Consider the following 57,183-nt stretch of genomic DNA (forward strand, 5'->3'; position numbering starts at 1 on the left):
CACGTGGGTCAGGTTTGGATGGAAATCCCGGGGGTTACTGGGTCAGTTCTGCGTGGAAATCAACAGACTTGCCCTGTGGCGAGGCGGAACAGCATCTTGTAGGCGCGGTAAAACATGATGAAGCCCAGGCGCTCCTGGCGCTTGCCGCGTGTTGCCACCACGGCGTCGACGCCTTCCGAGAGCCGCTCGCAGAGGCCTCGAATGGCCTGCGGGGTATCTTCTCCATCCGAGTCCATGAGCACGAGCTTCTGGTGGGGCTGGATGAAGCCAGTAATGTAGTGCAGCCCCACGGCCAATGCGTGTTGGTGTCCGACATTGCGCTGCAGCCTGAGAATCTTCCCCGGTTGGAGAGTGCCCAGGAAGGTCTGTGCCGACAAGGGTTGCAGCCGCGAGCCATCGTCCACCATCACCACAAAGCAATCATGTCCGCAGAGAGTCTCCAGCTCCTGCAGCAGGATCCGGCAAGCCAGGGTGTCTTCGTAGACCGGCATCATGACGATGATCCTGGCCTGCAACTGCGCTGGTGTCGCATGCGCGGGCAAAGTGGGCATGGGTTGGTATGAGTCCGTTTGCAAGGGAGACGCGGGGAGCCCAGCCAAGAACCCTCCGGGCTTCGGATATGTCCGGCTTGCGCTGCCGGGGGTCGTCCTGGGGGCGCGGATGGAAGGCCGCTTTGGAGATGCTGTGTGTCAGTTCCGCGATTTTTCCGGCCAGGCTGAGAACCGTAATTTCCTCGGGATTGCCCAGGTTCAGCGGACCGGTGATGGTCGCGTCGCTGTTCATCATGCGCACCAGCCCCTCGATCATGTCATCCACATAGCAGAAACTGCGGGTCTGCAAGCCATCGCCAAAGACGGGCAGGTCTGCGCCCTCTAGCGCCCGCATGAAGAAGCTGCTGATGACGCGGCCATCATCCGGCAGCATGCGGGGGCCATAGGTATTGAAGATGCGGACGATCTTGATCGACAGGCCATGCTGCCGATGGTAGTCGGCAAAAAGGGTTTCCGCGCAGCGCTTGCCTTCGTCGTAGCAGGCGCGCGGGCCGATGGGGTTCACATTGCCGTGGTAGTTTTCAGCCTGCGGGTGGACCAGGGGATCGCCATACACCTCGCTCGTGGAAGCCTGGAGAACGCGTGCCCCACAATGCTGCGCGAGGTCAAGCACATGGAGTGCGCCCAGCACATTGGTCTTCAGCGTTTGTACCGGATTGCGCTGGTAGTGCACCGGAGAGGCCATGCACGCCAGGTTGTAGATCTGATGGACTCGCATGCGAGGGATCGGGTCCACCACGTCATGCGGCAGCAGCGTGAAAGCCGGATTGCCCAGGAGGCCGGCGATGTTGCTTTGGGCCCCACTAGAGAAATTGTCCAGGCAGATCACCTCATGGCCATCGGCCAGCAAGCGTTCACAGAGGTGGGAGCCCAGAAAACCCGCACCTCCGGTGACCAGGATGCGCTGGGTAGGTGGTATGGTTTCCATAGTTGCGAACGCGGGGGCGTTGGTGCCTGATTTACGTTGGGGTTGCGCTTGGCATGCAGGTGGCAAAGCATACAATTATGCGGGCAAACGGTAACGCGTTGTATCGTTGCCTGTCCCACCCTCCCGCATGAACATCGATCCTGTTCGCCATCGTTTTGAAAAGTTGCGGGCCTTCCTTGAGCAGATGCCGGCTGCGGACCGCAGGTGCCGCCCCCTATCCACATTCAGACAACTCTGGGCCTGCCTGTTCTCGGCCTGTTCTGCTTTGTAGCCTATAACGCCAACCTGCGCTCCATCGGCGGTGTCGGTGACAACTACCCTGCGCGCTATCTGCCGCTGTCTCTCTGGAAAATGCCAGCTTGACTCTGGACCCTATCTCCGAGTTGGTTGCGCAGGGACGCAAGCTGGGCCGGCAGCAGCAGTCTGGCGGCATGCCGGAGGATGAGGGGCTCCTATCCGCGGCGTCCGTGCAGATGAGCGAAGAGATCCTGGAGCTCAACAGGGCGCTGAAATTCGCCTATGGGCAACTGGCCGCTGGCGGGGACGAGGAAATCCTGCGGCTGCGTGCTCAGGTGGCCCAGATCACGGCGGTGCTCGATGCGCTGCACCAGTCAGCCTCCTGGCGCGTCACCGGTCCATTGCGCCGCCTGTGCATGAGCTGCTAGCCAAATGGTCGTGAGTCCGGGCGGCTCCCTGGGGGCTGCGGCCGTTCCATTGGCGGTGCCGGCGTGGCATCTAGGAAGGCAGGGCTGCTTCCTTGCCCTGCAGCAGCGGATTCCTGGCAAACAGCTCCACCACCCAGTCGACAAAGGCGCGCACCTTGGCGCTGAGGTGGGAGTTGGGTGGGTAGACCACGTAGACCGGCAGAAGCGGGTGCTTCCAGTCGTGCAGCACCTGCTGCAACTGATCGTTCTTCAGGTGCTCGTCGATCTGGAAACGGCTGGCCTGTCCTATACCCTGGCCCGCCACCAGCGCGGAGATGTAGGCATTGCCTTCGTTGACGCAGAGATGGGCGGGACTGGCGATCTCGATCGCCTCGCCGTCCTTGTGGAATTCCAGCGGATAGCGCCGCGCCGAAACCGGCGAGAAATAGATCACGTTGCGATGGCCGGTCTCCAGTTCGCGCGGGTGCTGGGGAATGCCATGCTGTGCCAGGTACTGGGGCGCGGCGACGGTGATGAACTCAAGATTGCCGATGCGGCGTGCCACCAGGGACTGATCGGCCAGCTCGCCGCCGCGGATCACGCAGTCCACGTTGTCGCTGATGAGGTCTACGGTGCGGTCGCTCACGCCCAGGTCGATCTGGATCTCGGGGTAGCGCGACTGGAACTCGGCCAGGTGGGGAATGATGAGCAGGCGTGCCACGGTGGTGCCCACATCCACGCGCAGGCGGCCGCGTGGCGTAGTGCGGGCCTGGCTCACGCTGGCCTCCAAGTCGTCGAAATCGGCCAGCAGGCGTACCGCGCGGTCATAGTAGGCCGCGCCGTCGGCGGTTACCGTGACGCGGCGCGTGGTGCGGTTGAGCAGCTTGACGCGCAGGCGCTCCTCGAGCGCCTGGACGTTCTTGGTCACACTGGCTTTGGGCATCTGCAGCGAATCGGCGGCGCGTGTGAAAGTGCCGGCCTCCACCACTCGCGCGAAAATACGCATGGCCTGAATCTGATCCATGGGATCTCCTTGTCCTCGCGAAAACCCGGACGCGCCGAGGATGCGGGATTCTCACACACGGCTCAGGCTGTCATTATTCAAGGATTGGAAACAGTGTGGCCGCGTTTGCGGGGTTTATGCCGACAATGCGCGCCGCTACATTCTCATCACACCATCCGGTTCTCCCATGTCGAACACCAAAGCACCCGCACCACTGCCGATTTCCCATACCGACGCCACCATTGCGGTGGCGGACGGCATGGAGGCCAGCGTGCGCATGTACGGCAGCAAGAAGCGCGGCGAAGTGGCTCCGCTGGTGGTGCATTTCCATGGCGGCGCCTTTGTGGCCGGCGATCTGGACTGTGGCTATACCGTCGGGCATGCGCTGGCTGCGGCAGGCGCTTGCGTGGTATCGGTGGCTTATCCGCTGGCACCGCAGAATCCGTTTCCTCAGCCGCTGGAGCTGGGCTACGCGGTGCTGCAGTGGGCCTATAAGCAGCGCACCAAACTGGCCGGCAAGGGCGCTCCGCTCTACTTGGCCGGCGAGGAGGCCGGGGCCAACCTGGCGGCGGGCGTATGCCTGATGGCGCGCGACCAGCTGCATCCGCCGCTGGCGGGGCAGATCCTCATCTCGCCGATGCTCGACCCCTGCGCCGCCACGCCTTCGCAGCGCGCCGCGCAAGGGGAATCCGTCGAATGCAAATGGGCCTCGGGATGGTGCCAGTACCTCGGCGGCTCGCACGATGCCGAGCACCCCTATGCCGTACCTGCGAGGGCGCGCCGCCTGGCCGGCCTGCCGGCTACGCTGATCCTGGTGGGAGAGGCCGACCCGATGCGCGACGAGGCACTGAGCTATGGCGCACGCCTGGAGGCTGCCGGATTGACCGTCTTCCAGCATGTGTTCGCCGAAGTGGGGCAATGGCCGGAGTCCCTGCTGGAGCCGCCGCCCGAGGCTTGCCCCTGCGCCGCGCAGTTGCAGGAGCAGTTGCGCAAATTCTTCGAGACGACCCGATGTCGGCTCTGAGCTGACCACACCCTGTTGAGACTTTTGCCTTGATCCGGCTCCGTGGGCCGGACCGGGGACCGGTGCGCCTTTTTCTTTCCTACCCTCATTCGATTCCTGGCCTCTGCGCTGGAAGGGGGTGAGTTTTGCCCGCCGCAGGAAGTGCTCTTCCTGCATCCCTCCATTGAACCTGAAGACATTGCCATGAACGACAACTCCAAACTCTCCCCCCGCCGCCGCTGGTGGGCCGCTGCTGGCGTTGCCGCCGCCGTTACGGCAACGGCCGGGGCCGTGCTGGGCCTGCAGGCATCGCATGCCGAGGCGCCCGCGCAGCAAGTGGCACCATCAGCCGTGCCGGTCTCCGTGGCGCAGGTCGTGCAGCAGGATGTGACGCTGTGGAATGAATTCTCCGGCCGCCTCGAAGCCGTGCAGCGCGTGGATGTGCGACCTCGCGTGTCGGGGGCGGTGCAGGCGGTGCATTTCAAGGAGGGGGCACTGGTCAAGGCCGGCGACCTGCTGTTCACCGTGGACCCCGCACCCTACGCCGCGGAAGTCGACCGCGCCGAGGCACAGGTCGTTGCCGCCAGGGCGCGCATGGCCTACACCCAGAGCGAGTCCGAGCGCGCCTCGCGCCTGTGGGATGAGCGCGCGATTGCGCAGAAGGAGTACGACGAGCGCGTGAATGCCCAGCGCGAGGCCGATGCGAATCTGCGCGCCGCCCAGGCGGCACTGCAGACCGCCCGGCTGAACCTGGGTTACACGCAGGTGAAGGCCCCGGTGAGCGGGCGGGTGGGGCGTATCGAGGTCACCGTTGGCAACCTGGTGAGCTCGGGTGCCGGCGCCCCGGTGCTGACCACCCTGGTGTCGGTCGACCCGATGTACGCCAGCTTCGACGTGGACGAGCAGGTGGTGGCCAATGCCCTGCAAGGCCTGCAGAGCGCGCGCGAGGGTCGCAGCACGCGTGCGCTGATCGAGAGCATCCCCGTGCAGATGGGGGTGGGCACGGGCGACGGGACGCCGTATGCCGGCCACCTGCAGCTCATCGACAACCAGGTCGATGCGAAAAGCGGCACGGTGCGCGTGCGCGCGGTGTTTGGCAATGCCGACGGCACGCTCATGGCCGGGCAGTTCGCGCGCCTCCGCATGGGCCAGCCACAGAGCACGCAGGCTGTGCTCATCAACGAGCGCGCCGTGGGCACGGACCAGAGCAAGAAGTTCGTGCTGGTGGTCGGCGATGGCAACAAGGCCGAGTACCGCGAGGTGCAGCTGGGCGCGCCGGTCGACGGGCTGCGCGTGGTCACGTCCGGCCTCAAGGCCGGCGAGCGCATCGTCGTCAACGGACTGCAGCGCGTGCGGCCTGGCGTGGTGGTTGCACCGCAGGACGTGTCCATGGACGCCAAGGCCGAGCTGGCCGATGGCCGCAGCGCCGCCAAGCAACCCGCGGCCTGAAAAAAACCTAACTTCGCTACGCCATGAACCTCTCCCGATTTTTCATCGACCGCCCGATCTTCGCGGGCGTGCTGTCGGTGCTCATCTTTCTCGCGGGCCTCATCGCCATGCGGACGCTGCCGATCTCGGAGTACCCGGAGGTCGCACCGCCGTCGGTGGTGGTGCGCGCGCAGTACCCGGGCGCCAGCCCCAAGGTGATCGCCGAAACCGTGGCCACGCCGCTGGAGGAATCCATCAACGGCGTGGAAGGCATGCTCTACATGGGCAGCCAGGCCACGACCGACGGCGTGATGACGCTCACCGTCACCTTCAAGCTCGGCACCGATCCCGACAAGGCCCAGCAGCTGGTGCAGAACCGCGTCTCGCAGGCCGAGCCGCGCCTGCCCGAGGAAGTGCGCCGCCTGGGCGTGACCACGGTCAAGAGCGCACCCGACCTGACCATGGTGGTGCACATGGTCTCGCCCAATGGCCGCTACGACATCGACTACCTGCGCAACTACGCGGTGCTCAACGTGAAGGACCGGCTGGCGCGCATTCCCGGCGTGGGCCAGGTGCAGATCTTTGGCGGCGGCGACTACTCCATGCGCGCCTGGCTCGACCCGCAGAAGGTGGCGCAGCGCGGCCTGTCGGCCAGCGACGTGGTGGCGGCCATCCGCAAGCAGAACGTGCAGGCGGCGGCCGGCGTGGTGGGCGCTTCGCCGGGGCTGCCCGGCGTGGACACCCAGATGTCGATCAATGCCCAGGGGCGGCTGTCCAGCCCCGAGGAGTTCGGCGACATCATCGTCAAGACCGGCGCGGACGGTGCCGTCACCCGGCTGCGCGACATCGCGCGGCTGGAGCTGGGGGCGGCGGACTACTCGCTGCGCTCGTTGCTCAACAACGATCCGGCCGTGGGCATGGGCGTGTTCCAGGCGCCCGGCTCGAATGCGCTCGAGATCTCCGACAACGTGCGCAAGACCATGGCCGAGCTGGCCCAGCTCATGCCTGAGGGCGTGGAGTACCGCATCGCCTACGACCCCACGCAGTTCGTGCGTGCCTCCATCGAGTCGGTGATCCACACGTTGCTGGAAGCCATCGCGCTCGTGGTGATCGTGGTGATCCTGTTCCTGCAGACCTGGCGCGCCTCCATCATTCCGCTGCTGGCGGTGCCGGTGTCGGTGGTCGGTACCTTCGCGGTGCTGCACCTGCTCGGCTTCTCGATCAATGCGCTCTCGCTGTTCGGCCTAGTGCTGGCCATCGGCATCGTGGTGGACGATGCCATCGTGGTGGTCGAGAACGTGGAGCGCAACATCGAGGCCGGGCTCACGCCGCGCGAGGCCACCTACCGCGCCATGCGCGAGGTCTCCGGCCCGATCATCGCGATCGCGCTGGTGCTGGTGGCGGTGTTCGTGCCGCTGGCCTTCATTAGCGGCTTGACGGGGCAGTTCTACCGCCAGTTCGCGGTGACCATCGCGATCTCCACGGTGATCTCGGCCATCAACTCGCTGACCCTGTCGCCGGCGCTGAGCGCTCTGCTGCTCAAGGGCCACCATGAGCCCAAGGACGCGCTCACGCGCGGCATGGACCGCGTGCTGGGTGGCTTCTTCAAGCGCTTCAATGCGGTGTTCCACCGCGGCTCCGAGGCCTACAGCGGCGGGGTGCGGCGCGTGATTGGGCACAAGGCTGGCATGCTGGCCGTGTACCTGGCTCTCGTGGGGGCGACTTGGGGCCTGTTCCACCTGGTGCCGGGCGGCTTCGTGCCCATGCAGGACAAGCAGTACCTCGTCGGCTTTGCGCAGCTGCCCGACGGCGCGACGCTGGACCGTACCGACAATGTGATCCGCCGCATGGGCGAGATCGTCAAGAAAAACCCGAACGTGGAGGACGCCATCGCCTTCCCGGGCCTGTCGATCAATGGCTTCACCAACAGCTCGAACGCCGGCATCGTGTTCGTGACGCTCAAGCCCTTTGCCGAGCGCACGCGTGCGGACCAGAGCGGTGCGGCCGTGGCAGGCCAGCTCAACCAGGCCTTTGGCGAGATCCAGGATGCCTTCATCGCCATGTTCCCGCCGCCGCCGGTGGCCGGCCTGGGCACCACGGGCGGCTTCAAGCTGCAGATTGAGGACCGGGGATCGCTGGGCTACGCCGGCATGGATGTTGCAGTGAAGGCCTTCATGGCCAAGGCCTACCAGACGCCTGAGCTGGCCGGTCTGTTCACCAGCTGGCAGGTCAACGTGCCGCAGCTCTATGCCGACATCGACCGCACCAAGGCGCGCCAGCTTGGCGTGCCGGTGACGGACATCTTCGAGACGCTGCAGATCTACCTCGGCAGCCTGTATGCGAACGACTTCAACGAGTTCGGCCGCACCTACAGCGTGCGCGTGCAGGCCGACGCGGCTTTTCGCGCACGGCCCGAGGACGTGGGCCAGCTCAAGGTGCGCTCGATGACGGGCGAGATGGTGCCGCTGTCCGCGCTGATGAAGCTCGACCCGAGCTACGGCCCCGAGCGCACCATGCGGTACAACGGCTTCCTCGCGGCCGACGTGAACGGCGGCCCCGCACCGGGGTTCTCTTCGGGGCAGGCGCGCGCTGCGGTCGAGCGGGTGGCGGCCGAGACACTGCCGCCGGGGATAGGCTTCGAGTGGACGGAGCTGACCTACCAGGAGATCCTGGCGGGCAATTCGGCTTTGCTGGTATTCCCCATCGCCATCCTGCTGGTGTTCCTGGTGCTGGCGGCGCAGTACGAAAGCCTCACGCTGCCGATCGCCATCATCCTGATCGTGCCCATGGGCCTGCTGGCCGCCATGACGGGGGTGTGGCTCACGCATGGCGACAACAACGTGTTCACGCAGATCGGGCTCATTGTGCTGGTGGGGCTGTCGGCCAAGAACGCGATCCTGATCGTCGAGTTCGCCCGGGAACTGGAGTTCGCGGGACGCACGCCGGTGCAAGCCGCCATCGAAGCCAGCCGCCTGCGTCTGCGGCCCATCCTGATGACCTCGCTGGCCTTCATCATGGGTGTGCTGCCGCTGGTGCTGTCCACGGGAGCGGGCTCGGAGATGCGCAGCGCCATGGGCGTGGCCGTGTTCAGCGGAATGATCGGTGTGACCGCATTCGGCCTGTTCCTGACCCCCGTGTTCTACGTGGTGCTGCGCCGCCTGGCCGGCAACCGGCCGCTGCAGCAGCATGGCAGCCATGTCGCGCCGATCAGCGAGTCCGGCGGTGGCGCATCGGCCCTGCCCATGCTTGCCGCGCCGCGTGGCTATGACGAATGAACGCAATTCAAGAATGGATTCCGATATGAACGCGATGCAACGCATTCGATCCCTGGCGCTACCTCTGAGCGCGCTGATGGCAGCCCTGGTGCTGGCCGGCTGCGCCAGCGCGCCGCCCACGGTGGCAGAGCATGCCGGCGTGGCCGTGCCCGCGAGCTTCAGCACCGGGAAGGACGCTGCAGCCCCTGGCTGGACGACGGCCGCACCGGCCGAGGCCCAGCCGCGCGGCGCGTGGTGGCTGGCATTTGCCGACCCCGAGCTCAGCGCCCTGGTGGAACGTGCGGGCCAGGCCAACACCGATGTGCAGACTGCGGCGGCGCGCCTGGCCGAAGCCCGCGCGCTGCTGCGCTCGGCCGATGCGCAGCGCCAGCCGCAGATTGGTGCCTCGGGCGGTGCCGTGCGCCAGGCCGGTGCCAACACCGCGAGCGGCATGCAGCCGGCGACCCTGGTTTCGGCTGGGCTGAATTTCTCGTATGAGGCCGACCTGTTTGGCCGGCTGTCGCGCGCCAGCGAGGCCGCCCGCGAGGATGCCCAGGCGCGCGAGGCACTGTTGCAGAGCACGCGCTTGATGGTGCAGGCCGATGTGGCGCAGACCTATCTGCAGCTGCGCTCGCTGCAGGCCGAGCGCCAATTGGTCGAGCAAAGCCTGGCGGCCTACCGCGAAACGCTCAAGCTGATCGAGCGGCGCTACCGGGCCGGCGATGCAGCCGAGCTGGAGGTGGCGCGCATGCAGACCGAAGTCTCCGCCACCGAGGCCGAGACGCTGGCGCTCGAGCGCCAGCAGGCCGCGCTCACGCATGCGTTGGCGGTATTGGTGGGCGACGTCGCCACCGGCTTCACGCTGGCCGCGTCCCCAGGCGAGGCGATGCTGCCCATGATTCCGCCGGGCGTGCCCGCCACCGTGCTGGCGCGCCGCCCCGACGTATCCGCGGCCCAGGCCTCGGTGCTCGCGGCCCAGGCGCGGGTGGGCGTGGCCCAGGCGGCGTGGTTTCCGGCCATCACGCTCACGGGCAATGGCGGCTATGCGTCGCCGGAGCTGGGCGACCTGTTCAAGTGGTCGGCGCGCTCCTGGGGCATTGGCGCGCTGCTTTCGCTGCCCATTTTCGACGGCGGCCAGCGCGCTGCGCAGGAAGAGGGCGCCCGCGCACGGCTGGAGGCTGCCGTGGCCGCCCAGCGCGGCCAAGTGCTTGCAGCCTTCCGCGAGGTGGAGGACCAACTGAGCGCACTGCGCCTGCTGGCGGGCCAGGCCCGGGTGCTGGGGCAGGCCGTGCAATCCTCCGAGCGCGCCACGCACCTGTCGGACGTGCGCTACCGCAACGGCTTGGTCAGCCAGCTTGAACTGCTGGATGCGCGCCGCAACGAGCTGCGCAACCGGCGCCAGGCCCTGCAGGTGCGTACCGCGCAGTACACCGCAACGGTGGCGCTCATTCGTGCGCTGGGCGGAGGCTGGGAGGGCCCGGAGCCGGTCGCGACGCGTGGCTAGGCAGGGCAAAACATGCCGATGGCCTGCTGTGGCAGCGATCAGTTGTTGCAGCCACCCAAAAAAGAAGCGTGCAGAACGGCTATGGCGAGGGCCGGCTCCCGGATAATGCGCCACCCATCACATACAACAAGGAGTTGGAGACATGTCATCCGGAGGCTTTCATGTCCACGGCCCGCACGACCACGAACTGGAGCATGCCGCCCAGGGCGAGCATGGCGCGACCGCCCACCACGGCATTGGCGGCGGCAGCCTGACCAGCCAGATTGCCATGTGCACCGCGGTGATTGCCACGGTGGGCGCCATCTTTGCCTACATGGGGGGCGCCACGCAGGCCAATGCGGGGCTCTACAAGAACAATGCGGCCATCAAGAAGACCGAGGCGGCCAATCAGTGGAGCTATTTCCAGGCCAAGAGCACCAAGCAGTCGATGGCCGAGTTCGCCCGCGACCTGGCGGCCACCGACGACAAGCGCGCGGCCTACCAGGCCCGGGTGGAGCGCTACGAAAAGGAAAAGGACGACATCAAGAAAGAGGCCGACCACCTGGAGAGCGAAGCCCGGCACTGGGACCAGCAGTCCGAGATGCAGATGCACCTGCACCACCGCTGGGCCCAGGCCACCACCGCGCTGCAGGTGGCCATTGCGCTGGCCGCCATCGCGCTGCTGACCAAGAAGAAGTGGCTGGAGTACGGCATGCTGGCCGTGGCGGCGCTAGGCCTGGTCGTGGGCGGGCTGGCGATTCTGCATATCTGAGGCTCAGCCCCACAGCACCGAGCGCATCGAGAGCGACGCCGACTGGAACCCGGTGTTGAAGAAGCGCGGCATCTCCCTGGCCTGCGCCGCACCGGCCGCATAGAGCAGCGGCAGGTAGTGCTCGTGCGTGGGATGGGCCAGCTGCGCCACCTGGCCCAGTTTCTGGAACTGTGCCAGCGCGTCGAGCTGTCCCTGCTTGATCTGGTCCTGCACCACCGTGTCGAACTCCGTGGCCCAATCGTAGGCTTCCTGCGGGCCGGCGCCGCGGCGGGTGGCGCGCAGGTTATGCACGATGTTGCCGCTGCCCACGATGAGCACGCCCCGTTCACGCAGCTTGCGCAGTTGCTGGCCCAGCGCGTAGTGCTCCGCCGGCGCACGGCTGTAGTCCATGCTGAGCTGCAGCACCGGAATCCGGGCCTGGGGAAACATGGGCTTGAGCACCGACCAGGTGCCGTGGTCCAGCCCCCACTGGTGCCCGTCCACCGCCAGGGCACCGCCGGTGGCGGGCGAGCGCAGCTCCTTTGCCAGGCTCTGTGCCACCGCGGGAGCGCCGGGCACCGGGTACTGCTGGTCGAACAGCGCCTGCGGAAAACCGCCAAAGTCGTGGATGGTCCTGGGCTGGGCCATGCCGGTGAGCTGCCAGCCATCGCGCGTGAGCCAGTGGGCCGATATGCACAGGATGAGCTGCGGCTGCTCCGTGCGCGCCAGCAGTTCAGTGCCGAGGGCCTGCCAGCTGCGCCGCCAGGCGTTGTCCTCGATGGCGTTCATCGGGCTGCCATGGCCCACGAACAGCACCGGCATGCGGGGCGACGGCTTCAGCGACTGCAGCAGCGGGGCGGCTGCCAGCGCGGGGGGCAAAGAGTTCAGGGAAAAGCCGGCAAGGCCAGCCAGGGCCGCCAAGGTGGTTCTGCGCTGCATGGGGAATGGGTATGGTGGATGGGACGTGCTGGGATGACTGAGCCGAAGGCGGCCTGGAAGTTCCAGGCGCGGCATCAAACCAGCGCCGGGCCGGCCCACCGGCCGCTGCGCAGGCCGGCCGGCATCTGGCGGGCCCAGACCTGGCCGCTCACGTCCCAGGTCTGTTCCTGCACATTCAGGCCCGCGAACACGCCGTAGCCGTCGCCGGCGCGGATGTCTTCGCCGGCAAAGAGGCTCTCGCCGGCCTTGATGGTTCCGCGCGCATGGATGTACTGGCCTGCCCGAATGCCCCAGCCCGCCTCGATATGCGTGGCGCCCTCGATGGCCCCGCCTACGAAGATGCCGTGCCCGGCGCGCACGGCATCCGTGCCCAGCAGGTGGCCGCCCACACGCAGGTTCTTGTCGCACTGCACGCTGGCGCCGGCGATGAGGTCCTGGCCGATCACCGCACTGCCGCGGATGTCCAGGCGGTCCTTCACCGCCAGGTCCCAGGCTGCGCGCAGGTCGCCGCCGCAGCTCAGCGACTGTTCCACCTCGATGCCCCAGTCCGTGCGAAGGTGGCCGCCGGCCCGCAGGTGCTCGCCGCTGTGGATGCTGGCCCCGGCACGGATATCCTCGCCCACGGCGATGGTGCCGCCGGCGCGGATGCCGCCACCGGCATGGAGGGAGCACCCCACATGGAGCAGGCCGCCCACGCCCACGCCACCCCGTACCTCGAGGCTTCCTGCATAGACGACGGTGTCGGCCTCCAGGCTGTCCAGTTGCAGCACGGTATTGGTGGGACCGAACTGGTTGAGCAGCCACACGGCGTCGTCCACGCGGCCGGCATCCACCAGCGCATCCAGCGCCTGCTGGTAGCCGACGCCATCTTCCACATTGCGCACGAACCAGCGCCAGCCCATCGCGCACGGGTTCTTGGCGCGAAGGAACTGCTTGGTGAATTCCATTGAATTCTCCATGTCATTCTCCTTGGTGATGCAGTGCATCGACGGCAGCGCAGAGCGAGGGCCCGGCGATGGTGGAGTTCTGCGCTGAAAGAAGAGAGAGGGAGAACGGTTATCGCCGGGCTGGGGAATGTGCGACCGGCTTGTAGGGCCAGATCTCGCGCACCGCGGCGCCGCGCAGCCGGTTCGGCGCAAGCAGGCGGAGGGAGGGGAAAAGGCGCGGCATGAGCGCGCATGGTAGCAGCGCGCCGGGGGTGGAACAAGCTTGTCGCACGGTAGCGCGCGGGCTTTGCGCGCTGCCTGCCATGCTCAGGTCGGGCTGTGGTGGGCGTGGCGGGCTGCCGCCTTGGCGCCCCCCAGCGTGACCCAGGCCAGCAGCACGCCGCAGAGCGCGCCCGCTGCCATGCCAATCACCATGGGCAGGGGCTTGCCGTTGGAAAAGACGCCCACCACCTGCATGGCGACCGCGCCGCTCAGCATCTGCAGCGTACCCAGCAGGGCAGATGCCGTGCCGGCGATCTGCCCGTGCTCTTCGAGCGCCAGCACGGACGTGGTGGGAATCACCAGCCCCATCAGCGCGCTGGACAGGAAATACAGCACCAGCAGCACCGCCAGCCGGTCGCCGCCCAGCAGGTAGTAGGCCAGCAGCACGGTCATGATTACGCCGCAGACGGAGGCGGCCACCTTGACCACCGGCACCAGGCCGAAGCGCTTGCCCAGCGCGCCGGTGAACTGCGCCGAGCCGATGAACGCCACCGCATTGATGGCGAAGGCCAGGCTGTACTGCGTGGTGCTGAGTCCGTAGTGGTTGATCAGCACGAAGGGCGAGCCGGCCAGGTAGACGAAGAAGCCCGCCATCGCGGTGGCGCCGATGAACACCAGGCCCAGGTAGTGCCAGTCGCGCAGTAGCACGCCGTAGGCCTTGAACGCGTCGGCCACGCTGCTTTGCAGCCGGGCATCGGCGTCGCGCGTCTCGGGCAGTCCGCGCACCATGGCGGCCATGCCCAGAACGGCGGCCACGCTCACCGCCCAGAACACCCAGCGCCAGCCGCCCAGCGCGATGATGCCGCTGCCCGCCAGCGGTGCCAGGATGGGCGACACGCTGAACACCAGCATCAGCAGCGACATCATGCGCGCGGCTTCGTGGCCGGTATGCAGGTCGCGCACCACGGCGCGCGGGATGGCCATGCCTGCCGCCGCGCCCAGGCCCTGCACGAAGCGCAGCGCCACCAGGGTCTGGATGTCCTGCGCCAGCGCGCAACCCACGCTGGCCACGATGAAGACGGCCAGGCCCAGGTACAGCGGCCGCTTGCGGCCCCACATGTCGGACAGCGAGCCGAACAGCGGCTGACCCACGCCCAGTGCGAGGAAGAACGCCGTCAGGCTGGCCTGCACGGCACCCACGGGTGCGTCCAGGCTGGCGCCGATCTGCGGCAGCGCCGGCAGATACATGTCGATGGCAAACGGCCCGATGGCCGACAGCAGGCCCAGGATCAGCACCAGGCGCAGGGAAATCGGAGGTGACATAGAAAAAAGGGGACAAGGCATGCATCCGCGATGCAAGCCATTGCCGAGAGAAGCAGAAGATGGAAGGGGAGGAGCGGCGCCGGAGCGGCGCTGCATCCGCGGCCCGCAAGGGCCGGGCGACGATTCGCCGGGCGACGTTTCGTCGTGAGAGTGGGCCATTATGGCATCGCAGCCGTCGACATGAGCCTGTTGCTGGCGTGCCTTTCGGAATCCTCCGACACCAGGGGGTCGCACGAGGTATAGGGTAGAGGTGCGGCCGGGCCGGCCGCACGGGCCACTGGTCATAAGGAGCAAACCATGCAGACTTTGACGGTAACCTCGCATATGCGGGCACGGATCGGTGGTGCTTTCTATCCGACCGGATTCTCGATGGTGATGTATCCCACAGAGGATGCCGCCCATGGCGCGGCAGATCGGCTGGTGGACGCGGGCTTCTCCGCGGCCGACATATTTTGGGTGCCGCCTTCCGTCGTGCTGACCGAAATCGCTCCCACGGTGACGGCGTCCGAGGGGCTGTTCCCGTCGATGGGGTCGGACGGCCCCACGATCCGGGAGTTCGCCCGGCTCGCCAGGGACGGGCATTTCGGGCTCCTGGTACGCACCGGCGAGGTGGAAGATCGCAACCGCCTGTCGGGAGCGATCCGGGGCACGCCTTACGCGATCGCCCAGCGCTATGCCTCGCTGGTGATCGAGGACCTCTGACGGCGACCGCTCTGCGGCTGGCCCGGCACCGGCTTGGGCCGGTTGCCGGGATGCGGCGGCAAGGGCTGGGACGGATCGAGCGGCGGCTCGGGCTGGATGGGCTCGGGTGGCGGATCCTGGATCGGGATGGTGGACATGCTGGCCTCCTCTGGCCTGGACCAGCTTAGCGCCGCTGCGGCGGGACGCCCGTAGTGCAATCGCCCCTGGCCTTGTAGGGATGCCCGGGCCGAAAGGCCGGCTGGCCAGGAGGTGCTTGGGTTGCGGGCACACTGGTCCCATGCAAACCCTCATTTCACGGTTCGAAAGCATGCTGGCCGGCGGCCGGGATTCCGCGCTGCTGCGCTACACGCTGGGCAAGGCCTACGTGGACGAAGGCAACCCGCAGGCGGGGCTGGAGCACCTGCGCAAGGCGGTGGAAATGGATGCCCACTATTCGGTGGCCTGGAAGTACCTGGGCAAGGCCTGGCTGGAACTGGGCGATGCCGCGCAGGCGCGCGAAGCCTGGCTGCAGGGCAAGGCCTGCGCCGAGGCGCGCGGCGATGCGCAGGTGGTCAAGGAACTGGCGGTGTTCCTCAAGCGGCTGGACAAACCGGCCCGTTCATAAGCTCATTTCCACATATTCGTTGCCGACGGGCTACAAGCCGCCTACAGTATTGCGCTTTTGAACCAGAGGAATTGGCGAACATGCTCAAGCGTTCGTTGTTGCAGTCGTTGCTGGCGGTGTCGCTGGCCGTGGGGGTGTCGGGCCAGGCGCTCGCGCAGGACAAGACCATCAAGATCGGCGTCACGGCCGGGCCCCATGCCCAGATCATGGAGCAGGTGAAGAAGGTCGCCGAGAAGGATGGCCTGAACCTCAAGATCGTCGAGTTCAGCGACTACGTGCAGCCCAATGCCGCGCTGCAGTCCGGCGAGCTGGATGCCAACAGCTACCAGCACAAGCCCTATCTGGATGCGCAGATCAAGGACCGCGGCTACAAGTTCGCGGTGGCGGGCAATACGGTGAATTTCCCCATCGGCCTGTATTCCAAGAAGGTCAAGAGCCTGGATGCCCTGAAGGAGGGCGCACGCTTCGGCATTCCCAACGATCCGACCAATGGCGGCCGCGTGCTGCTGCTGCTGCAGGCTAAGGGCCTGATCAAGCTCAAGGAACAGGCCGGCCTGAAGGCCACACCGCTCGACGTGGTGGCCAACCCCAAGAAGCTGAAGTTCGTCGAGCTCGATGCCGCCCAGCTGCCGCGTTCGCTGGATGACCTGGATGCCGCCGCCGTCAACACCAACTTCGCGATCTCGGCGGGCCTGAACCCCAAGCGCGACTCCATCGCGATGGAAAGCGCCGACAACCCCTACGTGAACATCCTGGTGGTGCGCGAGGCCGACAAGGGCCAGCCCTGGGTGGGCCAGCTGGTGAAGGCCTACCACAGCGAGGCGATCCGCCGCTTCATCGACACCCAGTTCCAGGGTTCCGTGATGCCGGGCTTCTGAACGAAATCGCCGGTTTAGCCTCCAGGCCCAGCGCTGGTTTCAGAGCTGGGCTTTTTTGCGCCCGGCGGGCGCTGGCGGCGCGGCATGCGCAGCCCGCGGCGCACGCTTGCGGCTGCGTGGCGGGGTGCTGTCGGCAGGCGCGGTTTCGGGCTTGTCGACCTTGAGCGCGATCAGCGACATGTTGTCGCCGCTGCCGCCGGCGCGGGCATGGGCGCGTTCGACCAGGAACTCGCAGGCCTCGCGCGGGCTCAGGGTCTGCAGCACCGCGGCCAGCGCGCCGGGATCGAAGTGGTGCCAGATGCCGTCGCTGCAGGCCAGCAGCGCATCGCCCTTGCGCAGCTGCGGAATGCGGTGGATGGTGATCTGTGGATCGCGCGCCGTGCCCAGGCAGTTGAGCAGGATGTTGGACTGCGGGTGGTCGCGGGCTTCCTCCAGCGTGATCTCGCCCTGGTCGACCAGGGTCTGCACGTAGGAGTGGTCGCTGGTGTGGAACACCAGCTTGCCGTTGCGGAAGTGGTACAGGCGCGAGTCGCCGGCATGGGCCCAGGCGCATTCGCCCTGCGGCGTGATGACGAAGACCGCCAGCGTGCTGTGCGGCTCCTGCTCGGCGCTGATGGCGATCAGCCGGATCAGCAGGTGGGCCTCGCTGGCCAGGCGCTCCAGCATCTGCACCGCATCGTCCGTGCCGGGCGCGAAGCGCTCGAACACCTGCCGCGCGGTGATGACCACCTGGTCGGCGGCCAGGCGCCCGCCGCTGCGTCCGCCCATGCCGTCGGCCACCAGGCCCAGCAGGCAGCCGTGGGCGCGCGGATGCGGCAGCAGCACGAGCTGGTCCTGCTGGTAGGCGCGGTCGCCCTGGTGGAGTCCGGTAGCGGCTAAGAGGCGAAAGGTGGAGGGCATGTTCTCTAGAGCGTGTTATGCACTTTTACGTGCCCGCGAAAGCCGGGGAAAGGCCCGGCAACGCGACGCAGGCCGCGGGGCGGTTCGCACACCGCTCGCGGACTGCAACAAAGTGGCCGGGCCTTTCCCCGGCTGGGCGCCCCCGGCTTTCCCTTCGGGTTGGCCCGCAGGCCGGCGCTCGCGGCGTTGCAGCGCTTGCCAAGGCATGAGCCTTGGCTGCGCACTGCGCCTTGCGATCATCCGGCCTGCGGGCCAACGCGGGTACGTAAAAGTGCATAACACGCTCTATCCTGGCGGGCGGCTGCCATCATAGGCGATCCCGGCCCGCGGCAGCAGCCCTGGCTTGGTAGACTGCGGCACCCTATGACGATCGCCACCGATTCCCCGCCCGCCGGCCTGCAGTTGCGGCCCGCGCAGCAGGCCATGCTTGAGGCGCTGCGCCCCGTGGTTCAGGGTGGCGGCGCGCTTGCGGTCGAGGCGCCCACCGGCGTGGGCAAGACCTACGCCTACCTGATCGCCGCGCTGGAAAGCGGCGAGCGCTTCGTGGTCAGCACCGCCACGCGGGCGCTGCAGGACCAGTTGGTGGACAAGGACCTGCCGACGGTGCTGCGCCACCTGGGGCTGGCGCGCCGGGTGGCCATGCTCAAGGGGCGCGAGAACTACCTGTGCCTGCACTTCCTGGCGCAGCAGCGCCAGACGGGTTCCGGCGCCACGGCTGGCGACCGCGCGCTGGCCGCCGACCTGGCCGTGGTCGAGCGCTGGGCGCAGTCCACGCCGGACGGCGACTGGAGCCGCCTGCCGGGCCTGGCCCAGCCCGAGCGCCTGCGCCCGCTGGTGACCGCCACCCAGGCCCAGTGCCTGGGCGCGGCCTGCCGCCATGCCGAGCGCTGCTTTGCCAACCGGGCGCGCACGCGGGCCGCGGCGGCCGAGGTGCTGGTCATCAACCACCACCTGTATTTCAGCGATCTCAAGCTGCGGCATATCGATGCCGAATCGCCCGGCCTGGTGCCGCTAGCGCCCCTTGTGGTCTTCGACGAGGCGCACCGGCTGCAGCCCATTGGCCTGGCGGTGCTGGCGCAGGGCTTCTCGGTGGCCGACGTGGCGCAGTTCGTCGCCCGTTCGCACCGCCTGGGCCAGCGCCATGCGCGTGGCTGGGCGCCGTGGGACGCGCTGCAGGCGGCCGTGCAGCGCGCGCTCGAACGCTGGACGCAGGCGGCGGGGGCGGATTCCGAAGCCCGGGCGGAGCTGGTGCAACTGCACAACGCGCTGTCGGCGCTGGTCGCCGCGCTGCAGTCGGTGGCCGAGAGCGCCGCCGACCTCAAGGCGCAAGCCCAGGCCGGCCTGCCACTGCTGCAGGCGCTGCGCGAATGGGCTCGGCCCGGCGCGCCCGGGCTGGTGCGCTGGTGGGAGGCCGGCGGCGCCGACCGTGCCGGCCCGCGCGAATCGCCGCTATGGCTGTGGCAGGCGCTGCAGCGGCTGGCGCCGCGCGCGCGTGCCGCGAGCTGGATGCCGGCCGACGGCGCCGGCGACGTGAAAACCTGGATCTTCACCTCGGCCACGCTGGCGGCGGATGCCGCGCAGGACGGCTGGATCGAGGTGCCGGCCACCATCCCGCAGCTGCGCCTGCCCAGCCCCTTCGACTGGGCGGGGCAGGCCGGGCTGGTGGTGCCCGAGCTGCAGCGCGAGCTGCTGGACGCGGGCGCGCGCGCCCAGGTGCTGGCGGCCTGGCTGGCGCCCGCGGTGCGGCTGCTGGGCGGGCGCTGCCTGGTGCTCTGCACCTGGCTGCAGGCCATGCACCTCATCGGAGCGGCGCTGCGGCAGCTGCTGGCGGGCGAGGTGGCGGTGATGGTGCAGGGCGAGCAGCCCAAGCCCTGGCAGCTGGCGCAGATGCGCCATGCCAAGGGCGCCACGGCGCTGGTCGGCACCATGGGGCTGTGGGAGGGCGTGGACCTGCCGGGCGATTCGCTGCAGCTGCTGGTGATCGACAAGCTGCCGTTTCCGGCGCCGCACGAGGTGCTGCACGCCGCACGTGCCGCCGCCGTCGAGGCCGCGGGCGGCGATGGCTTCAACGGCTACACCGTGCCCTATACGGCGACGCTGCTGCGCCAGGGCGTGGGGCGGCTGATCCGCTCGGCCGGCGACCGGGGCGTGGTGGTGATTGCTGACGAGCGGCTGCTGAACCGGCCCTATGGCAGCGCCATGCTGGCGGCGCTGCCGCCCATGCGCCGGCTGGGCGGCGAAGACTGGATGGAGGCGGTGGCGCGCCTGGCGCAACTGCAAAAAAATAGCTGCTAGCGCTTGCTATACCTGGTTTTCAGCTATGAATCTATCTGAAAACCTTGTGCAGCAAGCGCGAGCAGCTCACTTTTTGGAGATACTGGCGATCACCAGAGCTTCCACCACGGCGACTCCTTGCGGCCGAAGCCATCCTTGAGCAGCGTGGTCTTGGGGAACGAAGCCATCAGCACGCGCTGGGCATCGTCGCGCAGGTCGGTCATGCCCAGCTTGTCGTACGACAGCACCAGCAGGTACAGCGCGTCTTCCTGTGCCGGCACTTCCTTGTAGTCGGCGATGGCGCTCTGCGCGCGGCTGATGGCGGCCACGTAGGCGCCGCGCTCGTAGTAGTAGCGCGCCACGTGCACCTCGTACTGGGCCAGCGAGTTCACGATGTACTGCATGCGCTGCAGCGCATCGGGCGTGTACTTGGACTCGGGGAAGCGCTTGACCAGCTCGTTGAAGGATTCGTACGAATCCTTGGCCGCCTTCTGGTCGCGCTCGGACAGGTCCTGGCGCGAGATGAAGGAGAACATGCCCAGGTTCTCGTTGAAGTTCACCAGGCCCTTGAGGTACAGCGCGTAGTCGACGGCCTCGCTCGCCGGGTGCAGCTTCATGAAGCGGTCCAGCGTGGCGATGGCCTGGGCCTTTTCGCCGCCCTTGTACTGCGCGTAGGCCTTCTCGATCTGGGCCTGCTGGGCCAGCGAGGTGCCGGCGGCGCGGCCTTCGAGCTTCTCGTACAGCGGCACCGACTTGTCCCAGGCGCCGGACGAGGATTCGTCGCGCGCCTCGGCGTAGATCTTGTTGGGGCTCCAGTTCGCGGTCTTGTCCACCTCGGTGGAGGAACAACCGGCGAGCAGGGCGGCAGCTGCTGCAAGAACAATAGCTGTCAGCGCTGATGGGGTCTGCGTAAACCGGGTTTTCGACGAGAGATGCATGGAGGGGCCACAGAGACGTTGAATTGCCGCGCATTGTACAAGCCCGTTTTTGCCCTGATTGGCCGCGGCTGTTACGCAGCGTTTCTACAATCGCTGCCTATATGTTTGTCCATCTGCGCATCCACACCGAGTTTTCCATCGTCGACGGCACCAACCGCATTGGCGACCTGATCAAGCACGCGGCGGGCGACGGCCAGCCCGCCATGGCCGTCACCGACCTGAACAACCTGTTCGGCGGCGTCAAGTTCTACAAGACCGGGCGCGACAAGGGCGTCAAGCCCGTGCTGGGCGCCGAGCTGGCCATGGAGCCCGAAGCCGCCGGCGGCAACCCGTCGCGCATCATCGTGCTGATCCAGAACGAGCAGGGCTACCTGAACCTGTCCGAGATCCTGGCGCGCATGTGGACGGCCGACGCCGTCAAGGGCCAGGTGATGTGCACCTGGGCCTGGCTGACCGAGCTGTCGGGCGGGCTGATCGTGCTGTCCGGCGCGCAGGCCGGCCCGGTGGGGCAGGCGCTGTTGCGCGGCGACGAGGCCGGTGCGCGCGCGTCGGCGCTGCGCCTGGCCGGGCTGTTTCCGCACCGTTTTTACATCGAGTTGCAGCGCGCCGGCCGCAGCGACGACGAAACCCACGTCAGCGCCGCCGTGGCGCTGGCCGCACACCTCAAGCTGCCGGTGGTGGCCACGCACCCGGTGCAGTTCGGCAAGCCCGACGAGTTCGAGGCGCACGAGGCGCGGGTCTGCATCGCCGAGGGCGAGACCCTGGGCAACAACAAGCGCATCAAGCGCTTCACCCGCGACCAGTACCTCAAGAGCAGCGCCGAGATGCAGGCGCTGTTCGCCGACGTGCCGTCGGCCATCGCCAACACGGTGGAGATCGCGCGCCGCTGCAGCCTGACGCTAACGCTCGGCGTGCCGCGCCTGCCCGACTTTCCGACGCCAAACAACATCCCGATCGCGGATTTCTTCCGCGACGAGTCCTTCAAGGGCCTGGACGAGCGCCTGGTGCTGCTGTACCCGGACGAGAAGAAGCGCGAGGCGCAGCGACCGCGCTACGTGGAGCGGCTGGAGTTCGAGCTGAACACCATCCTGAAGATGGGCTTCCCGGGCTACTTCCTGATCGTGGCGGACTTCATCAACTGGGCCAAGAGCAACGGCTGCCCCGTGGGGCCGGGCCGCGGCTCGGGCGCGGGCTCGCTGGTGGCCTATGTGCTCAAGATCACCGACCTCGACCCGCTGGAATACAACCTGCTGTTCGAGCGCTTCCTGAACCCCGAGCGAGTGTCCATGCCCGACTTCGACGTGGACTTCTGCCAGAGCAACCGCGACCGGGTGATCGACTACGTGAAGGAGCGCTACGGCAAGAATGCCGTGAGCCAGATCGCCACCTTCGGCACCATGGCCGCGCGCGCGGCCATCCGCGACGTGGGCCGGGTGCTGGACATGAGCTACACCTTCTGCGACGGCATCTCCAAGCTCATCCCCAACAAGCCGGGCCTGCACGTCACACTCAAGTACCCGCCCAACCCGCCCAAGGAGGGCGACAAGTACACCTACGCCATCAAGGAAGAGCCGGTGCTGGCCGAGCGCATCGAGAAGGAGGAGGACGTCAAGACCCTGATCGAGATGGCGCAACGGCTCGAGGGCATGACCCGCAACATCGGCATGCACGCCGGCGGCGTGGTGATCGCGCCCGGCAAGCTCACCGATTTCTGCCCGCTGTACCAGCAGCCGGGCAGTACCTCGGCGGTGGCCATGTACGACAAGGACGACGTGGAGGCCGTGGGCCTGGTGAAGTTCGACTTCCTGGGGTTGGCGACGCTGACCATCCTCGAGATCGCGCGCGAATTCATCATGAAGCGCCACAAGGGGCAGGAGAACTTCGCCTTCGAGAACATCCCGCTCGACGACTACCCGACCTACAAGCTCTTTTCCGACGGCAAGACCGAGGCCGTGTTCCAGTTTGAAAGCCGCGGCATGCAGGGCATGCTGCGCGAGGCCAAGCCTTCGCGGCTGGAAGACCTGATCGCGCTGAACGCGCTCTACCGCCCGGGGCCGATGGACCTGATCCCCAGCTTCGTGGAGCGCAAGCACGGGCGCGAGAAGGTGGAATACCCGCACCCCATGGTCGAATCCGTGCTCGCCGAGACCTACGGCATCATGGTCTACCAGGAGCAGGTGATGCAGACCGCCCAGGTGCTGGGCGGCTACAGCCTGGGCGGCGCCGACTTGCTGCGCCGCGCCATGGGCAAGAAGAAGGCCGAGGAAATGGCCAAGCACCGCCTGATCTTCCGCGAGGGCGCGGCCAAGAACGGGCTGGACGAGACCAAGGCCGACGAAGTCTTCGACCTGATGGAGAAGTTCGCCGGCTACGGCTTCAACAAGTCGCACGCCGCCGCCTACTCGCTGCTGGCCTATCACACGGCCTGGCTCAAGGTGCACTACACGGCCGAGTTCTACTGCGGCAACATGACCGTGGAAATGGACAACACCGACAAGCTGAAGGTGCTGTACGAGGATGCTCTGAAGATGGGCATCAGCTTCGAGCCGCCGGACGTGAACCGCGGCACCTACCGCTTCGAGCCGGTCACCGACCTGGTGGTGCGCTACGGGCTGGGTGCCGTCAAGGGCACGGGCCAGCAGGCCATCGAAGCCATCGTTGCGGCCCGCAATGGCGAAGGCACCGGGCCGCAGGGCCACGTGAAGGGGCCGTTCAAGAGCCTGTTCGACTTCTGCGTGCGGGTGGACCGCCAGCGCATCAACAAGCGCACCGTCGAGGCGCTGATCAAGGCCGGCGCCTTCGACAGCCTGCAGCTCAACCGCCGCTCGCTGCTCACCTCGCTGGACACGGCCTTCGAGTTCGCCACCGCCGTGCATGCCAACGCCAACCAGGGCGGCCTGTTCGACATGATGGGCGAGGACGCCCACGGCTCCAGCACCCAGGAGCCCGAGCTGGCCAACGTGCTGCCCTTTAGCGTGAAGGAGCGCCTGGTGCTGGAGAAGACGGCCGTGGGCTTCTACCTGTCGGGCCATCTGTTCGACGAGGTGCAGCACGAGGTGCGCCAGTTCGTGCGCACGCCCATCGCCAACCTCAAGGACAGCCGCGAGACGCAGACGGTGGCCGGCATCATCAGCGAGCTGCGCATCATCAACGGCCAGCGCGGCAAGCTGGCGCTGTTCAAGCTGGACGACAAGTCCGGCGTGATCGAGGCCTCGATGGACGAGGCCATGCTCAATCGCCACCGCGACCTGCTCAAGGAAGACGAGTTCGTCGTCGTCAGCGCCCGGGTGCAGAACGACCACTTCAGCGGCGGCCTGCGCGCCAAGATCCAGCACATGTGGGACCTGGCCGCCGCGCGCAGCCGCTTCGGCCGCTACCTGTACGTGCAGGTGCAGCAGCGCCAGCCCGACGTGGCCCGCTTGCTGCAGGAGTTCCCAGCGATGGAGGAGAGCACGGAGCAGGGCGTGCTGCGCCACGGCCTGAAGATCCGCCTGGGCCTGGTCTGCCAGGCGCCGCAGGAGCCCGAGCACAAGGCGGCGGTGGAGATCAACCTGGGCGATGGCTGCCGTTTCTACCCCAGCGACGCGGCCATGAGCGCCTGGAGCGGAGAGGTCGGCCACGAGGCGATGCGCATCGTTTACGAAAGCGCTGTTTGAAGTAGGTGAATCCGGCTCCATATGGGTAACCAGGCGTTCTCTGCCCTATAGAATGAATTGCAAATGGCCACGAAACCTCTTCCTCCCGCAACGATCCAACCGAAAACCCCGCCGGACGACGGCGGCTCGTTGGTGGTGGAGCGTGTCACGCAGCGAGTCGAGCCGCCGCGCCTGCACCAGGTGCTGATGCTCAACGACGATTTCACGCCGATGGAGTTCGTGATTGACGTGCTGCAGCACTTCTTCGGGAAGGACCGGGAGACGGCGACGCAGATCATGCTGAAGATCCACTTGGACGGGAAAGGAGTGTGTGGCGTGTACTCTTTCGAGGTGGCAGAGACGAAGGTAGCGTTGGTGATGGATGCCGCGAAGCAAGCCGGGCATCCGCTGCAGGCAGTGACGGAACCTGTTGAATAAACGGATTTCGTCCTGATCTAGGGTGCAGTGAAAGTATTCGGCAGGCAATAAAGGAGTTTCAAATGATTGCTCAGGAACTGGAAGTCAGCTTGCACATGGCCTTTGTCGAGGCGCGGCAGCAGCGCCACGAGTTCATCACCGTGGAGCACCTGCTGCTCGCATTGCTCGATAACCCCAGTGCGTCGGAGGTGCTGCGCGCATGCTCCGCCAACATCGACGACCTGCGGGTGTCGCTCACGAATTTCATCAAGGACAACGCCCCCCAGGTGGCCGGCGAGGACGAGGTGGACACCCAGCCCACGCTGGGCTTCCAGCGCGTGATCCAGCGCGCCATCATGCACGTGCAGTCCACCGGCAACGGCAAGAAGGAAGTGACGGGCGCCAACGTGCTCGTGGCCATCTTCGGCGAGAAGGATTCGCACGCCGTCTACTACCTGCACCAGCAGGGCGTGACGCGCCTGGACGTGGTGAACTACATTGCCCACGGCATCAAGAAATCTGACGCCCAGGAGCCCGCCAAATCGGACGCCCCGCAGGAATCCGAGGACGGCGCCGCGCAGGGCGGCGAGCGCAGCGAAAAGGCTTCGCCGCTGGAGCAGTTCACGCTCAACCTGAACCAGGCAGCCAAGGAAGGCAAGATCGATCCGCTGATCGGCCGCCAGTACGAGGTGGAGCGCACCATCCAGATCCTGTGCCGCCGGCGCAAGAACAACCCGCTGCTCGTCGGCGAGGCCGGCGTGGGCAAGACGGCGATCGCCGAGGGCCTGGCCTGGCGCATCACGCAGAACGACGTGCCCGAGGTGCTGGCCGAGGCCACGGTGTACTCGCTCGACATGGGCGCGCTGCTGGCGGGCACCAAGTACCGCGGCGACTTCGAGCAGCGCCTCAAGGGCGTGCTCAAGGCGCTGAAGGACAAGCCGGGCGCGATCCTGTTCATCGACGAGATCCACACGCTGATCGGCGCTGGCGCGGCGTCGGGCGGCACGCTGGATGCGTCCAACCTGCTCAAGCCGGCGCTCTCCAGCGGCCAGCTCAAGTGCATCGGCGCGACCACGTTCAACGAGTACCGCGGCATTTTCGAGAAGGATGCGGCGCTGTCGCGGCGCTTCCAGAAGATCGACGTGGTCGAGCCCTCGGTGCCCGAGACGGTGGAGATCCTCAAGGGCCTCAAGAGCCGCTTCGAGGAGCACCACAGTGTCAAGTACGCCACGGCCGCGCTGGTGGCCGCGGCCGAGCTGTCGGCCAAGTTCATCAACGACCGCCACCTGCCCGACAAGGCCATCGACGTGATCGACGAAGCCGGTGCCGCGCAGCGCATCGTGCCGGTGAGCAAGCGCAAGAAGACCATTGGCAAGGCCGAGATCGAGGAGATCGTCGCCAAGATCGCCCGCATCCCGCCTGCCAACGTCAGCAACGACGACCGCAGCAAGCTGCAGACGCTGGAGCGTGACCTCAAGAGCGTGGTCTTCGGCCAGGACAAGGCGCTGGAGGTGCTGGCGTCGGCCGTGAAGATGTCGCGCTCGGGCCTGGGCAAGGTGGACAAGCCGATCGGCTCCTTCCTGTTCAGCGGCCCCACCGGCGTCGGCAAGACCGAGGCCGCCAAGCAGCTGGCCTACATCCTGGGTATCGATCTGATCCGCTTCGACATGTCGGAGTACATGGAGCGCCATGCGGTGAGCCGGCTGATCGGCGCGCCTCCGGGCTACGTCGGGTTCGACCAGGGCGGCCTGCTGACCGAGGCCATCACGAAGAAGCCGCACGCGGTGCTGCTGCTCGACGAGATCGAGAAGGCGCACCCGGACATCTTCAACGTGCTGCTGCAGGTGATGGATCATGGCACGCTGACCGACAACAACGGGCGCAAGGCCGACTTCCGCAACGTCATCATCATCATGACGACGAACGCGGGTGCCGAGACCATGAACAAGGCGACCATCGGCTTCACCAACCCGCGCCAGGCCGGCGACGAAATGGGCGACATCAAGCGCCTGTTCACGCCCGAGTTCCGCAACCGGCTGGACGCCATCGTCAGCTTCCGGGCGCTGGACGAGCAGATCATCCTGCGCGTGGTCGACAAGTTCCTGCTGCAGCTGGAGCAGCAGCTGGCCGAGAAGAAGGTGGAAGTCACTTTCACCGACAAGCTGCGCAAGCACCTGGCCAAGGCCGGCTTCGATCCGCTGATGGGCGCGCGGCCGATGCAGCGCCTGATCCAGGACACGATCCGGCGCTCGCTGGCCGACGAGCTGCTGTTCGGCCGGCTGGTCGACGGCGGCCGCCTGACGGTGGACTGGAACGACAGCGACCCGGCCAAGGCCGAGGTGCAGCTCGACATCCAGCCGCTGCCCAAGAAGGAGCGCGCCAAGCAGGAGCCGCCCGAAGAGGAAGTGGCGGCCGACTGAGCGCCGCGTGGTGTGAACCAAACAGCCGCTTTCGCGGCTGTTTTCTTTTTGCCACCCACCGCCGATACACTCACGGCGGTAGGAAATCGTTCCAAGGAGCCGTCGCGCGTGGACTGGAGTTGGCAGAAACTGATCTCGCATGAGCACCTGATGGCCACGCTGTCCGTGGTCTGGTCGGTGTACGTGGTGGTCGTCGGGGTGTGGATCCTGATGCAGCGCCGCGCGCCGGTGGCCACGATGAGCTGGCTGCTGTCCATGGCCGCGCTGCCGGTGGTGGGCCTGGTGGTGTACTACTTTCTGGGGCCGCAGCGCTTCAAGCGCCAGCGCATCAAGCGGCTCAGGGCGCGCAGTCGCTCGCAGGTGCAGGAGACAGTGCGCCGCATCCGCGAGGTGGACCCGAACCCGCCGCCCAAGCTGCTGCAACTGGCCAAGCTGGTGCAGGTGGCCAGCGGCTTTCCGATCAGCACGGCCACGCGCATCGATTTCCTGAGCGGCGGCGCGGCCACCTTCGACAGCATCTTCGCGGCCGTGGCCGGCGCCGAGCGGCACGTGCACCTCGAGTACTACATCTATGAGCCCGACGCCACCGGCACCCGGCTGCGCGACCTGCTGATCGAGCGCGCCCGCGCCGGCGTGCAGGTGCGCCTGCTGGTGGACGCGCTGGGCTCCAAGGCCATCGCGCGCGGCTTCTGGCAGCCGCTGGTGGATGCGGGCGCCGAGTTCGCCTTCTTCCACCCCACGCGCATCGGGCGGCGCCTGCGGCCGGTGATCAACTTCCGCACCCACCGCAAGATCCTGGTGGTGGACGGGCGCATCGGCTACACCGGCGGCGTCAACATCACCGACGAGGAGGACGTGCGCATCCGCCCCGATGCCTACCACGACGCCCACCTGCGCGTGGAAGGCCCCATCGTCAACTGGCTGCAGACCGCCTTCCTCGAGGACTGGGCCTACGCGCTGGACAAGACGCCGCAGGACGCGCCCGCCGACCTTGACGACCTGCTGCCCGAGCTGCCCAACGGCCATCACCTGATGCAGGTCATGACCTCGGGGCCGGACAACCCGCTCGAGGCCATCCACCGCGTGCACCTGGCTGCCATCCACACCGCCACCGAGCGGGTCTGGCTGACCACGCCGTACTTCGTGCCTACCGAGGCGGCGATCTACGCGCTCACCGGCGCCGCGCTGCGCGGGCTGGACGTGCGCCTGCTGGTGCCCGAGAAGTCCGACTCCATCTTCGTGACCGCCGCCGCGCGCTCGTACTTCGACGACCTGATCGCCACCGGCGTCAAGGTCTACGAGTACCAGGCGCGCATGCTGCACTCCAAGACCATGCTGGTCGACGACGACGTGGCCATCATCGGCACGGCGAACTTCGACAACCGGAGCTTCCGCCTGAACTATGAGGTCTGCGCCGTGGCCTACGGGCCGCTGCTGGCCGGGCAGCTCGAGGCGCAGTTCCTCAGGGACCTGGAAAAATCGCAGCTGGTGCACCACCAGCGCCTGCAGCGCTTCACCGCGCGGCTGGGCGACTCGGTGGCGCGGCTGTGCTCGCCTTTGCTCTGAGGCTTTGCGGGCATACTAGCGCCCCATGGCTGAGCTCAACACCTTCTTCTGGCACGACTACGAAACCTTTGGCGCGGTGCCCCGGCGCGACCGGCCCGCGCAGTTCGCGGGCATCCGCACCGACATGGACCTCAACGAGATCGGCGAGCCGGTCATGCTGTACTGCCGGCAGGCGCCCGACTACCTGCCCAGCCCCGAGGCCTGCCTGATCACCGGCATCACGCCGCAGCAGTGCCAGGAGCAGGGCGTGCCCGAGCATGCCTTTGCCGCCGCCGTCGAGCAGCACCTGGGCCAGCCCGGCACCATCGGCGTGGGCTACAACACCATCCGCTTCGACGACGAGGTGACCCGCTACCTGCTGTGGCGCAACCTGCGCGACCCCTATGCGCGCGAATGGCAGAACGGCTGCGGCCGCTGGGACCTGCTCGACGTGGTGCGCATGGTCTACGCGCTGCGCCCCGAGGGCATCCAGTGGCCGAAGAAGGCCGACGGCAGCGTGAGCTTCAAGCTCGAGGACCTGGCCCGCGCCAACGGCCTGGCGCACGCCCAGGCGCACGACGCGCTCAGCGACGTGCGCGCCACCATCGCGCTGGCCCGGCTCATCAGGCAGCTGCAGCCGCGGCTGTTCGAGTTCGCCCTCAGCCTGCACAAGAAGGACCGCGTGATGCAGGAGCTGCGCCTGCCCGCGACGGCGGCCACGGCGCGGCCCTTCCTGCACGTCTCGGGCATGTTCCCGGTCGAGCGCGGCTGCCTGGCGGTGATGTGGCCGCTGGCCCAGCACCCCACCAACAAGAACGAGATCATCGCCTGGGACCTGGCGCAGGACCCGTCCGGCCTGGCGGCGATCACCGCCGACGAGCTGCGCCTGCGCCTCTTCACCAGCGCGGCCGACCTGCCCGAGGGCGTGACGCGCCTGCCCATCAAGAGCGTGCACCTGAACAAGTCGCCGATGGTAGTGGGCAACCTGCGCACGCTGAGCGACGCGCAGGCCGCGCGCTGGGGCATCGACCTGGAGCAATGCTCCCGCCACGCCGAGGCCGCCCAGGCGCTGCCCGACATGAGCGCGCTGTGGAGCGCCGTCTACCAGCGCCCGGCGCCGGACGAGGTGGACGTGGACCAGGACCTGTACGGCGGTTTCATCGGCCAGGGTGACCGCCGCCGATTGCTGCAGCTGGCGGCCCTGCACCCGCAGGAGCTGGCCGTGGCCCGCCCTGGCTTCGACGATGAGCGCCTGCCCGAGCTGCTGTGGCGCTACCGCGCGCGCAACTTCCCGCAGACGCTGAACGCCGAAGAGCAGCAGCGCTGGCGCGAGCACTGCGCCGCGGTGCTGATCGACGGGCTAGGCGGCGCGCGCACCGCCGAGCAGATGTTCGCCGAGATCGACACGCTGTCCGAGACGGCGGACGAGCGCGGCGAGGAGATACTGGGCGCGCTCTACGATTGGGCCGAGGCCGTGGTGCCCGAGGTGTGATGCAAAAAAAGGAGCTGCTGGCGCTTGTTATATAAGGATTTCAAAGATAAATGTATTTGAAATCCACGGTGATCAAGCGCGAGTAGCTATGAATTTTCAGTAGCGCAGCGCCGCGCGCACGAACCAGCCCTGGCCGCGCTCGTCGCCGCCCAGGCGGGCGCGGTACTGCAGCGACAGGTCCAGGTACGAGCGCGGCGCGTGGTGGGCATCCTCGCGGAACCAGTAGCGCAGCCCCACGCCCAGGCCGGCGCCGGCGGCGCTGCGCTGGCCGGAGGCCACGGGCCGCGACTGGTAGTCCCAGCCCAGCACCGCGTGCGGGAACAGCACCAGGCGCGACTGCGCGTCGCCCATGCGAAAACTCCGTCCCGCCTGGGCTTCCACCGTGCCATAGGTCTGCTTCTGGCGGAAGAAGCGGCCGGCCTCGGCGTAGACGTTCAGCGTGGTCCAGTCGGGTACATCCATGCGCAGGTCGGTGCCCGTGCCGCCGGAGTAGCCCAGCCGCAGCAGCCAGTCGCTGCTGGACAGCGAACCCACGCGGATGCGGCGCTCGGCCGAGACCACCAGGTTGTGGTCGCGCAGCGGCTTGGCACGCAGGCCCAGCGAGGCCAGTGCGGTGTCCGCGGCGGTGGCGTCGCCATTGCGGCTGTAGACGGACTGCGCCATGCCGCCGTACAGCTCCCAGAAGCGGCCGTCGCCAAAGCCGGAGGGCCGCCAATAGCCTTCGGCCACCACCTGCGCGGCATCGCCGTACGGCGTGGGCTGGCCCGCGGCGCTGCCCGGCGGCAGGCCGCGGTAGCCCAGCAGCGCATTGACGCCCCAGGTGCGCGCGCGGCTTTCCACCTCGCGCCGGGTCTCGAACTGCTGCTGCGGCGTCAGCTCCAGCGCGCCCGCGGCCTGTGCATCGAGCGCCTGCTCGAAGTAGGCGATGGACTGCCGGTTCTCGCCCAGGCGGCTCGCCGTGTAGGCTCCGTCGCGCAGCGCGCCAGCGGGCAGGCTGCCGGCCTGCTGTGCGCGGTCGAAGATGCCCAGCGCCATGCGGTCGTCGCGCGCGAGGATGGCGAGGTAGGCCAGGTTGGCATCGGTGCTGGTCTGGGCGACGCCTCCGGCCTCCAGGGCCGCGCGCGCATCCGCCGTGGCTTGCTGCCCGTGGCCCAGCGCGTGGTGCAGGCGGCTGCGCTGCGCGAGCAGTTCGGCATCGGCGGGATGGGCCTGCAGTGCGGCATCCGCCTCTTGCAAGGCTTGGCCGGGCTGGCCATCGGCGGCCAGGGCCTGCAGGCGCAGCACGGCGTAGGTTGTGCGCGCGGGGTCGAGCTGCATGGCCTGGTGCGCCTGCTCTGCCGCTTGTGCGTAGTGGCCTGCCGCATACGCATCGTAGGCCTGCTGGGCCAGCGCGTGGGCCGTGTCCGTGGCTGAAGCCACGGCAGGGGGTGGCGCCGGGCTTGGCGGCGCACTGGCTGGAGGCTCGTCGGTGGCGGGTGATGGTGCTGGCAGCGGCGCAGGCGCCCGTTGAACGGGTTGAGCGCGCTGGGCATGCGGGCGCTGTGCCGCGGTGCGGGGTGCGCTGGCCGTGGTGGGTGCTGCGGGTGCTGTTGCAACGGCCACGGCCGGGGCCGAGGGCTCCTGGCGGGGCGCCTGCAGGCGGCGGCGGGTGTCGGCCAGCAGCGACGCAATGGCGGTATTGCCGGGCGCCAGGCGCTGCGCGCGCTCCAGCTCGGCCACGGCGCGGCGGTCGTCGCCGCGCTGCAGGGCCTCGAAGGCCTTGTCGAGGTAGGGGTAGATCTGGAAGCGGCGGCGTTCGCTGACGCCGGGGCCCAGGTCCAGCGGGTGGGCCGCGCTGGCGGCGGCGGCGCAGGCCAGGGCCAGCGCGCAGAGGCGGGGGACGAATGTCATGGCGGTGGCCTTATTGGTCATATGCCAGCAGGTGGACGGGCTCGGCGGCGGCGCTGGCGGCGCGCAGCAGCTGCGCCATCGACGGCTGCAGCCTGCGCTGGATGCGCAGCGCCTCGTCCAGGGCCGCGGCGCCCAGCACCCCTTGCTGCACCAGCAGCGTGCCCAGGGCGAGGTAGCGGCGCTCCTGGCGCAGCAGCACGGTGGCGAGCACGGCGGGGTCGATCGCGCCCAGCGCCAGCAGCACGTCGCTCAGCAGCAGCTGGCGCGAGACGTAGCGGGTCCACAGGTGCTGGGCCTGCACCGGCGACAGGCGCCGGTCGTGCACGGCCTGCGCCAGCAGCTCGTGCGCGGGCTCGGTGTCCTCGGGGTCGTACAGGCGGCGCAGCTCGACCGTCACCTCGCCGGTGGGGGCGATCACGCAGCGCACCGGGCGCCGCAGCTTGCGCTGCAGCGCGGCGAACGAGACGGGGTCCAGGCCGGATTCGCTGGCCAGCACCAGCGTGTCGCCCTCCTGGCGCAGCGGCACCACGCGGTAGTGCAGCGCGATGGCGTAGGGCACCAAGCTGGCGGTCGCCCCAGGAATGGGCCGGCCCTGCAGCGATTCGCACGCCAGCCCCTGCTGTGCGGCGACGGCGGCCGCCAGCTGCGGGCCGCTGATGGCGCCGCGGTGCACCAGCGCGTGGCCGAGCGAGAGCCCGCGCACTGGGTGTTGCTGCGCCTGCTGCAGCGCGGCGGGCGTCAGCACGCCCTGGTCGAACAGTACCTGCTCCAGTGCTTGCTGCGGGCGCGCGGCTTCGCCCAGCGAGGGAAAGTCGTGGTCGGTCTTGGCCCAGGCCATGCGGCGGATGTCCTGTGCCCGCAGCGCCTGCGCCACGGCGCGCCAGTTGGCCAGGAAGTTCACCAGGTTGCCCCAGAGCAGGCGCGGCACGGCCACCAGCCCCTGGGCGATGCCGTAGTTGGCGGTGACGAAGTACATGCGCTGCGCGATGCGGTTGAGCATGAGCACGAAGTTGGCGGCGAGCAGCAGCGAGAACCAGCGCTCGCCCTCGAAGATCGACAGGAAGCGGTAGCTGTCCGGCACCAGCTGCTGGTACAGCCAGATGGCGAACAGTTGCACGGCCAGCAGGCTGCCCAGGAAGCTGGCGAAGTTGGTGATGACGCCCTTGCGGTCGCGCCACAGGAAGTAGTTCAGCGCCGCGCCGCGCGACCAGCCCAGCGTGCGGTAGCCCTGGATGACGATGCCGGTGATCCAGCGCGACTTCTGCCGCACGGCGGCCGACAGGGTGTTGGGAAAATACTCGCGCACCGAGACCACGCTGACCGCACTTGCGTTGCGGCCCCAGTGGCGCCACGGCTTGCGCTGGCCCGGCTGCTTGGCCTGGGCCAGCGTGGGAAAGCGCACGAACACCTCCTTCAGGCCCAGCTGCTTGAGGCGGAAGCCGATGTCGTAGTCCTCGGTCAGGCTCTGGGTGTCGAAGGCCATGCCGTGGCCCTGTTCGCGCAGCGCGGCAATGGCGCGGCGGCTGAAGCAGGTGCCCACGCCGGCGCTGGGCACCTGGCCCACCAGCGCCTCGCGCACCACCATGTCCTTGGCGTGCATCTCGGCGAATTCGTCCAGGTAGTGGCCGCCGGTCATGTCGACGAGCGGGCGCTCCAGCGGGTACACGGGCAGCTGGATCAGGTCCTTGCGATCAACCAGGTGGTTGAACAGGCGCAGCTCCTGCGGGGAGAGCACGTCCTCGGCGTCGTGCAGGATGAAGCCGGCAAACGCAATGCCCGAGCGCTGCTCGAACTGCCAGATCGCCTCGAGCACATTGTTCAGGCAGTCGGCTTTGCTCGTCGGGCCGGGGCGGGCGCAGACCACCGAATGCACGTTGGGAAAGCGCGCGCGCACCTGCTCCACCTCGGCCCGGGTCTGCGGGTCGTTGGGGTAGGTGCCGATGAAGATGTGGTAGTTCTCGTAGTCCAGCGTGGTGGCCGCGAGCTGCGCCATCGCGCCGACCACGCCGTGCTCCTGCCAGGCGGGCACCATGATGGCCAGGGGCTTTTCCTCCGGCGCCGCCAGCGCGGCGGCCGCCATGGGCTGGTGGCGCGTGTAGACGAAGAGTCGGCGCCACAGGCGGCGGCACCAGTAGACGAGGTCGATGAAGAGATCATCGAGGCTGCTGACCAGGATGACGACGGCGACGAGCACCGCGATGGACTTCAGCGCGTAGAGATAGGTCGTGAAAATATCCAGCCAGAACACGGCGCGGCTTCTCCTGAAAAGCGGGGAGTGCGCTGCGCGCAGGGCAGCGCCTGGCCCCGGGCGGGCCGGGGCTCAAGATTCGTTGGGGTAGGAGAGCGGGCTCTCCGCGGCGGGCGCCACGCAGGTGGCACGTCAATGCGCTTGGCTGGGGCCGGGCCTGCGTGGCAGGCCGGCCGTGGCTCCCCGTGCCAGCAGGGCGCTGGCGGGGTAGGCGCGATTCTCAATGCAATAAAGAGTGTGTCTTTATTGTAAGTTTATTGATCGCCTGAATTTCATTGAAAATGTCAACAATGGACCGGCGCAGGTCCATAGAAATCCATGCAGGCCTCAGCCAAAGAAGCGGTAGCAGACCACGATGGCCGCGACCACGCCGGCCAGCTCGGCCAGCAGCGCGCAGGGCACGGCGTGGCGCGCGCGCTGGATGCCCACGGCGCCAAAGTACACCGCCAGCACGTAGAACGTGGTCTCGGTGCTGCCCTGGATGGTGGCGGCCGCCAGCGCGGCAAAGCTGTCCACGCCATGCGACTGCATGGTCTCGATCAGCATGGCGCGCGCGGCGCTGCCCGAGAACGGCTTGACCAGCGCGGTCGGCAGCGCATCGACGAAGCGCCCGTCCAGTCCCAGCCACTGCACGGCCCAGCGGATGGCCGACAGCGCATACTCCAGCGCGCCCGAGGCGCGGAACACGCCCACCGCGCACAGCATCGCCACCAGGTAGGGCAGCAGGTTCTTGGCGACGTCGAAGCCTTCCTTCGCGCCCTCGATGAAGCTCTCGTACACCGCCACCTTGCGCCAGGCGCCCACCACCACGAAGAGCACGACCAGCCCGAACAGGATCAGGTTGCCCAGCAGCGCCGACAGCTGCGCCAGCGCCGCGGCCGACAGCGTGGCCAGGAAGGCCATGAACGCGGCCAGCCCCAGCGCCACCGGCAGCAGGTAGGCCAGCACCACGGGGCTGAACAGCGGCAGGCGCTGCACCACCACCACGCTGAGCAGACCGGCCAGCGTCGAGGCCGAGGTCGCCAGCAGGATGGGCAGGAAGACCAGCGTGGGGTCGGGCGCGCCCTGCTGCAGCCGGTACATGAAGATGCTGACCGGCAGCAGCGTGAGCGATGAGGCGTTCAGCACCAGGAACAGGATCTGCGCGTTGCTGGCCTCGAGCGGGCGGGGGTTGATCTCCTGCAGCGCGCGCATGGCCTTCAGGCCGATGGGCGTGGCGGCGTTGTCCAGCCCCAGCGCATTGGCGGCGAAGTTCATCGTCATCAGCCCCAGCGCCGGGTGGCCGCGCGGCACCTCGGGCATCAGCCGCGCGAACAGCGGCGCCAGCAGCCGGGCCACCAGGTCGATCAGGCCGGCCTTCTCGGCGATGCGCAGAAAGCCCAGCCACAGCGTGAGCGTGCCGAACAGCAGCACCATCACCTCGACCGAGAGCTTGGCCATGGCGAACAGCGCCTGCACCATCTCGGCGAAGATCTGCGCGTTGCCGCCCACCAGCCACTGGGCCAGCGCGGCCAGCGCCGCAATCACGAAAAATCCTAGCCACAGGCTATTGAGCATCTGCTGTCCCTTTGGGCGTTCTCTCCTGATGGCTGCCATTGTGCAGCGCGTGGCACCCGCTCGGCGCCAGATTCGGATACCGCTTTCGAAAAGCGGGCCTGAAATGCGCTTGTGCTATGGTGCTGCGTCGTTAAATAGTTAATCCCACTACTATGAATTGGATGCGTTTGCTGGGTTCTGTCGCCATATTTGCGCTGAGTTGGGGCCAGGCGCACGCGGCGCGCGATTTCACGCCGCAATCTGGCACCTGGATCATCAGTGGCGAACTGGACGGCAAACCAGGGCGGGGCATGGCGATCGACGTCCAGGGCAACACCTTGTTCATGCAGGTGTTTGGCTATGGCCCGGGTGGAGACGCTGCGTTCTACACGGCCACAGGCCCATTGACGAGCCACAGCCTGACGGCGCCGTTGATGCATTACCAGGGCGGGCGTTACTTCGGCAGCGGCGAACTGGTCGCGCAGGAGGCCGGCACGGCGGGCAATGTCACCCTGAGTTTCGAGAGTGGTTTGGCCGGTACGGTCCAGTTTCCAGGCGAAGCGCCCGTGCGCATGCAGCGCCTGCTGGTGCAGGAAACCGATTCAGCATACCTGGATATCTTCAGCAACGCCAAAGACCGGCATGGCAACTACACCTACGTCCGCCCGATGACCTGGGTGGCGCGCGGCGCAGATGTGCAGCATGGCTGGAATGTGACCCTGCGCCGCACCAGCGATACCCGTTACTCGCTGCAGCTGTGGGACAACAAGGTCATCTGGTACCAGCCGGGAGGCGGGGACCTGCCGCGCACGCTGCGCCCCATGCTGGATATGGACTGCACCCTGGACAGCGCCACGAAGGTCTTTGACTGCCAGCGGCTGCCGATAGTGCCCGTCTCCCACCGCGACAGCTATACGAACGTCAGCTTTTCGGAAGACATCAACCTGCCCTTGCAAACGGCACGTTTTCGGACGATTGGCAACGAGGTCGTGGGCTGGGCCATGACCGATGGGGCTGCGCCGCAACCCCTGGAACTCATGGGCATCGCCGGCGACTCCAGTCAAGGCGATTGCGGAGTCGCACCCACTATGCTCCAGAGCTTCTACAACCCCAGGTACTTTCTCTGCGGGCGCAGCCCTGTCGCCCCCAACCGCACGGCCTACCGGCCCTTGACAACCCTAATGCCGACCAATGGAACCTGGATTGTCGAAGACGAACTCAATGGCAAGCCCGGGCGAGGGATGGCACTGGATGTACAGGACACCCAGATGATCGTGCAGATCTTCGACTATTTGCCCAACGGTGCATCGACCTTCCACATGGGCAGCGGGCACTACCTGGTCAGCGAAGAAAGTGGAAACCATTCCGTGGGCAGCGCCGAGCTATACCGCTATGCCGGTGGCATGACTTTCGGTGGAAGCCATCAGGCGGCACACGCTGTCGATGGGCCCGGGCCGATGCAGTTGGAAATAGCGGGCTACAGCGGCGATGATGGGATTCGGCGATCGGACTATTTCAGCAGCGGAACCGTGAAGCTGCCTGGCGAAGCACCCAAGCGCATCCGGCGCCTTGCGCTGGAGCCACAAAGTACCGCGGCAGACCGGCTGCTGGGGACATGGTTCCTGCAATGGCTGGCGGGAGACGCATCCAGCTTTCTGCTGACGTTCACGGATTTGGCCACGGCCACCAATGCAGAAGGCTCCGAGGTCACGACACCTGATGGCGAAGTGGTCTGTGGCATGCCGCCCAACCAGTCCAATGCAGGGTGTTCGTGGAGAAAGATGCCGGGCCGGATGCTCTCCATCGGAATGATGGACTTTGGCCGCAGCTCCAGCCTTCAGGTGCGTGACCGCCATGGCAATTGGAAGGGCCTCGGGCCGGTGCAATTGCCGGGGCTCGACATGCCGGCGATCTCCTACTGACCCGGGTTTGTCAGCAGGGTGCAAGACAAAGGGAAATAATGGCTCCACAACAAAGTTAGGAGACAGCCGCGATGACGAGTTTTGCCGAGTTCCACCGCCGATCGATTGACGACCGCGACGCATTCTGGACCGAGCAGGCCCGCTGCATCGATTGGCAGACGCCCCCCAGCCAGATCTGCGACTACAGCAACCCGCCGTTCGCGCGCTGGTTTGCCGGCGGCGTCACCAACCTCTGTCACAACGCAGTGGATCGCCATGTGGCCGCGCGCGGCGCGCAGCCGGCGCTGATCGCCGTCTCTACCGAAACGAACACCGAGAAGACCTACAGCTACGCCGAGCTGCACCGCGAGGTGCAGCGCATGGCGGCGGCGCTGCAGTCGCTGGGGGTGCAAAAGGGCGACGTGGTGCAGATCTACATGCCCATGGTGGCCGAGGCGGCGTTCGCCATGCTGGCCTGCGCGCGCATCGGCGCCATCCACTCGGTGGTGTTCGGCGGCTTCGCGTCGGGCTCGCTGGCCTCGCGCATCGACGACGCCCGGCCCAAGGTCATCGTCAGCGCCGATGCCGGCTCGCGCGGCGGCAAGGTCGTGGCCTACAAGCCGCTGCTGGACGAGGCCATCCGCCTGGCCACGCACCAGCCGGGCGCCGTGCTGCTGGTGGACCGGGGCCTCGCAGCCATGGAACGCGTGGCCGGCCGCGACCACGACTGGGCCGCGCTGCGCCAGCAGCACCTCGATGCCGAGGTGCCCTGCGAATGGGTGGACTCCACGCACGTGAGCTACACGCTCTACACCAGCGGCACCACCGGCAAGCCCAAGGGCGTGCAGCGCGACACCGGCGGCTACGCGGTCGCGCTGGCGTCGAGCATGCAGCACATCTTCGGCGCCCAGGCCGGGCGGACCTATTTTTGCACCAGCGACATCGGCTGGGTCGTGGGCCACAGCTACATCATCTACGGGCCGCTGCTGGCGGGCATGGCGACCATCCTGTACGAAGGCCTGCCCGTGCGGCCCGACCCCGGCATCTGGTGGAGCCTGGTCGAGAAGTACAAAGTGACGCACATGTTCTCGGCACCCACGGCGATCCGCGTGCTCAAGAAGCAGGACCCGGAATACCTGCGCAAGTACGATCTCTCCAGCCTGCGGGCGCTGTGGCTGGCCGGCGAGCCGCTGGACGAGCCCACGGCGCAGTGGATCAGCGACGCGATCCGCGTGCCCATCATCGACAACTATTGGCAGACCGAGACCGGCTGGCCGATCCTCACGCTGTGCAACGGCGTGGAAAAACAGACCTCGCGTCTGGGCAGCCCGGGCAAGGCGGTCTACGGCTACAACGTCAAGCTCATCGACGGCGACACCGGCGCCGAGCTGACCGAGCCCCTGCAAAAGGGCGTGCTCGCCATCGAGGGGCCGCTGCCGCCCGGCTGCCTGATGACGGTGTGGGGCGACGACGCGCGCTTCGTCAACACCTACTGGAAGAGCATTCCGGGCCGGCTCATCTACAGCACCTTCGACTGGGGCATCCGCGATGCCGACGGCTACACCTTCATCCTGGGCCGCACCGACGACGTGATCAACGTCGCCGGCCACCGCCTGGGCACGCGCGAGATCGAGGAGTCCATCTCGGGCCATGCCGGCATCGCCGAGGTGGCGGTGGTCGGCGTGGCCGACAAGCTCAAGGGCCAGGTGGCGCTGGCCTTTGCCGTGGCGCGCGACAACGCCGTGGTGGGCGATGCTGCAGCCAGCAAGGCGCTGGAGCAGGCCGTCTGCGCCCATGTGAATGCGCAGCTGGGCGCGGTGGCGCGGCCGGCGCGGGTGTACTTCGTGTCGCTGCTGCCCAAGACGCGCAGCGGCAAGCTGCTGCGCCGCGCGCTGCAGGCCGTGGCCGAGCAGCGCGATACGGGCGACCTCTCGACCATGGAGGACCCGGCGGCGCTGCAGCAGGTCGTCGAGGCGATGCAAAGGGGCTGAGCTGGGTAGCTTGTTGCGATAATCGCCGGCTTGGCGGGCCGTGGAGATGCCCCGAAGAGGGCATGCATGGCAGTCATTGTTTCGTTGATCCCGGTGGTGCTGTTCATCGCGCTGGGCTACCTGTCCGGGCGCATGGGCTGGGTCAAGGCCACGTCGGTGCGCGACCTGTCGAACATCGTGTTCCTGATCCTCACGCCGGCGCTGCTGTTCCGCACCATGAGCGGCGTGCGCGTGCAGGAGCTGAACCTGCACACCATCGCCATCTACTTCTCGGCCGCCGGGCTGATGTTCGCCGCCACGCTGTGCTGGCAGGGCTTCACCACGCTGGGCGCTGCGCGGGCACTGGCGCACTGCTTCAGCAACAACATCATGATCGGCGTGCCGCTGGTGGGCATGGTCTTCGGCGAGCAGGGGCTGGTGACGCTGTTCACCATCATCTCGGTGCATGCGCTGATCCTGATGACGGCGGCGGCCGTGGTGTTCGAGCTGGCGGTGATGGCGCAGCAGGTGCAGGCGGGCGGTGGCGAGGCGCGGCGCGACTATGGCGCCATGCTGCGCACCACGGCCCGGGCGCTGTGGAACGGCATCGTCCACCCGGTGCCGCTGCCCATCATCGCCGGCCTGCTGTATGCGCAGACCGGCTGGGGCCTGCCCGAGGTGGTGGACAAGCCGCTGCAGCTGCTGAGCCAGGCCCTGGGGCCGATCGCGCTGCTGCTGGTGGGGGTGACGCTGTTCTACACCACCGTGGGCCGCTACTTCGCGGCGGCGGCGCGCATCGCGGCCGTCAAGCTGCTGGGGCTGCCCGTGCTGGTGGTGGCCGTGGCCTGGCTGTGGGGGCTGCGCGGCTTGCCGCTGTCGGTGCTGGCGACCACGGCCGCGCTGCCAGTGGGCGCGAACGTGTTCCTGTTCACCCAGCGCTACGAAGTGGCGCGCGAGGAGGTGACGGCCAGCATCGCAGTTTCCACCAGCGCGGCGCTGGTGACGATCCCGCTGGTGCTGCTGCTCGTCGGGCTGCTGGGTTAGCAATATTCAAAAAATATAGCTGCTAGCGATTGATGGATAAGCGCTGGAGGCCAAAAAGACTGATATTGCCTCCGCCGGGCGTTCTTCAGGGCGCCAGGCGCTCGCGCACCCAGTCCTCGCCGTCCAGCCGGTAGCGCAGCCGGTCGTGCAGGCGGCTCTTGCGGCCCTGCCAGAATTCCCAGCGGTCGGGCACCAGCCGGAACCCGCCCCAGTGCGGCGGGCGTGGCGGCTTGAGCAGGAACTGCGCGCTGTACCTGGCGGCATTGGTCACCAGCACGGTGCGGCTGGCGATCACCTGGCTCTGCGGGCTGGCCCAGGCGCCGATGCGTGAATCCAGCGGGCGGCTGTTGAAATAGGCGTCGCTTTCCTCGTCGCTGACCTGCTCGACGCGGCCCTCGATGCGCACCACGCGCTCCAGCTCCACCCAGTGGAACTGCAAGGCCGCAAAGGGGTTGCCCGCCAGCTCGCGGCCCTTGCGGCTGTCGTAGTTGGTGAACCAGACGATGCCGCGCGCGTCGTAGCCCTTGATGAGCACGATGCGCGTGCTGGGCCGCTGGTCGGCGCCGACGGTGGCCAGCGTCATCGCGTTGGGCTCGGGCACCTGGGCGGCCATGGCCTCGTTGATCCAGCGGTCGAATTGCTCCAGCGGCTGCGCGCTGGACGCGGTTTCGCTCAGCTCTGCGCGCTCGTAGCTTTTGCGCAGGTCGGCAATGGTGTGGGAGAGTTCGCTCATGCCGCCATTGTGCAACGGCGGCTCGCGCTACGGCATGAAGCTCAGCCCCCGGCCGAAGATGGAGCGCACCGGCAGCGCCAGTCCGGTGGCCTCCAGCGTCTTGCGGCGCAGCCGGGTCAGCTGGGCCTCGATGCGGTGGAAGTGGTCGGCCTCGTAGTGCATGGCGCGCAGCAGTTCCGGCTTGCCGACCATCTCGCCCCCTGCGGAAAACAGGCAGTCGATCAGCGTCAGCTCGCGGCCGGTGAGCGGCACGGCGCCCTGGTTGGGCGCGATCAGGCAGACCGAGGCCGCATCGAGCCGCCAGGAGCGTTCCTGCACCGCCTCGCGGCGGCCCGGGGGCGGCGCGTGGCGCAGGATGGAGCGGATGCCGGCCGCCAGCTCGCCCATGTCCGTGGGCTTGACGAAATACTGCAGCGCGCCCGCGTCCAGCGCGCCGATCCGGCTGGCCGGATCGTCCTGCGCCGTGATGGCGATCACCGGCACGCGCTGCGCTGCCAGGCGGCGGGTCAGGTCGATGGCGTTGTCGCCGGGCAGGCCCAGGTCCACCACGACCAGGTCGGCCTTGTGGCGCAGCAGGCCCACATAGAAGTCCTGGGCCGACTCGATGCCCCAGGCCTGGAAGCCCGATTGCTCGAGGAAGCTGCAGGCGCCGGTGCGCACGCCTTCGTCGTCGCCCACCAGGGCGATGGTGAAGTCGGCCGCGGGAAACGGGGGCTGCGGCGGGCGTTTCGTCGGGGAGAGGGCGGAAAGAGGCGGGTTCACGGAGACAGCGGAATCAGGGAAATGGAGCGGCTAAGCATTATTGTTGGTGATTGGAATTAAATATTGCTTAAGAATGCAAACTGCTGTAAAGGGTGCCTGCGCCAGGCATAAAAAAAGCCTGCCGTCGGGCGGCAGGCCGGGTTGGGGAGGGGCAGCGGCGGGCTAGCCGATCACGCCGCAGGCCAGGCGCGCACCCGAGTTGCCGGTGGGCTGGGTGGTGTAGTCGTCCTTGTCCTTGTGCACGATCACGCCGCGGCCCTTCACGTCGGTGGGCTGACCGGGCTTGACGCTGAGCGTGCGGGTCTCCCAGCTGAGCTTGGCCACGCCGCTGGCATCGGCCACCAGGCTGGGCAGATCGCCCACGTGGGACATGGGGCCGGCCTTGCCGTGCTGGTGGCTGGTGGGGTTGTAGTGGCCGCCGGCGCTCATGCCGTCGGGCGCGGAGCAGTCGCCCTTCTCGTGGATGTGGAAGCCATGCTCGCTGCCGGGCGCCAGGCCCTGGACCTGCACGACCACGCGCACGGCGTCGCCTTCGGCCGGGAAGATCTGCAGCGAGCCGCTGGCGGTGCTGCCCGCCGTGGGCTTGAGCGTGGCCTCGGCCAGCGGGCGCGGGCGCTCGGCCGTGGTGCAGGCGGCCAGCAGCGTGGCCGCGGCGGCGGCGCAGAGCAGGCGGAGGGTGGGCTTCATGTCAGGACTCCTTGGTTGGTTCGTTGGATCGGGGGGCAGCGTAGCACGGGCCGCCGGTACCTGCATGTAGGCTTTGTGCGCATTGCCGCACGATGGCCCAGACCTTATCGGCGGCGGACGACAGCGAGCGCTGGCGCCTGCGCACCAGCATGATGGCGCGCAGGCGCTCGGGCGCCAGCGGCCGCACGGCCAGGCCGGGCAGCCCGGCGGGCGGAATGGCCTGGCCCGGCATGACCGACAGGCCGATGCCGGCCTCGACCATGCGGAAGGCCGTGGTGACGTGGCCGACCTCCTGCACCACCGGGCAGGTCTCGGGGCCGCAGCCGTGCTCGGCGAGCACCGCGTCCATCAGGCGGCGGCTGCCCGAGGCGTGGTCCAGCAGCACCAGCGGCGAGCCGCGCAGCAGCGGCCAGGACACGGCCTGCTCCCGGGCCAGCGCGTGTTGCGCGGGGCAGACGAGCACGAAGGGGTCGTGCAGCAGGGTTTCGCAGTCGAGGTCGCCGGTGTCGGAGGGCTCGACCACGACGCCGAAGTGCACTTCGCCGCTGCGCACCTGGGCCAGCACGTCCTGCTGCAGCCGGTCCACCAGCTGCAGGCGCACCTCGGGCAGGTGGGCCGCGCAGGCCGCGATGCAGGGCGGCATCAGCGCGGCCGACAGCGTGGGGCTGCTGGCCACGCGCACGGTGCCGCGCGCGGCGTGGCCCAGGTCGGCCACCTCGTGGAAGGCGTCGTCCAGCTCCTGCAGCAGCGGCGCGATGCGCTGCGCCAGCAGCTCGCCGGCTTCGGTGAGCAGCACCTCGCGCGTGGTGCGGTCGAGCAGGCGCACGCCGAGCTGGGCCTCCAGCTCGACCATGCTGCGGCTCACGGCCGGCTGGGTCAGGCCGATGCTGGTGCCGGTCTGGCTGAAGTTGTGGCCTTGCGCGAGGTGCTGGAAGACCTGCAGTTGCCGCAGCGTGATGTGCATGGTGCTAACTAATGACTTTGAATCATCAAATAATCAGATAAATTAATTTTACTTTTAGCTGTGGCGCGCGTCCAATACCGCCCATGGCTCAAACCCGTTCCAAATTCCTTCCCGACAATTTCACGCTGATGCTGGTGACCGTGGTGGCGCTGGCGAGCTTTCTTCCGGTCAGCGGCATGGCCGCCGCCTGGTTCGAGAAGCTGACCACCGCCTGCGTGGCGCTGCTGTTCTTTTTGCATGGCGCCAAGCTGTCGCGCCAGGCCATCCTGGCCGGCATCATGCACTGGCGGTTGCACATCTTCATCGTCTGCAGCACCTTCGTGATGTTCCCGCTGCTGGGCCTGCTGCTCAAGCCGGTGCTGGTGCCGCTGATCTCGCCGCAGATGTACGTGGGCGTGATGTTCCTGTGCGTGCTGCCGTCCACGGTGCAGTCGTCGATCGCCTTCGTGTCGATGGCGCGCGGCAACATCCCGGCCGCCATCTGCAGCGCCTCGGCCTCGACGCTGCTGGGCGTGTTCTTCACGCCGCTGCTGGTGAGCCTGCTGGTGACCGACCATGGCGGCAGCGGCTCCTTCGTCGATGCGGTGCTGAAGATCATGGTGCAGCTGGTGCTGCCGTTCGCGCTAGGCCACCTGCTGCAGCCCTGGGTGGGCAGCTTCATCAAGAAGCACGCCAAGCTGACCAAGGTGGTGGACCAGGGCTCGATCCTGCTGGTGGTCTACACGGCGTTCAGCGCGGCGGTGGTGCAGGGCATCTGGAAGCAGGTGTCGGTGCAGACGCTGCTGGGCCTGCTGCTGGTGTGCGCGGTGATCCTGGCGCTGGCGCTGGGGCTGACGACCTTCGTGTCGCGCCGCCTGGGCTGGGGCAAGGAGGACGAGATCACCGCGGTGTTCTGCGGCTCCAAGAAGAGCCTCGTTAGCGGCGTGCCCATGGCCAAGGTGCTGTTCGCGTCGGGCACGGTGGGCATGATGGTGCTGCCGCTGATGCTGTTCCACCAGATGCAGCTGATGGTCTGCGCGGTGCTGGCGGCGCGCTATGCGCGGCGGGCCGATGCCACCGAGGCCATCGCCGCCGCGGCGGCTGCCAAGTAAGATTTCAAGTAAAATTGGCTGCCAGCGCTTATGCAGCAAGCGCTGGCAGCTATTTTTTTGATAGTTACAGCGGCGGCGTGAAGCGGATCTGGTATTTGTCCAGCGCCGGGCCGACGTTCAGCTGCATGCGGCGGCGCCTGGGCTTGTCCTCGTGGCCAAAGTCCACGTCGGCGCTCAGCACGATGCCCTGGCCCTTGGCGGTGCAGCGCAGGTTGCGCAGCAGGATTTCGGCGTGGTCGTTGTTCAGCTCGGCGATGCCCAGCGTGTGCGCCACCACCGGGCGCCCGTTCGTGGCCTCGTCGGGCGGATTCATCCATTGCACGAAAAGCACGCTCTGGCCGCTGTATTCGCCCGCGACCACGCGGTAGGGCTGGACCGGCTTGTTGCGGCCGGCGCTGCGGTTGCCGCACAGCGTGACCGAGGTGACCGCATCGGCCACCGCGAAGCTGTTGTACGAGAGCGAAGCCCCGAGGGCGTGGGCGCCGGCATGGCCCAGGGCCAGGGCCGATGCCAGGGCGGCGGCGGGTAGAAATTTCATAGGCCCGGCATCTTAGCCGTTGTTCTTGCGTTGGATGATGGCCTGCGCCAGCCGCACGATGGACTGCGGCGCACAGCCCTCGGCCTCGTTGCTGACGATCACATAGGCCGGCTGGCCGGCCGCGGCAATCCCCAGCGCCGTGCGGGCCAGCGCCTGCAGCGTGGCTTCGTCCGGGTGCTGGATGCGGTCGTAGGGCGCGTGGATGCGGCCGGCCTCCTCGTAGCCGTAGGGACCGAACAGCGGGTTCAGGTTCCAGCGCGCCACCAGCGGGCAGGGCCACAGCGAGCGCAGCAGCGGCAACTGCTCGGCGATGCGCGGCATCTTGGCGTGCAGGCCCAGGCCGTAGACCGCGCCGCTGGCGCGCAGCAGCTCGGCAAAGGCCGTGCCGAACGGCGGCTGTATCCAGTCGGCGTCGCGCACCTCCACCGCCACGATGGCCTGCGAGCCGGCCGCGCGCACCGCGCCCACGGCCGCGTGCAGCATGGGTTCCAGCGCCGCCAGCGTGGGCCGCAGATCGAGCGCGCGGCCGATCGGCAGCGGGCTGAGCTGGAACAGCAGCACGCCCAGCGCGGCGCCCAGGCCGTCCAGCGCCGGGCGCACAAAGGTGTCGAGGGCCAGCGACGGATCGAGGAAGGCCGGGTTCGGCTCGCGCGCGCGTCCTTCCTCGCCGCGCACCTGGGCGTCGCAGACCAGCGCCGGCCCCTTGACCACGAAGCGGAAGCCCGCCGGCACCTGCGCGGCGTAGACAGCGTATTCCGAGGCCGTCAGCGGCCGGTAGAAGCTGCGGTCTATGCCCACTGCCGCCAGCAGCGGATGCTGGCTGTAGGCCGTGAGCCCGCGCTGCGACAGGATGCGGTCGCTGTAGGCCTTGCCCCACACCAGGCCCTCCCATCCCGGGTACGCCCACGACGAGGTACCCATGCGCAGCCCCGGCGGCAGCTGGGGCGCGAGGTCGGCGCCCAGCAGCGATGCGGCCGGCTGCACGGCCTGGGCGCGCGAAGGGCGCGTCGGCTGCGCAGTCGGCGCGGGTGGTGTCTCGGCTTCGGGTTTTACTGTGGATTCATCCAGTAAACTGCCGAACAGGTCATCTTGGTCTGGCATGGTTTGCAATTCTAAACAAATTGGCTTGCAAGTCATGGTGGACAAGCGCCAGCAGCTATATAAATGTGAGTGATTTCCTATGGCACACTCACGCACTTGCATATTGGAGCAGAGACAGGAATGCAGAAAATCATTGCCCAGATCGCGGCCGAGTTGAAAGTCGCCGAACGCCAGGTGGGCGCGGCCGTGGAGTTGCTGGACGGTGGCGCCACCGTGCCCTTCATTGCCCGCTACCGCAAGGAAGTGACCGGCGGCCTGGACGACACGCAGCTGCGCACGCTGGACGAGCGCCTGACCTACCTGCGCGAGCTGGAAGACCGCCGCGTGACCGTGCTCAAGGCCATCGACGAGCAGGGCAAGCTGACCGATGCGCTGCGCGTGGCGATCGCCCAGGCGCCGACCAAGCAGGAGCTGGAAGACATCTACCTGCCGTTCAAGCAAAAGCGCCGCACCAAGGGCCAGATCGCCAAGGAATTCGGCATCGAGCCGCTGGCCGACAAGCTGTTCGCCGACCCCACGCTTGATCCGCACAAGGAGGCCGAGGCCTTCTGCCAGCCCGCCACGACGCTGGACGACGGCAAGCCGGGCCCCGATTTTTCGACCACGTTCGCGGTGCTCGACGGCGTGCGCGACATCCTCTCCGAGCGCTGGGCCGAAGACCCGGCCCTGGTGCAGCAGCTGCGCGAATGGCTGTGGGCCGAGGGCCTGCTCAAGTCCAAGAAGGTCGAGGCCAAGAACGAGAACGACCCCGAGGTGGCCAAGTTCCGCGACTACTTCGAGTACGACGAGCCCATCGGCCGCGTGCCCTCGCACCGCGCGCTGGCGGTGTTCCGCGGCCGCGCGCTCGAGATCCTCGAAGCCAAGCTGGTGCTTCCCATCGAGCCCGAACCCGGCCAGCCGAGCCTGGCCGAAGGCAAGATCGCGCTGCACCTGGGCTGGAGCCACGCCAAGCGCGCGGCCGACGACCTGATCCGCAAGTGCGTGGCCTGGACCTGGCGCGTCAAGCTCAGCCTCTCGACCGAGCGCGACCTGTTCTCGCGCCTGCGCGAAGATGCGGAAAAGGTGGCCATCAAGGTCTTCGGCGACAACCTGCGCGACCTGCTGCTGGCCGCGCCCGCGGGCCAGCGCGCCGTGATCGGCCTGGACCCCGGCATCCGCACCGGCGTGAAGGTGGCCGTGGTGGACAGCACCGGCAAGCTGGTGGACACCACCACCATCTACCCGCACGAGCCGCGCCGCGACTGGGACGGCTCGCTGGCCGTGCTCGCTAGGCTGGTGGACAAGCACGGCATCAACCTGATCGCCATCGGTAACGGCACGGCCAGCCGCGAGACCGACAAGCTGGCGGCCGACCTGATCAAGATCGCCGCCAAGGGCGACAGGCCGATCGAGAAGGTGGTCGTGAGCGAGGCGGGCGCCTCGGTCTACTCGGCCAGCGAGTTCGCGGCCCAGGAGATGCCCGACATCGACGTGAGCCTGCGCGGCGCGGCGTCCATCGCCCGCCGCCTGCAGGACCCGCTGGCCGAGCTGGTCAAGATCGACCCCAAGAGCATCGGCGTGGGCCAGTACCAGCACGACGTGAACCAGAGCGAGCTGGCGCGCCAGCTCGACGCCGTGGTCGAGGACTGCGTGAACTCGGTGGGCGTGGACCTGAACACGGCCTCGGCGCCGCTGCTGTCGCGCGTCTCGGGCCTGTCGGGCGCGGTGGCCAAGTCGGTGGTGCGCTGGCGCGATGCCAACGGCTCGTTCAAGAACCGCAAGCAGCTGATGGACGTGGCGGGCCTCGGCGCCAAGACCTTCGAGCAGGCGGCGGGCTTTCTGCGCATCCGCGGCGGCGACAACCCGCTGGACGTGACCGGCGTGCACCCCGAGACCTACCCGGTGGTGGAGCAGATCATCGTCAAGACCGGCAAGCCCATCGACCAGATCATGGGCCGGGGCGAGGTGCTGAAAGCGCTCAAGCCCGAGCAGTTCGTGGGCGACAAGTTTGGCGCCGTGACCATCAAGGACATCCTGGGCGAGCTGGAAAAGCCCGGCCGCGACCCGCGCCCCGACTTCGTGGTGGCGCGCTTCAACGACGGCGTGGAGGACATCAAGGACCTCAAGGAAGGCATGACGCTGGAAGGCACGGTGAGCAACGTGGCCCAGTTCGGCGCCTTCGTGGACCTGGGCGTGCACCAGGACGGCCTGGTCCACGTGAGCCAGATGAGCCACAAGTTCGTCGAGGATGCGCGCGAGGTCGTCAAGACCGGCCAGATCGTCAAGGTCAAGGTGCTGGAGGTGGACGTGGCGCGCAAGCGCATCAGCCTGACCATGAAGCTCGACGCCGCGCCGGCGCGCCGCGACGGCCCGCGCGACAACCGCTTCGAGAGCGCGGGCCGCGGCCACTCGCAGTCCCAGCGCCGCGCCGATCCGGCGCCGCAGGGCGCGATGGCATCGGCCTTCGCCAAGCTGCAGGGGCTCAAGCGCTGACCTTATCCCACAGGTGACTCCCAGGCTATCGGGCTCGGTCTAGCATGCGATTTTTTCAACAGGAGGCAAGATGATCAGCTACGAGGTACAGGAGTTCGGCCAGCCCCTGGTGCGCGCAGAGCGCCCCACGCCGCAGCCCCAGGGCGACGAGGTGCTGCTGCGCATCGACGCGGCGGGCGTCTGCCATTCGGACCTGCATATCTGGCATGGCTCGTACGACCTGGGCAACGGCAAGTCGCTGAAGATGGCCGACCGCGGCCTCAAGCTGCCGCTGACCATGGGCCACGAGATCGCCGGCGAGGTCGTGGCCGTCGGCCCCGATGCCAAGGGCGTGCAGGTGGGCAAGAAGTACGTGGTCTTCCCCTGGCACGGCTGCGGCGAGTGCAAGGTGTGCAAGCGCGGCGACGAGAACCTGTGCCTCGCGGGCAAGTCCATGGGCGTGTACCAGCCCGGCGGCTATGCCGACCATGTGCTGGTCTCGGGCTCGCGCTACCTGATCGACATCGGCGGCATGCCGCCCGAGCGCGCCGCGCCCTATGCCTGCTCGGGCCTGACGACCTACAGCGCGCTGAAGAAGTTCAACGCCAGCGTTTTCCGCGACGAGAAGGTGGTGCTGTTCGGCGCCGGCGGCCTGGGGCTGATGGCCATCCTGATCGCCAAGGCGCTGGGCGGCGCCGGCGTGATCGTGGTGGAGCCGGACACCGCCAAGCATGCGGCGGCGCTGTCCGCCGGTGCCGATGCGGTGTTCGATCCCAAGGCCGAGGGCTTCGCGGCCGCGGTCAAGGCGGCGGCCGGCGGCGCGGTGTGGATGGTGCTCGACTGCGTGGGCTCCAGCCAGACCGTGCAGCAGGGCATCGACCTGCTGACCAAGGGCGGCCACCTCGTGCAGATCGGCCTGTTCGGCGGCCATGTGGACCTGCCCACGCCGTCGCAGGCGCTGCGCGCCATCACCTACCAGGGCACCTACGTGGGCAACCTGCGCGAGCTGCAGGAGCTGATGCAGCTCGTTAACGAGCAGCAGATGCCGCAGGTGCCGACGACCTGCCTGCATTTCAGCAAGGCCTTCACCGCGCTGCTGGACCTGGAGCAGGGCAAGGCCGTGGGCCGCCAGGTGCTGACGCCGCAGGGAGCCTGACACTTTCCACTTTTGATGCTATTAAAATAATAGCTTCCAGCGCTTTCTGAGTAAGCGCTGGAAGCTATTTTTATTTGAAATCGGGGTGCGGCGGCGTACCCCGTCCACGCGTCACCAGGTGTGGGCGTAGCTGACCCGCAGCGTGGCGCCGGCCGCGGGCAGGCGGCTGGTGTTGTTGTTGCTCCGCAGCAGCTGGCTGTACAGCGGGAAGTAGTGGCGGTTGAACAGGTTCTGCACGCCCAGCGTCACGCGGTTCCTGGGGTCGATCTTCCATTGGCTGACCAGGTCCACCGTGGTGTAGCCCTGGGTGTCGTAGCGGCCGAAGCCGGTCTTGCCGTCCAGGCGGTAGTCCTTGGAGGCATAGGAGGTCGCCTGCAGCCGGTGGCTCCACTGGGCGCTGGGGCGCCACTCCACATAGGCCGTCAGCTTGAGCGGCGGGATGCGGAAGCCGGTCATGCCCTGGTAGCTGGCTGCGCCCTGGGGCAGCTCGCGGCCTTTCATCCACGTGAAGCTGCCGCCGGCGCTCCAGCGGTCGTCATCGCTGAAATAGTCCAGGCCGCCTTCCACGCCGTGGATCTTTTCCTTGGTGCGCAGCAGAGTCAGGCCGTTGTTGAGGCTCTGCACGGCGCCCAGGTCGGACTGCGACTGGAAGGCACTGAGGTTGGCCATCGCGTTGGAGAATTTCCCGCGCCAGCCCAGCTCGAAGGTATCGGTCTTGATGGCCTGCAGGTTGGAGTTGCCGATGTTGAAGCCCGCGGTGGCATTGCGCACCACCACGCCGATGTCCGGCAGCTCGAAGCCCTGGCTGTACGAGGCGTAGAACTCCTGGCCCTTGACGGGAGTGAAGACCGTGCCCAGGTTGGAGGTCCACGAGCCGTATTTGACGGTGCCGCCGGCCACGGGCTGCGGGCTGGGCAATCTCGATTGCGACAGCGGCGTGAAGTCGTTGAAGCTGGCCTGGGCGCGGTCGTAGCGCAGGCCGCCTTCGAGCGACCATTGGTCGCTGAACTGGTGCTGCAGCTGCGCGAAGGCGCCCAGGCTGCGCGTGGTGACCGGTGGCATGTAGACCAGGCGGCCGGTCTTGCGGAAGACCAGCCCGCCGCTGGCGTCGTAGGCGGCGGGATCGAAGATGTCGATGGGCATGTCGGTGCGCTCGTGGTTGAAGTCCGCACCCCAGATCAGCAGGCTTTTCTTCTCGGGCCCCAGCGGGGTCTTGAGGGTCAGCCGCCCGCCGAACACTTCCGAGTTCTGCATGGACTGGTCCACGTTGGCGCCCCGCACCGGCACCGCCCGGGCATCGAACGGTGCGAAGCGGGTGAAGAAGTCGCGGTAGTAGAGCTGGGCCGCCAGCGTGCTGCCGGCGAGGTTGCGGTTCTCGTAGTCGAGCCCCAGCATGGTGTTCCTGATCTGGTTCTGGTCGGCCAGCACCAGGCCCTTGATGGGCCTGGCCGCCGCGGAGCCCGCGGGCAGGCGCGCCACCGATGGGTCGGAGGCGTAGTCGGTGTCCTGGTCGGCGTTGTAGTGGCTGGCCGAGAACTGCAGGCGCTGGTCGGCATCCAGCTTGAAGCCGATCTTGGCCGAGGCGTTGTAGATGTCGGAGTCGAACAGGTCACCCTGGCTGGGCTCGGGCGCTATGCGCTGGCCCTTGGCATCGAACGAGGCGCCGGCATGCCGGGCGCCCAGGCTCACCGAGTAGTCGACCACCTCGCCGCCGCCCGACAGGTAGTGCTGCACTTCGCCCCCCAGCCCCGAACCGCGTGCTTTGGAGAGCGGGGCCGAGCCGGTCACGATGGTCTCGGCCTTGGCTTCGCCCGACGGGCGCTTGGTGCGCACCGAGACAATGCCGCCGGCGGCGCCGCTGCCGTAGATGGCGCTGCTGCCGCGCAGCACCTCGATCTGCTCGATGTCCGCCGGGTTGACGTTGGCGAGGTTGCGGGAGGAATCGCGGTTGGTGTTGAGCGGGATGCCGTCCACCAGGATCAGCATGTTGCGGCCGCGCAGCGTCTGCCCGTAGTCGGTGATGGTGTGGCTGGAGTCCGCCATGCCGGGAACCACCTTGCTGAGCATGGTGGCGAGGCTGTCCGAGCCCTGGCGCAGCTGCTGGACTTCCTCGCCTTCGAGAATGCTGACCTGCCGCGCAGGGGCCACGAGGTTGTTCTGGGTGCGGGCGGTCACGGTGACGGCCGCCAGCTCCGTTTCCGCCGGCGCGGCAGCCGGGGAAGCCGCGGCAGCGGGGGCTGCCGACGAGGGCGCCGGGGCGGTTTCCAGCACGTAGCTGCCTGTGCCGACGCGGCGCACGCCAAATCTCGAGCGGGCAAGCAGGCGCGCGAAACCCTCGTCGACGGAGAACGCCCCCGACAGGCCGGGCGTGCGCAGGCCGGCGAGCTGCTCCAGATCGACGCTGAGGTTGACGCCGGCCTGGGCGGCGAACGCCATCAGGGCGGGGCCCAGCGCTCCCGCCTGGATCGCGTAGGTAGTGTGCCCGCTGCTGGCGGCCGGGTCGGCGGCCCGGGCGGGCGGCGTGTGCAGGAGCAGCGCCGCCGTGGCGGTGAGGGCGGCCAGGGCCGTGGCGCGGAAACCTGCGTGGAGGGGGCGGGTGTGCATGTCGTTCGATCCTCGTAGCTGTCAAAAGATGGGGACTTCACGACCTATGACAGGCGAGGGCCGAAAACAGGACAGGGGAAGCGCAGATATTTTCAGCGGCGGGCCACCGTCACCCAGTACCGGGTGCGCTGCTCCACGCGCACCGGCAGGCTGTGCGGCAGCAGCGCCAGGATGCCATCCGTATCGCGGAGCTGGAAGATGCCGGAGACGCGCAGGTCGGCCACGCCCGGGTCGCATTGCAGCACGCCTGCGCGGTAGCGCCCCAGCTCGGCCAGAAAATCCTGCAGCCGCTGGTTCTCGGCATACAGCACGCCCTGCGTCCAGGCATCGGCCTGCGCGGCAATTGGCGCGGCGGCACCAGCGCCCTGGCCTTGGAAAAGCAATTGCTCCCCCGCCTGCACCGTGACCGGCGCGCTCGCCTGGGCGGGCGTGACGCGCACCGCGCCCTCCAGCACGGCGAGCGTGGTGCCCCGCTCGTGCTTGCGCACGGTGAAGCGCGTGCCCAGCGCCTGCATCTGGCCGTCCTCCGTCTGCACGATGAGGGGCAGGGCGGCATATTCGGGCGCGTGCGAGGTTTCCACCAGGATCTCGCCCGTGTACTGGCGGATGCGGCGCGCCTGCTGGTCGATGCGCACGCTGACGGCCGTGGCCGTGTTGAGCTGCATCCGGCTGCCGTCGGCCAGTGTGACGGTGCGGCGCTCCCCGGTGGCCGTGCGGTAGTCCGCCATCCAGCCCTGCCAGGGCGCCTGCCGGTAGGCCAGCCAGCCCAGCGCGGGCGTTGCCAGTACCACGGCCACCGCGCGCAGCATCTGTCGGCGCGAGGATCGGGGGCGGTCCAGGACCGCCATGCCGATGGCGGCGGGCACCGAGTTCATGCGTTGCAGCAGATGCTCGGCACGTTGCCATACCTGTTCATGCTGCGCGCTCTGGCGGCGCCAGCGTTCGAGCGCGGCCTGCTCGGCCGGGCCGAAGTCCGAGGCATGCTGGCGCGCCAGCCAGTGCGCGGCTTCGTCGAGGATGCGCGGGTCGGCGGCTGGCATGCTCAGCTGCAGATCATTGCGAGCAGGCCACGCGCAGGCACTGGCGGAAGCCCTGGGCCATGTAGCGGGTGACGGTGCGCACGCTCAGCTGCATCCGGCCGGCGATGTCCTCGTAGGACAGGCCTTCCAGCTGGGACAGCAGGAAGGCCGTGCGGACCGCGGCCGGCAAGGCGTCCAGCAGGGCGTCCAGTTCCCGCAGCGTCTCCAGCAGGATGGCGCGGGTTTCGGCGGACGGGGCGGTGGCCTCGGGCAGCAGGTGCAGCGAGGCGCGGTAGGCCTGCTCCAGCGATTGGCGTTCGAGGTGGTTGAGCAGCAGCCGCCTGGCGACCGTGGTCAGGTAGGCCCGGGGCTCGCGGATGTCCTCCAGCCTTTGAGCGGGCGCGTTGGCCCAGATGCGGGTGAACGTGTCCTGGGCGAGGTCCGCCGCGTCACTGCGGTTGCCCAGCCTGCGCTGCAGCCATGCAAGCAGCCAGGGGTTGTGCTGGGCGTACATGCGGCCCAGTGCCTGGCTGGCGGCATGGTCGGGGGTTGGAGGCACGGGCTTCTCTCATGCGTAGCAAAATGCCCGCCATCATATCAAATGATATTGATTCTCATTTGTGATGATCGCGGAAATTCCGGCTGCATGCCAGCCCGGCCAGGCACAGCAGCGCAAAGCCGCCGCCGGCCCAGAAGGTGGCCGCCGGGCCGTGGGCGTCCCACAGCAGCCCGGCGATGGCGCTGGCCGCCAGCATGGCGATGCCGCTAGCCAGGTTGAACACGCCGAAGGCCGTGCCGCGCAGGCCGGCGGGTGCGGCATCGGCCACCATGGTGGCCAGCAGGCCCTGGGTCATGCCCATGTGCAGGCCCCACAGCGCCACGCCCGCAATCACCAGGCCCCAGTGCTGGGCGTTGGCAAGCACCAGGTCCGCGGCGATGAGCAGCACCAGGCCCCAGGCCAGCAGCGTGGTGTGGCGCATGCGGTCCGCCAGCCGGCCGAAGGGGTAGGCCGAGGCGGCGTAGACCAGGTTCATCGCCACCATCACCAGTGGCACCAGGGCCGTGGCAATGCCGAGCTGCTGCGCGCGCAGCACGAGGAAAGCCTCGCTGAAGCGCGCCAGCGTGAAGAGCGCGCCCAGCGCCACCACCCACCAGTAGGTGCGGCCGAGCTGGCGGATGTTCTCGCGCCGGATCGGGTTGGTGCGGCGCGCGCCTGCCGCCGGCGCGGGCTCGCGCACGCCCAGCAGCAACACCAGCACCGACAGCAGGCCCGGAATCACCGCCACCCAGAACACCGCGCGGAAGTCGCCCGCCCACAGCAGCATCAGCGCCACGGCCAGCAGCGGCCCGAGGAAGGCGCCGACGGTGTCCAGCGATTGCCTGAGGCCGAAGGCCGCGCCGCGGATCTCGGGCGGCGTCACGTCGGCCACCAGCGCGTCGCGCGGCGCGCCGCGTATGCCCTTGCCGAGGCGGTCCGTCAGCCGGGCGGCCACCACCAGGCCCGGGCCGGAGGCGATGGCGAACAGCGGCTTGGTCAGCGCGCCCAGCGCATAGCCGAACAGCGCCAGGCCCTTGCGCCGGCCCAGGTAGTCGCTGAGCGCGCCCGAGAACACCTTGACGATCAGCGCCGTGGCCTCGGCCAGCCCTTCGATCACCCCGACCGCGAAGGCCGACATGCCCAGCGCCCCGACCATGAACATGGGCAGCAGGCTGTGGACCATCTCCGACGAGATGTCCATCAACATGCTGACAAAGCCCAGCGCCCAGACCGGGGCGGGGATGCGGGCGAGCACGCTGGGGGGCTTGGGCTGCATGGCGTGGCTAGGCTGGGTTGCTTTCAAAAAGAGAGCTTCTAGTGCTTGCTATTGCTTGATTTCAAATATAAAACCATCGAAATTCAAGATTGGATAAGCGGTAGAAGCTATTTTTTCAATAGCGGGTTTGCCCTGGACCCTGCGCTACGCCGCTTCGGGCGGGAAGGGTACGCCGGCCTCGTCCTCGTGCCAGGCCGGGTACTTGTCCATCACCTGCTCGAACAGCGCCGAGTCGGTCAGCCGGGTGAGCCAGGCCTGCAGGTGCGGCCAGGGCCGGGCCTGCCAGGCTTCGTCGTCGATGCCGGCGAACTGGCGCACGAAGGGGCGGATGGCCATGTCGGCCAGGCTCGGGTCCTTGCCGAACAGGTAGCCGGTGGCGGCGAGCTGTTCGTTCAGCGCCGACAGGAAGGCGTCGGCCGTGGCCTGCGCCCGGGCCAGGTCGGCCTGGGGGTGGCGGTCCGGGTACTTGCAGCGGTCCAGCGCTTGCTTGAATTCGCCGTCGTTGCGCGCGATCAGCGCCAGCATGGCTTCGAGCGAGCCGGCCGTGGGCGCGAGCCAGCCGTCCGAGTCGCTCTGGCGCAGCGCCCAGAGCATGATGTCCAGGCTCTGGTCGATCACCGTGCCGTCGGCCAGCACCAGCACGGGCACCGTGCCCTTGGGCGACGCGGCCAGCAGCGCCTGCGGCTTGTTCTTGAGTACCACCTCGCGCAGCTGGCAGGCGATGCCGGCGCCGGCCAGCGCCAGGCGGGCGCGGATCGCATAGGGGCAGCGGCGGAACGAATAGAGGATGGGCAGGCCTTGCATGGCTTGAAGCTGTTGCGCCTGCTGTTCGCGGCGCGATTGGTGGGAGGAGGTTAGGGTGTGGCCCAGGTGGGTTTCGCCACGCTGCCCGGCCAGGTCCATCTGGCGCTGGCGCTCGGCCAGCGCGGCCAGCTGCTCGGGCGTGCGGCTGCCGTGGCAGTAGGGGCAGCTTACGCCGCGCACGTAGTGCGGGTGCTGGCGCTCGGGCTCGCCCAGCGGCATGCGGCACGAGCGGCACAGCTGGTGCGGGCCGCGCACCAGGCCATGGCCCACCGACACGCGCTCGTCGAACACGAAGCATTCGCCCCACCACAGGCTGTCTTCCTGCGGCACGGTCTCCAGGTACTTGAGGATGCCGCCCTGCAGGTGGTAGACCTCGCCGAAGCCCTGCGATTTGAGGTAAGCGGTGGACTTCTCGCAGCGGATGCCGCCGGTGCAGAACATGGCCACCTTCTGCTTGCCGTGCAGCGCGCCGCCGGGCCCGGACTGCTCGGCCACCCACTGCGGAAACTCGGTGAAGCTTTTGGTGTGCGGATTGACCGCGTGCGCGAAGCTGCCGATGCCGACCTCGTAGTCGTTGCGCGTGTCCACGACCACCACGTCGGGGTCGCTG

Annotated in this window: 44 protein-coding genes and 1 pseudogene (1 of these 45 only partly in view); 21 read left to right on the forward strand and 24 right to left on the reverse strand. The window is 68.0% G+C overall.

The features are described 5' to 3' along the window. Positions 1–59 precede the first annotated feature (59 nt). Positions 60–494: a glycosyltransferase family protein gene (locus tag ACYVKR_RS13530; RefSeq protein ID WP_460481441.1), complete on the reverse strand. Its 435-nt coding sequence runs from the start codon at positions 492–494 to the stop codon at positions 60–62. Beyond that, the gene (locus tag ACYVKR_RS13535; protein ID WP_460481442.1) at positions 421–1,479 is read right to left on the reverse strand and encodes a UDP-glucuronic acid decarboxylase family protein; all 1,059 of its coding nucleotides are present in this window, start codon (positions 1,477–1,479) and stop codon (positions 421–423) included. Before ACYVKR_RS13535 ends, ACYVKR_RS13530 begins: the two co-directional genes overlap by 74 nt. A gap of 359 nt (positions 1,480–1,838) precedes the next feature. On the opposite strand from ACYVKR_RS13535, the gene ACYVKR_RS13540 reads away from it, so the two are divergent. Further along, positions 1,839–2,144: a hypothetical protein gene (locus ACYVKR_RS13540; protein WP_460481443.1), complete on the forward strand. Its 306-nt coding sequence runs from the start codon at positions 1,839–1,841 to the stop codon at positions 2,142–2,144. 70 nt (positions 2,145–2,214) lie between these two features. Here the strand turns inward: ACYVKR_RS13540 and ACYVKR_RS13545 are convergent, their stop codons facing one another. After that, positions 2,215–3,147, reverse strand: coding sequence for a LysR family transcriptional regulator (locus ACYVKR_RS13545; protein ID WP_460481444.1), 933 nt, complete (start codon positions 3,145–3,147; stop codon positions 2,215–2,217). A gap of 166 nt (positions 3,148–3,313) precedes the next feature. Between ACYVKR_RS13545 and ACYVKR_RS13550 the strand changes: the two genes are divergently transcribed. The 5 genes from ACYVKR_RS13550 to ACYVKR_RS13570 all read left to right on the forward strand — a co-directional run bounded on the left by ACYVKR_RS13550 (position 3,314) and on the right by ACYVKR_RS13570 (position 11,066). Continuing rightward, the gene (locus tag ACYVKR_RS13550) at positions 3,314–4,150 is read left to right on the forward strand and encodes an alpha/beta hydrolase (protein WP_460481445.1); all 837 of its coding nucleotides are present in this window, start codon (positions 3,314–3,316) and stop codon (positions 4,148–4,150) included. 183 nt (positions 4,151–4,333) lie between these two features. After that, positions 4,334–5,578: an efflux RND transporter periplasmic adaptor subunit gene (locus ACYVKR_RS13555; RefSeq protein WP_460481446.1), complete on the forward strand. Its 1,245-nt coding sequence runs from the start codon at positions 4,334–4,336 to the stop codon at positions 5,576–5,578. Positions 5,579–5,601: 23 nt separating this feature from the next. After that, positions 5,602–8,832 (forward strand): efflux RND transporter permease subunit, encoded by a 3,231-nt coding sequence (locus ACYVKR_RS13560; protein WP_460481447.1) that lies wholly within the window; start codon positions 5,602–5,604, stop codon positions 8,830–8,832. Between the two features lie 13 nt (positions 8,833–8,845). Continuing rightward, the gene (locus ACYVKR_RS13565; RefSeq protein WP_460481448.1) at positions 8,846–10,315 is read left to right on the forward strand and encodes an efflux transporter outer membrane subunit; all 1,470 of its coding nucleotides are present in this window, start codon (positions 8,846–8,848) and stop codon (positions 10,313–10,315) included. A gap of 142 nt (positions 10,316–10,457) precedes the next feature. Beyond that, positions 10,458–11,066, forward strand: coding sequence for a DUF4337 domain-containing protein (locus ACYVKR_RS13570; protein ID WP_460481449.1), 609 nt, complete (start codon positions 10,458–10,460; stop codon positions 11,064–11,066). Positions 11,067–11,069: 3 nt separating this feature from the next. Here ACYVKR_RS13570 and ygiD read toward each other — a convergent pair whose 3' ends face one another. The 3 genes from ygiD to ACYVKR_RS13585 all read right to left on the reverse strand — a co-directional run bounded on the left by ygiD (position 11,070) and on the right by ACYVKR_RS13585 (position 14,455). Next, positions 11,070–11,984 (reverse strand): 4,5-DOPA-extradiol-dioxygenase, encoded by a 915-nt coding sequence (ygiD, locus tag ACYVKR_RS13575; protein ID WP_460481450.1) that lies wholly within the window; start codon positions 11,982–11,984, stop codon positions 11,070–11,072. Positions 11,985–12,058: 74 nt separating this feature from the next. Beyond that, on the reverse strand, positions 12,059–12,931 hold the full coding sequence (locus ACYVKR_RS13580) for a hypothetical protein (protein ID WP_460481547.1): 873 nt from the start codon (positions 12,929–12,931) through the stop codon (positions 12,059–12,061). A gap of 306 nt (positions 12,932–13,237) precedes the next feature. Continuing rightward, a complete protein-coding gene (locus ACYVKR_RS13585) occupies positions 13,238–14,455 on the reverse strand; it encodes a multidrug effflux MFS transporter (RefSeq protein ID WP_460481451.1) in 1,218 nt (405 codons plus the stop codon). Between the two features lie 297 nt (positions 14,456–14,752). Here ACYVKR_RS13585 and ACYVKR_RS13590 point away from each other — a divergent pair, with 297 nt between their 5' ends. Further along, complete coding sequence (locus ACYVKR_RS13590; protein ID WP_460481452.1) at positions 14,753–15,157, forward strand: hypothetical protein; 405 nt, start codon at positions 14,753–14,755, stop codon at positions 15,155–15,157. Here ACYVKR_RS13590 and ACYVKR_RS13595 read toward each other — a convergent pair. After that, positions 15,127–15,294 (reverse strand): hypothetical protein, encoded by a 168-nt coding sequence (locus ACYVKR_RS13595; RefSeq protein ID WP_460481453.1) that lies wholly within the window; start codon positions 15,292–15,294, stop codon positions 15,127–15,129. The two genes, ACYVKR_RS13590 and ACYVKR_RS13595, sit on opposite strands and share 31 nt — an antisense overlap. Positions 15,295–15,434: 140 nt before the next feature. Here ACYVKR_RS13595 and ACYVKR_RS13600 point away from each other — a divergent pair, with 140 nt between their 5' ends. Next, a complete protein-coding gene (locus tag ACYVKR_RS13600; RefSeq protein ID WP_460481454.1) occupies positions 15,435–15,761 on the forward strand; it encodes a tetratricopeptide repeat protein in 327 nt (108 codons plus the stop codon). A gap of 80 nt (positions 15,762–15,841) precedes the next feature. After that, positions 15,842–16,639, forward strand: a complete 798-nt coding sequence (locus ACYVKR_RS13605; RefSeq protein ID WP_460481455.1) for a MetQ/NlpA family ABC transporter substrate-binding protein — start codon at positions 15,842–15,844, stop codon at positions 16,637–16,639. 39 nt (positions 16,640–16,678) lie between these two features. Here the strand turns inward: ACYVKR_RS13605 and ACYVKR_RS13610 are convergent, their stop codons facing one another. After that, on the reverse strand, positions 16,679–17,539 hold the full coding sequence (locus ACYVKR_RS13610; RefSeq protein WP_460481456.1) for a PP2C family protein-serine/threonine phosphatase: 861 nt from the start codon (positions 17,537–17,539) through the stop codon (positions 16,679–16,681). A gap of 363 nt (positions 17,540–17,902) precedes the next feature. On the opposite strand from ACYVKR_RS13610, the gene ACYVKR_RS13615 reads away from it, so the two are divergent. Then, on the forward strand, positions 17,903–19,834 hold the full coding sequence (locus ACYVKR_RS13615; protein WP_460481457.1) for an ATP-dependent DNA helicase: 1,932 nt from the start codon (positions 17,903–17,905) through the stop codon (positions 19,832–19,834). An 89-nt stretch (positions 19,835–19,923) separates the two neighbouring features. On the opposite strand, the gene ACYVKR_RS13620 is transcribed toward ACYVKR_RS13615, so the two are convergent. After that, the gene (locus tag ACYVKR_RS13620; protein WP_460481458.1) at positions 19,924–20,751 is read right to left on the reverse strand and encodes an outer membrane protein assembly factor BamD; all 828 of its coding nucleotides are present in this window, start codon (positions 20,749–20,751) and stop codon (positions 19,924–19,926) included. 101 nt (positions 20,752–20,852) lie between these two features. On the opposite strand from ACYVKR_RS13620, the gene dnaE reads away from it, so the two are divergent. The 5 genes from dnaE (at position 20,853) to sbcB (ending at position 30,260) form a co-directional block, all read left to right on the forward strand. Continuing rightward, a complete protein-coding gene (gene dnaE, locus ACYVKR_RS13625; protein ID WP_460481459.1) occupies positions 20,853–24,407 on the forward strand; it encodes a DNA polymerase III subunit alpha in 3,555 nt (1,184 codons plus the stop codon). A 63-nt stretch (positions 24,408–24,470) separates the two neighbouring features. Next, positions 24,471–24,824: an ATP-dependent Clp protease adaptor ClpS gene (gene clpS, locus ACYVKR_RS13630; protein ID WP_460481460.1), complete on the forward strand. Its 354-nt coding sequence runs from the start codon at positions 24,471–24,473 to the stop codon at positions 24,822–24,824. 62 nt (positions 24,825–24,886) lie between these two features. After that, positions 24,887–27,223, forward strand: coding sequence for an ATP-dependent Clp protease ATP-binding subunit (gene clpA, locus ACYVKR_RS13635; protein WP_460481461.1), 2,337 nt, complete (start codon positions 24,887–24,889; stop codon positions 27,221–27,223). Between the two features lie 108 nt (positions 27,224–27,331). Continuing rightward, a complete protein-coding gene (cls, locus tag ACYVKR_RS13640) occupies positions 27,332–28,789 on the forward strand; it encodes a cardiolipin synthase (RefSeq protein ID WP_460481462.1) in 1,458 nt (485 codons plus the stop codon). 25 nt (positions 28,790–28,814) lie between these two features. Beyond that, positions 28,815–30,260 (forward strand): exodeoxyribonuclease I, encoded by a 1,446-nt coding sequence (sbcB, locus tag ACYVKR_RS13645; RefSeq protein WP_460481463.1) that lies wholly within the window; start codon positions 28,815–28,817, stop codon positions 30,258–30,260. Between the two features lie 96 nt (positions 30,261–30,356). Here the strand turns inward: sbcB and ACYVKR_RS13650 are convergent, their stop codons facing one another. From ACYVKR_RS13650 to ACYVKR_RS13660, 3 genes are all read right to left on the reverse strand, one after another. Next, positions 30,357–32,150: an NfrA family protein gene (locus ACYVKR_RS13650; RefSeq protein ID WP_460481464.1), complete on the reverse strand. Its 1,794-nt coding sequence runs from the start codon at positions 32,148–32,150 to the stop codon at positions 30,357–30,359. Positions 32,151–32,160: 10 nt separating this feature from the next. Further along, on the reverse strand, positions 32,161–34,398 hold the full coding sequence (locus ACYVKR_RS13655; protein WP_460481465.1) for a phage adsorption protein NrfB: 2,238 nt from the start codon (positions 34,396–34,398) through the stop codon (positions 32,161–32,163). A 327-nt stretch (positions 34,399–34,725) separates the two neighbouring features. Then, entirely contained in the window at positions 34,726–35,955 is a 1,230-nt protein-coding gene (locus tag ACYVKR_RS13660) for a nucleoside recognition domain-containing protein (protein ID WP_460481466.1), read from the reverse strand. 152 nt (positions 35,956–36,107) lie between these two features. On the opposite strand from ACYVKR_RS13660, the gene ACYVKR_RS13665 reads away from it, so the two are divergent. The 3 genes from ACYVKR_RS13665 to ACYVKR_RS13675 all read left to right on the forward strand — a co-directional run bounded on the left by ACYVKR_RS13665 (position 36,108) and on the right by ACYVKR_RS13675 (position 40,849). After that, on the forward strand, positions 36,108–37,856 hold the full coding sequence (locus ACYVKR_RS13665; RefSeq protein ID WP_460481467.1) for a hypothetical protein: 1,749 nt from the start codon (positions 36,108–36,110) through the stop codon (positions 37,854–37,856). A gap of 71 nt (positions 37,857–37,927) precedes the next feature. Then, positions 37,928–39,826 carry a propionate--CoA ligase gene (locus ACYVKR_RS13670; protein WP_460481468.1) on the forward strand — a complete coding sequence of 633 codons (1,899 nt, stop codon included), beginning with the start codon at positions 37,928–37,930 and terminating at the stop codon, positions 39,824–39,826. A gap of 66 nt (positions 39,827–39,892) precedes the next feature. Continuing rightward, a complete protein-coding gene (locus ACYVKR_RS13675) occupies positions 39,893–40,849 on the forward strand; it encodes an AEC family transporter (RefSeq protein WP_460481469.1) in 957 nt (318 codons plus the stop codon). Positions 40,850–40,934: 85 nt separating this feature from the next. On the opposite strand, the gene pdxH is transcribed toward ACYVKR_RS13675, so the two are convergent. The 4 genes from pdxH to ACYVKR_RS13695 all read right to left on the reverse strand — a co-directional run bounded on the left by pdxH (position 40,935) and on the right by ACYVKR_RS13695 (position 43,995). Then, the gene (pdxH, locus tag ACYVKR_RS13680; RefSeq protein ID WP_460481470.1) at positions 40,935–41,582 is read right to left on the reverse strand and encodes a pyridoxamine 5'-phosphate oxidase; all 648 of its coding nucleotides are present in this window, start codon (positions 41,580–41,582) and stop codon (positions 40,935–40,937) included. A gap of 27 nt (positions 41,583–41,609) precedes the next feature. Then, complete coding sequence (locus tag ACYVKR_RS13685) at positions 41,610–42,344, reverse strand: response regulator transcription factor (protein ID WP_460481471.1); 735 nt, start codon at positions 42,342–42,344, stop codon at positions 41,610–41,612. Between the two features lie 162 nt (positions 42,345–42,506). Then, positions 42,507–43,031: a superoxide dismutase family protein gene (locus tag ACYVKR_RS13690; RefSeq protein WP_460481472.1), complete on the reverse strand. Its 525-nt coding sequence runs from the start codon at positions 43,029–43,031 to the stop codon at positions 42,507–42,509. Position 43,032: 1 nt separating this feature from the next. Further along, positions 43,033–43,995, reverse strand: coding sequence for a LysR family transcriptional regulator (locus ACYVKR_RS13695; protein WP_460481473.1), 963 nt, complete (start codon positions 43,993–43,995; stop codon positions 43,033–43,035). A gap of 83 nt (positions 43,996–44,078) precedes the next feature. Here ACYVKR_RS13695 and ACYVKR_RS13700 point away from each other — a divergent pair, with 83 nt between their 5' ends. Then, entirely contained in the window at positions 44,079–45,086 is a 1,008-nt protein-coding gene (locus ACYVKR_RS13700) for a bile acid:sodium symporter family protein (RefSeq protein WP_460481474.1), read from the forward strand. 64 nt (positions 45,087–45,150) lie between these two features. On the opposite strand, the gene ACYVKR_RS13705 is transcribed toward ACYVKR_RS13700, so the two are convergent. Further along, positions 45,151–45,624: a hypothetical protein gene (locus tag ACYVKR_RS13705; RefSeq protein ID WP_460481475.1), complete on the reverse strand. Its 474-nt coding sequence runs from the start codon at positions 45,622–45,624 to the stop codon at positions 45,151–45,153. 12 nt (positions 45,625–45,636) lie between these two features. After that, the gene (locus ACYVKR_RS13710) at positions 45,637–46,725 is read right to left on the reverse strand and encodes a DUF72 domain-containing protein (protein ID WP_460481476.1); all 1,089 of its coding nucleotides are present in this window, start codon (positions 46,723–46,725) and stop codon (positions 45,637–45,639) included. 120 nt (positions 46,726–46,845) lie between these two features. Between ACYVKR_RS13710 and ACYVKR_RS13715 the strand changes: the two genes are divergently transcribed. Both ACYVKR_RS13715 and ACYVKR_RS13720 read left to right on the forward strand, forming a co-directional pair. Then, positions 46,846–49,197, forward strand: coding sequence for a Tex family protein (locus ACYVKR_RS13715; protein ID WP_460481477.1), 2,352 nt, complete (start codon positions 46,846–46,848; stop codon positions 49,195–49,197). Between the two features lie 70 nt (positions 49,198–49,267). Further along, positions 49,268–50,332, forward strand: a complete 1,065-nt coding sequence (locus ACYVKR_RS13720) for an alcohol dehydrogenase (protein ID WP_460481478.1) — start codon at positions 49,268–49,270, stop codon at positions 50,330–50,332. Between the two features lie 111 nt (positions 50,333–50,443). Here ACYVKR_RS13720 and ACYVKR_RS13725 read toward each other — a convergent pair whose 3' ends face one another. The 6 genes and pseudogenes from ACYVKR_RS13725 to trhO all read right to left on the reverse strand — a co-directional run. Beyond that, positions 50,444–52,936 carry a TonB-dependent receptor gene (locus ACYVKR_RS13725; protein WP_460481479.1) on the reverse strand — a complete coding sequence of 831 codons (2,493 nt, stop codon included), beginning with the start codon at positions 52,934–52,936 and terminating at the stop codon, positions 50,444–50,446. 92 nt (positions 52,937–53,028) lie between these two features. Beyond that, positions 53,029–53,976, reverse strand: a complete 948-nt coding sequence (locus tag ACYVKR_RS13730; protein ID WP_460481480.1) for a FecR family protein — start codon at positions 53,974–53,976, stop codon at positions 53,029–53,031. 13 nt (positions 53,977–53,989) lie between these two features. Then, a complete protein-coding gene (locus tag ACYVKR_RS13735) occupies positions 53,990–54,469 on the reverse strand; it encodes a sigma-70 family RNA polymerase sigma factor (RefSeq protein ID WP_460481548.1) in 480 nt (159 codons plus the stop codon). A gap of 100 nt (positions 54,470–54,569) precedes the next feature. Then, a complete protein-coding gene (locus ACYVKR_RS13740) occupies positions 54,570–55,769 on the reverse strand; it encodes an MFS transporter (RefSeq protein ID WP_460481481.1) in 1,200 nt (399 codons plus the stop codon). 144 nt (positions 55,770–55,913) lie between these two features. After that, complete coding sequence (locus ACYVKR_RS13745) at positions 55,914–56,573, reverse strand: glutathione S-transferase (protein ID WP_460481549.1); 660 nt, start codon at positions 56,571–56,573, stop codon at positions 55,914–55,916. Positions 56,574–56,846: 273 nt separating this feature from the next. Continuing rightward, positions 56,847–57,183, reverse strand: a pseudogene (gene trhO, locus ACYVKR_RS13750) (oxygen-dependent tRNA uridine(34) hydroxylase TrhO); its annotated part runs 371 nt beyond the window's last position; the annotation flags it as partial.

It is taken from the genome of Comamonas humi (assembly GCF_054782535.1).

Bases quoted from the DNA above. Each gene is read 5' to 3' on its own strand.
- ACYVKR_RS13620 (WP_460481458.1), bottom strand. From the start codon at position 20,751: ATGCATCTCTCGTCGAAAACCCGGTTTACGCAGACCCCATCAGCGCTG.
- ACYVKR_RS13730 (WP_460481480.1), bottom strand. From the start codon at position 53,976: ATGCCAGCCGCCGACCCGCGCATCCTCGACGAAGCCGCGCACTGGCTG.
- ygiD (WP_460481450.1), bottom strand. From the start codon at position 11,984: ATGCAGCGCAGAACCACCTTGGCGGCCCTGGCTGGCCTTGCCGGCTTT.
- ACYVKR_RS13610 (WP_460481456.1), bottom strand. From the start codon at position 17,539: ATGCCCTCCACCTTTCGCCTCTTAGCCGCTACCGGACTCCACCAGGGC.
- ACYVKR_RS13695 (WP_460481473.1), bottom strand. From the start codon at position 43,995: ATGCACATCACGCTGCGGCAACTGCAGGTCTTCCAGCACCTCGCGCAA.
- ACYVKR_RS13720 (WP_460481478.1), top strand. From the start codon at position 49,268: ATGATCAGCTACGAGGTACAGGAGTTCGGCCAGCCCCTGGTGCGCGCA.
- ACYVKR_RS13735 (WP_460481548.1), bottom strand. From the start codon at position 54,469: ATGTACGCCCAGCACAACCCCTGGCTGCTTGCATGGCTGCAGCGCAGG.
- clpS (WP_460481460.1), top strand. From the start codon at position 24,471: ATGGCCACGAAACCTCTTCCTCCCGCAACGATCCAACCGAAAACCCCG.
- ACYVKR_RS13590 (WP_460481452.1), top strand. From the start codon at position 14,753: ATGCAGACTTTGACGGTAACCTCGCATATGCGGGCACGGATCGGTGGT.
- ACYVKR_RS13660 (WP_460481466.1), bottom strand. From the start codon at position 35,955: ATGCTCAATAGCCTGTGGCTAGGATTTTTCGTGATTGCGGCGCTGGCC.
- pdxH (WP_460481470.1), bottom strand. From the start codon at position 41,582: ATGAGCGAACTCTCCCACACCATTGCCGACCTGCGCAAAAGCTACGAG.
- ACYVKR_RS13545 (WP_460481444.1), bottom strand. From the start codon at position 3,147: ATGGATCAGATTCAGGCCATGCGTATTTTCGCGCGAGTGGTGGAGGCC.
- sbcB (WP_460481463.1), top strand. From the start codon at position 28,815: ATGGCTGAGCTCAACACCTTCTTCTGGCACGACTACGAAACCTTTGGC.
- ACYVKR_RS13725 (WP_460481479.1), bottom strand. From the start codon at position 52,936: ATGCACACCCGCCCCCTCCACGCAGGTTTCCGCGCCACGGCCCTGGCC.
- ACYVKR_RS13650 (WP_460481464.1), bottom strand. From the start codon at position 32,150: ATGACATTCGTCCCCCGCCTCTGCGCGCTGGCCCTGGCCTGCGCCGCC.
- clpA (WP_460481461.1), top strand. From the start codon at position 24,887: ATGATTGCTCAGGAACTGGAAGTCAGCTTGCACATGGCCTTTGTCGAG.
- ACYVKR_RS13560 (WP_460481447.1), top strand. From the start codon at position 5,602: ATGAACCTCTCCCGATTTTTCATCGACCGCCCGATCTTCGCGGGCGTG.
- ACYVKR_RS13745 (WP_460481549.1), bottom strand. From the start codon at position 56,573: ATGCAAGGCCTGCCCATCCTCTATTCGTTCCGCCGCTGCCCCTATGCG.
- ACYVKR_RS13740 (WP_460481481.1), bottom strand. From the start codon at position 55,769: ATGCAGCCCAAGCCCCCCAGCGTGCTCGCCCGCATCCCCGCCCCGGTC.
- ACYVKR_RS13535 (WP_460481442.1), bottom strand. From the start codon at position 1,479: ATGGAAACCATACCACCTACCCAGCGCATCCTGGTCACCGGAGGTGCG.
- ACYVKR_RS13710 (WP_460481476.1), bottom strand. From the start codon at position 46,725: ATGCCAGACCAAGATGACCTGTTCGGCAGTTTACTGGATGAATCCACA.
- ACYVKR_RS13715 (WP_460481477.1), top strand. From the start codon at position 46,846: ATGCAGAAAATCATTGCCCAGATCGCGGCCGAGTTGAAAGTCGCCGAA.
- ACYVKR_RS13570 (WP_460481449.1), top strand. From the start codon at position 10,458: ATGTCATCCGGAGGCTTTCATGTCCACGGCCCGCACGACCACGAACTG.
- ACYVKR_RS13585 (WP_460481451.1), bottom strand. From the start codon at position 14,455: ATGTCACCTCCGATTTCCCTGCGCCTGGTGCTGATCCTGGGCCTGCTG.
- ACYVKR_RS13675 (WP_460481469.1), top strand. From the start codon at position 39,893: ATGGCAGTCATTGTTTCGTTGATCCCGGTGGTGCTGTTCATCGCGCTG.
- ACYVKR_RS13530 (WP_460481441.1), bottom strand. From the start codon at position 494: ATGATGCCGGTCTACGAAGACACCCTGGCTTGCCGGATCCTGCTGCAG.
- ACYVKR_RS13550 (WP_460481445.1), top strand. From the start codon at position 3,314: ATGTCGAACACCAAAGCACCCGCACCACTGCCGATTTCCCATACCGAC.
- ACYVKR_RS13665 (WP_460481467.1), top strand. From the start codon at position 36,108: ATGAATTGGATGCGTTTGCTGGGTTCTGTCGCCATATTTGCGCTGAGT.
- ACYVKR_RS13700 (WP_460481474.1), top strand. From the start codon at position 44,079: ATGGCTCAAACCCGTTCCAAATTCCTTCCCGACAATTTCACGCTGATG.
- ACYVKR_RS13705 (WP_460481475.1), bottom strand. From the start codon at position 45,624: ATGAAATTTCTACCCGCCGCCGCCCTGGCATCGGCCCTGGCCCTGGGC.
- ACYVKR_RS13690 (WP_460481472.1), bottom strand. From the start codon at position 43,031: ATGAAGCCCACCCTCCGCCTGCTCTGCGCCGCCGCCGCGGCCACGCTG.
- ACYVKR_RS13615 (WP_460481457.1), top strand. From the start codon at position 17,903: ATGACGATCGCCACCGATTCCCCGCCCGCCGGCCTGCAGTTGCGGCCC.
- ACYVKR_RS13555 (WP_460481446.1), top strand. From the start codon at position 4,334: ATGAACGACAACTCCAAACTCTCCCCCCGCCGCCGCTGGTGGGCCGCT.
- ACYVKR_RS13605 (WP_460481455.1), top strand. From the start codon at position 15,842: ATGCTCAAGCGTTCGTTGTTGCAGTCGTTGCTGGCGGTGTCGCTGGCC.
- ACYVKR_RS13600 (WP_460481454.1), top strand. From the start codon at position 15,435: ATGCAAACCCTCATTTCACGGTTCGAAAGCATGCTGGCCGGCGGCCGG.
- ACYVKR_RS13580 (WP_460481547.1), bottom strand. From the start codon at position 12,931: ATGGAATTCACCAAGCAGTTCCTTCGCGCCAAGAACCCGTGCGCGATG.
- ACYVKR_RS13595 (WP_460481453.1), bottom strand. From the start codon at position 15,294: ATGTCCACCATCCCGATCCAGGATCCGCCACCCGAGCCCATCCAGCCC.
- dnaE (WP_460481459.1), top strand. From the start codon at position 20,853: ATGTTTGTCCATCTGCGCATCCACACCGAGTTTTCCATCGTCGACGGC.
- ACYVKR_RS13565 (WP_460481448.1), top strand. From the start codon at position 8,846: ATGGATTCCGATATGAACGCGATGCAACGCATTCGATCCCTGGCGCTA.
- ACYVKR_RS13670 (WP_460481468.1), top strand. From the start codon at position 37,928: ATGACGAGTTTTGCCGAGTTCCACCGCCGATCGATTGACGACCGCGAC.